Here is a 56,395-nt window from a genome sequence, read left to right as displayed (position 1 = left end):
CTACGTCGATCCCTGCGACGACACCATCTTCAACCGGTCGCAGATGCGGAAAGTGGTGCCTGAGCTGCAACAGCTTGCGCGTCTAGTACCTGAGGATGAACGGCGGGCGGCCGAAGAGATCCTTGACCTCTGCCAGTTGATCGAACGCAAGCCTCATAGATATCTACTCTTCAACGGAGACTAACCACCTGACTTCGAGACACGTCCTAGTGGAGTTGGCCGGTTCGGTGTAGGTGGTCGAAGATGAGTTGGTCGACCGGGGACACGCGGTCGCGGTCGGCGTGGGTCAGCCAGGTGATCTCTTCGATCTCGTTGCTGGGTGTCGGGACCCCGTGGTGCTCGGCGGTGTAGCAGGTCATCCGTACGGTGACGCCGTCGGCGTGGCCGTGTGCCTGGGCGTGGAAGGTGCCCAGGTGGGTGGCGGTGGTCGGGATGATGGTGACGGAGAGTTCTTCGTCGATCTCGCGGATCAGGGTGTCGAGGTCGCTTTCGCCGGGCTCGCGTTTGCCGCCGGGGAGGTAGTAGGCGCTCTTGCCGCGTGAGCGGGTGCTGAGGATCTTGTTGTCGTCCAGGTGAATCCAGGCGATCTTGTCGATGAGGGTGTTCATCGTGTGCTCCTGTCGGGGCGGGCGAGCCGGGCGTCGGGCGTTCGAAGAGTTTCTCGCGTGCGACGGAAGCCGGGACTGGAGGGTCCGCCGGAGCTCTACGGATTGATGGCCGGTGGTCGCCGGATGGCGGGTTGTGGGCTTTGTCTGGGCTATGGGGGTTGGAGAGGTGAAGGTGGGGGACAAATGGGGGGTGATCGTGGGTTATGTGGTTGATTGGGGAGATGCGGGCCCGTAAGACACGCTTGAGGACGCGTTTGCTTGCTCGTGACCTGTTCGACGCATAACCTCGACGGCAGTGAGGAGTTACTCCGCGCAGTGCGGATTGCCATACCGGTGAACGACGGACGTACGAGCTCGGTTGATCGAGGCAGGCGAGGTGTCGGCTATGGGGGCCGATGCCCGGTCAGCCTTGGCCTGACATCGGTCCTGGAGACGACGCCGACCGGGCTTTCCGTGGCGCGCACGTGACCCCTCCCGTTTTGGGTCCGCGTTATGAGGTGTTGACGACGCGAGGAGGGCGGGGCGCGCATGCAGCCGCTTGTCGTGGTGCTGATGGTGGCGGTGCTCGTGCTCGCGTTCGGGATGATCGTGGCGCTGCTCGTCGTCATACGCCGTACCTCTGGCGGTTTGCCCCGGAAGTCCGAGCCGAGCCCTGAGCAGGTGGAGGCCGTACACGCGGAGCTTGAGGAGGCGCGGGAGCGTGCCAAGGAGATCCGTGCCAAGGCGGAGAGCGACGCCGAGGAGATCCTGCGCAGGTCGGAGAGCGCCGTCGAGAGCGCCGCGCAGATGCGGCGGGAGGTCGAGGAGGAGAGCCGGATCCTGAAGTCCGAGCTCAAGGAGCTCCGGACCGATCTCGAACGCAGGGAGGCCAGGCTGGCCGAGCGCGAGCAGCGGCTCGACGAGGAGGCCAGGCGGCAGTCCGAGCGGGACAGGAAGCTGGCCGAGACCGAGATCGAGCTGGCCGACCGGCGCGAGGAACTGCTCCAGGTCGAGGACGAGCGGCGGGCGATCCTGGAACGGGTCGCCGGGCTGACGGGGGAGCAGGCCAAGTCCGAGCTGGTCAAGGAGATCGAGAACCAGGCCAAGCGCGAGGCGGCGCTGATCATCAGGGAGATCGAGGGCGAGGCCCGCAAGGAGGGGGAGAAGCGGGCCACCAAGATCGTGACGCTGGCGGTCCAGCGGGTGGCTGCCGAGCAGACGGCCGAGTCGGTCGTCAGTGTGCTGCATCTGCCCGGTGACGAGATGAAGGGCCGGATCATCGGTCGCGAGGGACGCAACATCCGGGCGTTCGAGTCGACCACGGGCGTGAACCTGATCATCGACGACACGCCGGAGGCGGTGTTGTTGTCGTGTTTCGACCCGGTTCGCAGGGAGACGGCGCGGCTCACGCTGGAGAAGCTGGTGCTGGACGGGCGCATCCATCCGCAGCGCATCGAGGAGGCGCACGACCGCAGCCGCCAGGAGGTCCAGGACCTCTGCGCGCGGGCCGGCGAGGACGCGCTGGTCGAGCTGGGCATCACCGACATGCACCCCGAGCTGACGCTGCTGCTCGGGCAGCTTCGATACCGCACCTCCTACGGTCAGAACGTGCTCAAGCACCTCATCGAGTCCGCGCACATCGCCGGGATCATGGCGGCCGAGCTCAAGATGAACCAGCAGCTCATGAAGCGGTGCGCGCTGCTGCACGACATCGGCAAGGCCCTCACGCACGAGGTCGAGGGCAGTCACGCGCTGATCGGCGCCGAGATCGCCCGCCGGTACGGCGAGCAGGAGGACGTGGTGCACGCCATCGAGGCGCACCACAACGAGGTCGAGGTCCGTACGGTCGAGGCGGTGCTCACGCAGGCGGCCGACGCCATCAGCGGCAGCCGTCCGGGGGCGCGCAGGGAGTCGCTGGAGGCGTACGTCAAGCGGCTGGAGCGGCTGGAGGAGATCGCGCAGTCGTACGAGGGCGTGGAGAAGGTGTTCGCCATGCAGGCCGGGCGGGAGATCCGGGTCATGGTCAAGCCGGACGCGATCGACGACATCCAGGCGCAGGTGATCGCCCGGGACGTGGCCAAGCAGGTGGAGGAGGAGCTGACGTACCCGGGGCAGATCCGGATCACGGTGGTGCGCGAGTCCCGCGCCACCGAGTTCGCCCGCTGACCCCGAAGAAGCCGCCCGCCGGCCCCAAGAACGCTCAGCCATTTCCGAGGGATCCCGCCGGTTCCAGGATCCCGCCGGTTCCGAGAGCCCGCCGGTTCCATGATCCCGCCCGTTCCACGAGGCGGGAAGTGGACGAAGGCGGTGCGCCCGGCCGGACGCGCCGCCTCGTATCGTCTCGTCAGGCCAGGCGGAGGCTCGTAGCATCAGGCCAGGCGGATCCGGGGGTCGAGGAGTCCGTAGGCGATGTCCACGATCAGGTTCGCCACCACCACGGCGGTGGTGGCCAGGATGACGACGCCCATGATCACCGGCAGGTCCCCGCTGATGAACGCCTGCACCACCGCCTGCCCGATGCCGCCGAGCCCGAAGACCGACTCCGTCACCACCAGACCGCCGATCAGCGTGCCGATGTCCACGCCGAGCTGGGTGACCACGGGGGTCAGCGCGGCGCGCAGGCCGTGCCGGTAGATGACGCGGCCCTCGGGCACGCCCTTGGCGCGGGCCGTACGGATGTAGTCCTCGCCCAGGACGTCCAGCATGGAGCCCCGGGTGAGCCGGGCATACGAGGCCGCCTGGACCATGGCCAACGTGATCCACGGCAGGATCAGGTGCCGGGCCCATTCGCCGGGGTTCTCGGAGAAGGGCACGTAGGAGTCGGGCGGCAGGATCGGCGCGCCCGCCATGGTGAGCTGGAAGAAGAAGAAATACAGCAGCAGCAGGCCGACCACGAACGTCGGCATCGAGACCCCGGCCAGGGCCAGCGTGGTCAGGGCGCGGTCGAGGAACGACCGTACGCGGGTGGCGCTGAGCACCCCGGCGCCGACGCCGACGCAGAGCCACAGGACGGCGCCGCCGAGCACCAGCGAGAACGTCGGCGGGAAGTCCTGGGCGAGCAGCTTGCCCACCGATTCGCCCGAGAAGTACGACTGACCGAGGTCGCCGTGCAGGAGCCGGCCCAGGTAGTCGAAGTACTGGACGATGGTGGGACGGTCGAGGCCGAGGTTGTGCCGGATCAGGTCGACCTGCTCGGGGGTGGCCTGGCGGCCGGCCAGCGTACGGGCGGGGTCGCCGGGGGCGACGAAGAACAGGAAGAACGTGCCCAGGGAGACCAGCCACAACACCAGCACTCCGAGCAGCGTGCGCCGCAGCAGGAACCGTCGCAACATCAGCCCTCCACCTCCTGAAGCAACCCCGGCATCCCACCCCGGTCATGAAACGTCAGCATCGGGCCCTCCAGCAGCGGCATCGGACCGCCCGGCATCGGCATCGGACCGCCCAGCGGCGGGCGCGGAGGCCGGAGCAGAAGCCGAAGCGGAAGCCGGACCGGAAGCCGGACCGGACGCCGGAGCGGACGCCGGACCGGAAGCCGGACCGGATGCCGCACGCCGGTTCCGCCGTCGCCGGCGGCTGAACAGCCGTTCCATCCGGGGATCGATGGCGTCCCTGATCCCGTCGCCCACCAGGTTGAACGCCAGCGTCGTGATCAGCAGCGAGGCCGCCGGGAAGCCCAGATACCAGTACGCCACCCGGTAGAACCCCTGGGCCTCGCTCAGCAGGTTCCCCCACGACGGGGTAGGGGGAACGATCCCGAGCCCCAGATAGGACAGGGTGGACTCGAACACGATCGCGGCCGGCACCAGCAGCGTGGTGAGCACGATGACGGGGGCCAGCAGGTTCGGCAGGATGTCCACGAACATGATGCGCGCGTCGCCGGCCCCCATGGACCGGGCCGCCTCCACGTACTCGCGTTCCTTGAGCGACAACGTCTGGCCGCGCACCACGCGGGCGATCGCCGCCCAGGAGTAGAACGAGATCACCCCGATCGTCGCGGTCAGCGAGGGTCCGGCGATGGACACCACCGCGATCGCGAAGATCAGGTACGGGAACGACAGGACCACGTCCATGAGCCGGGACAGGATGGTGTCGATGACGCCGCCGTAGTACCCGGCCAGCAGCCCGATGACGACCCCGATCAGCGCCGCCACGCCGGTCGCGACCACGCCGACGAGCAGCGAGACGCGCGCGCCGTACAGGACCCTGATGAACAGGTCGCGGCCGAGGCGGTCGGTGCCGAACCAGAACTCGCCGTTGGGCGCGACGGGCAGGCCCTGGTCGGTGATGCCGGTGTCGCGGAACTGCTCGTCGGGGTCGTGGCCGTTCCAGGCCGAGATGAGCGGCGCGGCCAGGGCGAGCAGGCACAGCAGCACGACGACGATGCCGGAGACCAGGGCCACCCGGTCGGACCTGATCCGCGCCCAGGCGAGCTGCCAGGGGCTGCGTCCGGCGATCGTGCGGTCGGTGACGACGTCCGGACGGATCTCCGTGAGAGTCATGCGGTCCTCCCGGCGGTCAGGTCCTCGCCCGCCTCGACGGGGTAGTGACAGGCCACCAGGTGTTCCTGGGGCACCAGCAGCGGTTCCTCGGCCGAGCAGCGTTCGCGCGCTTTCGGGCACCGCGGATGGAAGCGGCAGCCGGTGGGCGGGTCGATCGGCGAGGGCACGTCGCCGGTGAGGATGATGCGGTGCCGCCGTTCGGCCTCGTCGGGGTCGGCCACGGCGGTCGCCGACAGCAGCGCGTTCGTGTAGGGATGGCGGGGCACGGCGTGCAGATCCTCCGCGGTGGCCAGTTCGGCCACCTTGCCCAGGTACATGACCGCGATCCGGTCGCTGACGTGCCGCACCACCGACAGGTCGTGGGCGATGAACAGGTACGTCAGCCCGAAGTCGTCCTGGAGGTCCTTGAGCAGGTTGAGGATCTGGGCCTGGATGGACACGTCGAGCGCCGATACCGGCTCGTCGCAGATGATCAGCCGGGGCCGCAGCGCGAGCGCCCGCGCGACGCCGATGCGCTGCCGCTGCCCGCCGGAGAACTCGGCGGGGAACCGGTTGTAGTGCTCGGGGTTGAGCCCCACCCGTTCCATCAGCTCCTGGACGGTCCGCCGCAGCTCCTGGCCGCTCTGCACCCGGTGGATGACGAGCGGGTCGGCGATGATCGAGCCGACCCGCCGGCGCGGGTTCAGCGAGCCGTACGGGTCCTGGAAGATCACCTGGATGTCACGCCGGTAGGGCCGCATCCGGCGCCGCGGCAGGTTCGTGATGTCGGCGCCGTCGAAGCGCACGCTGCCGGAGGTGATGGGATGCAGGCCCGCGATGCACCGGGCGAGCGTGGACTTGCCGCAGCCGGTCTCGCCGACCAGGCCGAGGGTCTCGCCGGGCGACAGCGACAGGCTGACGCCGTCGACGGCTCTGACCTGGCCGATCGTCTGCTTGATCAGCATGCCGCTGGTGATGGGGAAGTGTTTGACCAGGTTCTCGACTTCGAGCAGCATCAGGCCTCCTCCGCCGTGCCGAGCACCGCCCGCTTGCGCAGCGCCTCGGCCTCCGCGCCGAGCCCGATCGCCTCGTGCGGCAGCCAGCACGCCGAGGCGTGCCCGCGCGCGCCCGTGATGGAGGCCAGCGGCGGCCGTTCGGCGGGGCAGACCGGCATCACGTACGGGCAGCGCGGATGGAAGGCGCACCCGGACGGGATCGCGATCAGGCTCGGCGGCGAGCCGGGGATGGGCCGCAGCCGTCCGCCGCGGTCGCCGGTGCTGCCCGGGATCGACTCCAGCAGGCCCTTGGTGTACGGGTGGTGCGGTTGGTAGTAGAGCGTGCGCCGGTCGGCCCGTTCGACGACGAGCCCGGCGTACATGACGAGCACCTCGTCGGCCATGCCGGCCACGACGCCGAGGTCGTGCGTGATGAGGACGAGCGCGATGTCGAACTCGGCCTGCACCCGCCCGATCAGCTCAAGGATCTGCGCCTGGACGGTCGCGTCCAGCGCGGTGGTGGGCTCGTCGGCGACGATGAGCTTGGGGTTGAGCGCCAGCGACATGGCGATCATCGCCCGTTGCCGCATGCCGCCGGAGAACTGGTGGGGATAGTCGTCCACCCTGCGGTCGGGGCGCGGGATGCCCACCAGGCCCAGCAGCTCGACGGCCCGTTTCCTGGCCTCGGCCCGGCGGGTGCCGGGGTTGTGGACGCGGATCAGCTCCTCGATCTGCCAGCCGACCTTGTAGAGCGGATGGAGGCTGGTCAGCGGGTCCTGGAAGACCACGCTGATCTCCGCGCCGCGGATGCGGCGAAGCTGCTCGTTGTCGAGCCCGAGCAGGTCGACGCCCTCGAACAGGGCCGTGCCCGAGATGTCGGCGTCGGGGGTCAGCCCGAGTATCGCCTGGGTGCTCACGGTCTTGCCGCTGCCGGACTCGCCGACGATCGCCAGCGTCTCGCCGCGATCGACGGTGAACGACAGCCCCCGCACCGCCTGGACCACGCCGTCGGAGGTGGGGAAGGACACCTGGAGGTCGGTTACCTCAAGCAGGCTCATATGTCTCCCTCGCGGCCGTCCCGCGGGCCCGCCTGCCGGCGCGCCCGCGGGAGGCCGGTCGTCAAGGCGTGTTGGGGTTCAGCCAGAGGTTGGTGACGTCGAAGACCTGGTACGACGGCAGGTACAGGGCGTTCTGCACCCGCTTGTTCTTGTAGAGCGGCGTGTTCTGGTTGTTCAGCGGCACGATCACCGCGTCGGCCAGCACCGTCTGGTCGGCCTCGTGCCACAGCGCCGCGGCCTTGGCCTGGTCGGTCTCGGCGAGCGCCCGCTTGATCAGGTCGTCCACCTTGGGGTTGCTGTAGCAGCCGTAGTTGCTGGTGCCGGCGTTGCAGTTGGTCTGGAACAGCGGCTGCATGACCGCGCGGCCGTTGTTGCCGTACCAGTCGGGGATCCAGCCGGGGGCCGACAGGTCCCATTCGCTGTTCTTGGCGTGCGAGGGCGTCTGCAGGTAGGTGTAGTAGTCGCCCTGGCGCAGCGGCAGGCCCTTGACGGTGATCCCGCACTTCTTCAGGTCGGCCGCGTACGACTGGAAGTTGGCCGGGTGGTTGCCCGCGTTGCGGAAGGCGCCGATGAGGGTCAGCCCGTTGGGGTAGCCGGCCTCGCTCAGCAGCTGCTTGCACTTGGCGGGGTCGCCCTGGTCGCCCGGCGTGGGGTACGGGTTGTACTCCTGGTAGCCGATGTTGCCGGGCGGGATGACCGTGTGCAGCGCGGTCGCCACGTCCGCGCCGCCGTAGATCTTGGCGATGGCGGTCTTGTTGATCGCGTACTCGATGGCCTGGCGGACCTTGAGCTTGCCCATCGCCCCGCCGGCGTTCTTGCTCTGCAGGTTGAACACCACGTACGGGTTCGTCACCGCGCCGGGGAAGATCGTGAAGTTGGGGTCGTTGCTCTTGAGCTGCGGGATCTGCGAGGTCGGCACCGGCAGGTCCCACGACAGGTCGGCGCTGCCGGCCTCGATCTGCTGCTGCACCGCGTCGGGCTCGCCGACGCCCATCTTGACGTCGATGGCGTTGACGTACTGGTGCCTGATCGGGTCGGACTCCTGCTTCCAGGCCGGGTTCTTCTCCAGCCGGATCGACTTGGTGGCCACGTACGAGGTGATCTTGTACGGGCCGTTGGAGATGACGTGCTGGCGGAAGGTGGCGTCGTCGGGGACGTACTGGTCGTACTCCTGCGGCGCCGCCGAGGCGAAGTTCAGGGCCAGGATGTTGAGGAAGTCACCGGCCGGCTGGGTCAGGGTGAAGACGATCGTCTTGTCGTCCTTGGCCTGCACGCCGGCGATGTCGTGGCCGTTCTGGAAGTCGGCCAGGGCCTTGGCGGTGGGCTTGGCCTTCTCGAACGCCTTGATGTAGGCGTCGCAGTACTCGGCCATGCCCTTGATCGTGCTGGTGTAGTAGCCGGGCGCGCCGGAGCCCGCCACCGGGTTGCAGATGCGCTTGAACCCGCGGACGAAGTCGCCCGCCGTTACCGGCCGCGGCGGCTGGGTGTCCCACTGCACGCCGTCGCGCAACTTGATCGTGTACGTGAGCTTGTCGGCGCTGAGGCCGCCGTTCGCCTCGGTGGGCAGCTCGGTCGCTATGTCGGGCAGCACCTCGTAGCCCTTGGTGGTGTCGGCTCCCGCCGCGACGCCCTGGAGGGCGTACAGCTGGCGCGAGTAGCCGCGCATGATCCCGATGGTGACGACGTAGTAGATGCTGGTCGGGTCGAGATGGTCGACGTCGCCCGAGCCCACGAGCCTGAGCGTGCCGCCCGTGACGGGGCTTCCCGAGCTCTGGCTCGCGGCGGGGGGCGGAGCGGATTTGCTGGTTCCGTTCTGCGTCGCGCAGGAGGTGGCGAGCAGAGTTGCCGCCGCCACCGTGATGATGCTGAGATGGCGCAAGCTGGCCATCTGGCCTCCCTCGTGCCGAGATGGGGGTGTTGTTGGCTGGCACAGCTGGGGCGCGCGTCGTGGCCGCGACGCGCGCCCCACGTTTACTGAGACGAGCAACCCATGCCGGAGGAAGACTGTCGAGGTCGGTTACGTAACTGTTTGCGACTAGCGACTGGTCGGTAATGCTGATTCAGTACGGGAATTGTCTGGAGATCGCGACATTAACTGAATAGCTGCTGGTAGAAAGCCAGCTCGGCGGCCAAGGCCGCGACGCGCGTCTCCATTCGGCGAAATCCGTGGGATTCGCCGTCGAAAGCGAGATAGGTGCAGGGGACGCCGCGCTCGGACAATGCGTCGGCGAAGGCCGTCGACTGCTCGGGCGGCACCACCGGGTCGTCGAGCCCCTGCAGCAGCAGCATCGGGCAGGACACCCCGTCGACCAGGCCGAGCGGCTCCCTGGAGGCGTAGACGGCCGGGTCGTCGCCGACCAGCCACTCGACGTAACGCGACTCGAAGTCGTGGGTGTGCGCGGCGAGCGGCGCGAGGGCGCTGACGCCGTAGTAGGACACCCCGCCCGCGAACACGCCGGAGCGGCAGCAGGCGGCCATCACCGTCCAGCCGCCCGCGCTGCCGCCGCGCACCGCGATGCGGGCCGGGTCGGCCAGCCCGGAGTCGGCCAGCCACTGGGCGGCGGCGACGGTGTCGGCGACGTCGACCAGCCCCCACTGCCCGCGCAGCCGCTCCCGGTAGGCGCGGCCGTAGCCGGTGGAGCCGCCGTAGTTGACGTCGAGCACGCCGATGCCGCGCGAGGTCAGGAACGCCTTCTCCAGGTCGAGCGCCGTGTCGGCGTGGGCGGTCGGGCCGCCGTGCACGAACACCACGAACGGCGTCGGCTCCTCGGCGACCTGGTGCAGGAAGGCGTGCACGGGCCGCTCGCCCGGGACGACCACCGGCCGCGGATCGGGCACGCCGGACAGGTCGGGCAGCCGCTCGTCGGCCCGCGCCAGCGGCTCGGCCCGCCCGGAGGCGACGTCGACCCGCACGACCGAGCGCGGCAGCCGGGCGGCGTGGCCGACGCCCGTCACGGACATGCCGTCGGCGGCGAGCGCGGCCTGCCATCCGGTGTAGGGCAGGTCGAGGTCGTGCAGCGCTCCCGTGTCCGGGTCGAGCACGCCCAGCCGCAGGTCGCCGCGCCCGTGCAGGACGGCGAGCCGCCCGTCGCCGAGCACGGTGTAGGGCGCGCCGCCGAGCTGCCACGGCGGCTGCGTGAACTCCTCCTCGGCCGGGCACAACGCCCGCGGCGCGGCGCCGTCGAGGCCGCACTCGTAGAGGTTCCACCAGCCGGAGCGGTCGGAGACCAGGTAGAGGGTGGCGTCGTCCTTCCAGGCGGGCGACAGGACGGACTCCGCCGCGCCGCCCAGCACCGTGCGGGCCTGCCCGTCGCGCAGCCGGACGACGCGCAGCTCGGTGCCGTCCCAGGGCATGCGGGGGTGGTTCCAGCAGACGTAGGCCAGGTGGGCGCCGTCGGGGGACAGGACGGGGGAGGCGTAGAAGTCGTGGCCGGAGGCTCGCTCCCGGGGCTCGCCGCCCGCCAGCGGGATCGACACGACGGACCGGGTGATCTTGCCGTGCTCGCCGTGGCGCTCGCGCACCGCCCACACCTCGCCGTCGTGGACGGTGAGGTCGGCGTAGCGGGAACCTTCGGCGGTGAGAGGTTTCGGCTGGCCGTTTTGCCCGAGAAGGTACAGGCGCTGGTCGGCCAGCGCGGCGAAGACCACGTCGCCGCCCGGCGTCACGGCATAGGGACGGCCGCCGTACTCGTGCACCCTCGTGCGTGCGCTCCAGGGGGCGGGCAGCAGGTCACGGCAGGTGCCGTCGGCCTCGCGGCGGACGATCGCGGTGCGGCCGCCCTCGCCCGGACGGTCTTCGGTCCACCACACCCGGCCGCCCTGGGCGACGGGCCAGCCGGGCCGCAGACCGGCGGCGGCGACGTCGCGGGCGGAGATGGGGGACGGCCAGAAAGGCATACCCGCATCCTGCCGGAAGATCCGGGGCCGTGGGGCGCGATCAAGAACATCTCTCCTGCGGCGGCATCGAGGCAGGCAGGTTGAGCCCGGTGTCGCCGAACCACTTGCGCAGCAGCCGCGTGGCCGTCCCGTCCCGCCACATCTCGACCACGGCCTGCTCGGCGGCCTCGCAGGTCTCGATGTCGCCCTTCTTCAGGCCGATGGCGTACCGCTCGTCGGTGAAGGGGTCGTTCAGCAGCCGGAACAGGCCGGGGGCCTGCTGGGCGAAGCCGGCCAGGGTCAGGTCCTCGGTGGAGACGGCGTCCAGCTCGTTGTCGCTGAGCTTGCGCACGCAGTCGGAGTAGTTGGCCGCGGGCACGGCCACGACGGGCAGGTCGAGCTTGCCGTCCGGCGGCGGGTCGGCGACGCGCTTGAAGGAGTTGGAGCCGGGCACCTGGCACACGCGCTTGCCCCGCAGGTCGGTGACCTGGCGGATGGAGGCGTCCTCGGCCCGGACCATCGTGTCCTGGTGCACGAGCACGTACGGGCCGGCGAAGGTCACCTTGGGCCTGCGGGCCTCGGTGATGGAGTAGGTGGCGAACACCATGTCCACGGTGCCGTTCTGGAGCAGCGCCTCGCGGCCCGCCGCCGGCGCCTCCCGCCAGGTGATGCGCACGGGCCGGCCGCGGGCCAGCTTGGCGACGACGTACCGGGCGACGTCCACGTCGAAGCCCACGGGATCGCCGGGACCGGCCTTCAGGCCCAGGCTCGGCTGGTCCCACTTGGTGCCCACGATGACCTGGCCGGTGCCCCTGATCTTGCCCACGACGCTGGAGTAGGCGCCGCCGCCACCGCACGCCACCGGTACGGCGAACGCGGCCGTGCCGGCCAGCGCCACCACGACTCCACGTATCCGCACGCACAGGAGTCTGTGGGGTCGGCGGCCCCGCAGGGCCGGTCCGCGTGCCGCGTGGGCGAAGATCTGAGGCTTTCTTTACGAGACGGCGGCGGGACGTAAGCCTCCGCCGCCGTCTCGCGGGTCACTCCACGGGGATGTCGGGCGCCATGCCGCCGCCCTCGGTGCCCTGGCCGGTGGCGACGCCGACGGAGGCCGCGCCGGGGGTGGCGATCGGCCGCGCCGAAGTCTTCCTGCTGCGCCGGCTGCGCCGCTCCAGCAGGGTGGCCAGGTAGCTCAGCGTCATGTTGAGCGCCACGTAGATGACGCCGATGACGATCGCCGCCGGGATCAGCGAGCCGAAGTACGCGGCCGGCAGGATCTTGAACCCGGTGTTGAGCAGGTCGACGTAGGCGATGATGTAGCCGAGCGCGGTGTCCTTCAGCAGCACCACGAGCTGGCTGACGATCGCCGGCATCATCGTCGTGACCGCCTGCGGCAGCAGCACCAGGCGCAGCACCTGGTTCTTGCGCATGCCCACCGCGTAGGCGGCCTCGGCCTGGCCCTTGGGGATGGCGTGCACGCCCGCGCGCACGATCTCCGCCAGCACCGAGCCGTTGTAGAACATCAGGCCCAGCACCACCGCGATGAAGGCGTAGTCGCCGCCGCCGGCGACGGCGGGCGCCAGGTAGAAGATGAAGAAGATCAGCAGCAGCAGCGGGATGGCCCTGAAGATCTCCACCACCGCGGCCGCCGGCACCCTGATCCAGGCGTGGTCGGAGAGCCTGGCCAGGCCGAAGACCGCGCCGAAGACCAGCGCGAGCACCGCCGCGGCGGCCGCCGCCTCCAGCGTGCCGAGCAGGCCCGGCAGGATGAACTCCCGCCACACCTCGGCCGTCAGGAACGGCTGCCAGATCTTGCCGTCCCACTGGCCCTTGGCGTCGAAGCCCCGGTAGACGAAGTACACGACGGTCAGGACCGCCAGGACACTGATCGCCGTCAGCAGGTGGTTGCGCACCCGGGCCCGGGGGCCGGGGGCGTCGAACAGGACGGACGCGCTCATCGTGCCACCGCCAGACGCCGGGCCAGCCAGCCGGAGAAGAAGCCGATCGGCATGGTCACGGCCATGAAGGCCACGACCACCCCGAGGAAGATCGGGATCGAGGCCCCCGTGGTGTCGAACGTGAGCTTCATCTCCGCGGCCACGTCGGCGGCGTACCCGCCGGCGACCGCCACCGTCGTGTTCTTGATCATGGCGATCATCACGCTGGCCAGCGGCGCGATGACCGATCGGAACGCCTGCGGCAGGATGATCAGCCGCAGCGTCTGCATGAAGCTCAGCCCGATCGCCCGGGCCGCCTCCGCCTGTCCCATCGGGACCGTGTTGATGCCCGAGCGCACCGCCTCGCACACGAACGCCGACGTGTAGATCGACAGGCCCATCGAGACGATCCAGAAGGAGTTCGTCCGCGGCTCGCCGGAGAAGACGAGGCCGAGCTTGTCGCTCAGGCCCAGCGCCGAGAACGCCAGCACCAGGGTGAGGGGGGTGTTGCGCACCACGTTCACATAGACCGTGCCCACCGCGCGCAGCACGGGCGTCGGGGAGACGCGCATCCCGGCCAGGACCGTCCCGAGGACGAGCGAGACGACCGCGGCCACGAGCGCGATCCTGATGTTCCCCCAGAAGCCCATCGCGAGGTCGGGCAGGTACTTGATTAGTTCATCCATCGTGCTCCACCGCATAGAGCGGCGGCGGCCGGGATCCCGGCCGCCGCCTCTGGCGTGACTAGCTGCAACCCTCGGCCGGGGGCGCGGTCTCCGACAGCTTCAGGCCCTGGATGCCGCCGAACCACTTCTCCAGCAGCTGCTTCATGGTGCCGTTGTCCCAGATCTTCTTCACCGCGGTGTTGACGGCCTCACACGTCTTGGTGTCGCCCTTCTTCAGGCCGATGCCGTACTTCTCGTCGGTGAAGCCCTGGCCGAGCACCTTGAAGTTGCCGCCGGCCTGCTTGGCGAAGCCCGCCAGGATCAGGTCGTCGGTGGTGACGGCGTCGAGGTTGCTGCCCGACAGCTTCTGCACGCACTCGGAGTAGTTGGCCGCGTCGACGGTCGTGGCGTCGATGTCGAGCTTGCCGTCCGGGGGCGGGTCGGTGACGCGCTTGTAGGAGTTGGAGCCGGCCGCCTTGCAGATCTTCTTGCCCTTGAGGTCCTGCGGGGCGTTGATCGCGGCGTCGTCCTTGCGGACCATGATGTCCTGGTGCGCGATCACGTACGGGCCGCCGAAGGACACCTTGGCCTTGCGCTCCTCGGTGATGGAGTACGTGGCGAAGATGATGTCGACGGTGCCGTTCTGGAGGAAGGGCTCGCGGTTGGAGGAGGCCGACTCCTTCCACTCGATCTGGGCGTCCTTGCCGCCGTTCATCTCCTTCAGCACGGCCTTGGCGACGTCGACGTCGAAGCCCTCCGGCTCCGACCCCTTCTTCAAGCCCAGGCTCGGCTGGTCCCACTTGGTGCCCACCACGACCTTGCCGCCGTCCTGCACCTTCTCCAGGACGCTGGCGTAGGTCTTGTCACCGCCGCAGGCGGCCAGGGCGGCGAGCATGCCCACTCCCGTGACCACCGCTCCCAAACGACGCATGTGCATGTATACCTGCCTCAAAATCTCAGTGCGTGAGGATCTTCGAAAGGAAATCACGCGCGCGGTCGGTCTGCGCGTTGGTGAAGAACTCGTCGGGGGTGTTCTCCTCCACGATCTGTCCGTCCGCCATGAAGACCACCCGGTTGGCGGCCCGGCGGGCGAATCCCATCTCGTGCGTGACGACCATCATCGTCATGCCGTCGCGGGCCAGCCCGATCATCACGTCGAGCACCTCCTGGACCATCTCCGGGTCCAGGGCCGAGGTGGGCTCGTCGAAGAGGATCATCTTCGGGTCCATGGCCAGCGCACGAGCGATCGCGACCCGCTGCTGCTGGCCGCCGGAGAGCTGGGCCGGGTACTTGTCCGCCTGCGCGGCGATGCCCACCCGTTCCAGCAGCTCCATGGCCCGCGCGTCGGCCGCCCTGCGGTCCTTGCGGCGCACCTTGATCGGGCCGAGCGTGACGTTCTCGCGGATGGTCTTGTGCGCGAACAGGTTGAAGGACTGGAACACCATGCCGACCTCGGACCGCAGCCTGGCCAGCCCCCTGCCCTCCTCGGGCAGCACCTGGCCGTCGAACACGATCCTGCCGTCGTCGATCGTCTCCAGGCGGTTGATCGTCCGGCACAGCGTGGACTTCCCACCGCCCGAAGGGCCGATGACCACCAGAACCTCGCCACGAGAGACGGTCAAGTTGATGTCCTTCAGGACGTGCAACGCCCCGAAGCGCTTGTTGACGCCCTCCAACTGAACGAGTGGAGTGGCGTCGCCGTTCTCCGTCATGGACCAAAACGGTAGAGGTCATTAAGACGCTGGTCACTAACCAGGTGGTACCGATCCGGTCACATCGAGCCGTCAAGCTGGTGTTTTAGACGGGGGCGGCTGCCGCGAGCCGGACAACGACTACCCTTGAACCTGCCATGACTGTGACCCAGGAGAGCGCCCGCACGTACGAAGTGCGCACATACGGGTGCCAGATGAACGTGCACGACTCCGAGCGCCTTTCCGGCCTGCTGGAAGACGCCGGCTACGTGCCGGCCCCCGACGGCCAGACGGCCGACGTCGTCGTGTTCAACACGTGCGCCGTGCGGGAGAACGCCGACAACCGCCTCTACGGAAACCTCGGCCATCTGCGGCCGGCCAAGATGGACAACCCGCGCATGCAGATCGCGGTGGGCGGCTGCCTGGCCCAGAAGGACCAGGGCGACATCGTCCGCAAGGCGCCCTGGGTCGACGTCGTCTTCGGCACCCACAACATCGGCTCCCTGCCGGTGCTGCTGGAGCGGGCCCGGGTGGCCGGCGAGGCGCAGGTCGAGCTGAAGGAGTCGCTGGAGGTCTTCCCCTCCACGCTGCCCACCAAGCGCGAGTCGGCCTACGCGGCGTGGGTCGCGATCTCGGTCGGCTGCAACAACACCTGCACGTTCTGCATCGTGCCGTCGCTGCGCGGCAAGGAGAAGGACCGCCGTCCCGGCGACGTCCTGTCCGAGGTGCGCACGCTGGTCGGCCAGGGCGTCCTGGAGGTGACCCTGCTCGGCCAGAACGTCAACACCTACGGCGTCGAGTTCGGCGACCGGCTCGCCTTCGGCAAGCTCCTGCGCGCCTGCGGCGACGTCGAGGGCCTGGAGCGGGTGCGCTTCACCTCGCCCCACCCGGCCGCCTTCACCGACGACGTCATCGCCGCCATGGCCGAGACGCCCAACGTCATGCACCAGCTGCACATGCCGCTGCAGTCGGGCTCCGACCGCGTGCTGAAGGCCATGCGCCGCTCCTACCGGGCCGAGCGCTACCTCGGCATCATCGAGCGGGTGCGGGCCGCCATGCCCGACGCGGCCATCTCGACCGACATCATCGTCGGCTTCCCCGGCGAGACCGAGGACGACTTCCAGGCCACCCTCGACGTCGTCCGGCAGAGCCGCTTCGCCAACGCCTTCACCTTCCAGTACTCCATCCGTCCGGGCACCCCGGCGGCCACGATGGAGGACCAGATCCCGAAGGAGGTCGTCCAGGAGCGTTACGAGCGCCTGGTGGCCCTTCAGGAGGAGATCTCCTGGGAGGAGAACAAGAAGCAGGTCGGCCGCACGCTGGAGGTGCTGGTCGCCGAGGGCGAGGGCCGCAAGGACGACGCCACGCGCCGCCTGTCCGGCCGCGCCGCCGACAACCGGCTCGTGCACTTCGCGGTGGGCGAGGAGACCCCGAGGCCCGGTGACATGGTCACCGTCGAGGTCACCTACGCCGCCCCCCACCACCTGGTCGCCGACGGCGCGGTCCGGGCGGTGCGGCGCACGCGGGCCGGCGACGCCTGGGAGGCGCGCCAGGGCGCCCCGGCCAAGGGGCCCGGCGTGCTGCTCGGCATGCCGTCCGTCGGCCGACCGGAGGCCCCCGCCCCGGCCGCCGGAGCCTGCTCGGCCCACTGAGCCGCCGCATCGTCACCGCGTTCCCGCACCCCGCCGCTCCTTCGGGACGGCGGGGTGTTCCGCGTGGGTCAGCGCCTGACAGTGGGGTGTTCCGTCTGGGGCAGCGCCTGACGGCCGGGTGTTCCGCGTGGGTCAGCGTCTGACGGCCGGGTGTTCGGGTCAGCGCCTGAGGCGGTCGAGGAAGCTGTAGCACGGCTGCCGGCGGAAGTCGTCGAACGTGGCGCACGGGTCGGGCCCGCCGGGCCGTACGGAGGGAGGCGGCGGCGGGGGAGGCGCCTGACGGTCCGGTTCGGGCACGACCCGCTCCCTGGGCGGCGCCTGCGGGGACGCGTGCGGAGCCGGACGGCGTACGGCGGCCCGCCGGGACGGACGCGGCGGCGCCACCAGCGGCGGACGCGTGGGAAGCGCCCTGGGGGAGAGCGGCGACGACAGCTCGCCCTTCACCGGCCTGCCCTTGCCCGGAGGGACCGAGGGCTCGCCCGGCTCCGGCGCAGGCTCCGGCTGCGTCGCCGTGGGCCGGTCGGGTGCCGGCACGGCCTCCATCCAGCCCGGCGACCATGGGCCGGGCGACCAGGGCCCCGCCGACGGGGTGGGCGGCGCCGGGGACGGCTCGGCCACCGGTGAGCCGGCGATCTGCGAAGGAAAATACGATCTTGGGATAAGCGGCGTTTCCTGATCGAATTCACGGCGGTTTTGCGGGCGCGATTCCGGAGAACTGGTGAATGCGAGGAAAATCCCGAGGCCGGCCGTGACGAGTACCCCGGCAGCTCCCACCGCGGCGCCCAGCCGGGGACGGCCACCTGGGCAAACAGATCTTTGGGGGGACAAGTCGTGATTCCTTTGTGATTGGTGTGCGAGCATTCCGCTGTTGCGGCTAGTGTGGTCCATCACCCGCGGAAGCCGGCGAGCTTTCCCCGATACGACCGCAGGGAGCTGCACCACCATGCATGATCCGACCGAGCCGGATCGTCAGGAGATCCTCTCCGGGCCGGGCCCGTCCCCGAGGCCCCCCGGCAAGAGCAGGAAGACCGCCGTCATCGCCGCGTTCGCCCTCGTCGGCGTGCTCGCCGCGGGCGGCGCCGGCTACCTGCTGGCGGCCAAGCCCGGCCAGAGCGCCCAGCAGGAGCAGGGCTCCGGCCGCCCGTCCCCGGCCACGAGCGCCGGCGACGAGGTGTTCGAGGCCGACGAGGACGCCACCATGGGCGACGCCACCACCGACGCCCCCACCGCCACCGACGACGGCCTGCCCACCGACGGTTCCGACGACTCCGCCATGGGCGACGCCGTCACGGACACGGGCGGCGGCCCCGACACGGGCGGCGGCTCCGACCCCGCCGACAAGGGATCGACCGGTTCCGACCGCACCGGCGACACGACCCGGACGGGCACCGGCAAGAAGCCCGGCACGCCCACCATGGCCCCGCAGCCGGAGGGCGACCTTCCCGCCGACGGCCCCGCGGGTGAGCTGAGCGGCCAGTGCGCCAAGAACGGCTGCTGAGCCACCGCCTGAGCCACCGCCTGTGAGTCACCGCCTGTGAGTCACCGCCTGAGCCACCGCCTGAGCCACCGCCTGTGAGCCACCGCCCCCAAGTGGTTCGGCCTTTCCGGCCGGTAATGGATCTGCTGGAGAGCCGGCCGTCCTCGTAGGGTGCCGGGCATGACGACTGACAGAGCGGCCACGTTGCGACGGCTGCACGTGCCCGGCAGCCCGCTGATCCTGCCCAACGTCTGGGACGCCGCCTCGGCGCGCGCGGTCCAGGAGGCCGGGTTCCCGGTGGTGGCCACCGGCAGCGCGGCCGTCTCCCGCGTGCTGGGGTACGCCGACGGCGAGAGCACGCCGGTCGGCGAGATGATGGCCGCCGTCGCCCGCATCGCCAGGGCCGTGGACGTGCCCGTGACCGCCGACGTCGAACGCGGTTACGGGCTCGCGCCGGGCGAGCTGGCCGAGCGGCTGGCCGAGGCGGGGGCGGTGGGCTGCAACGTGGAGGACTCCGACCCGCGTACCGGCGAGCTGGTCGACGCAGGGGCGCAGGCGGACTACCTGGCCGGGATGCGGGCGGCCGCGGGCGACGCCCTGGTGATCAACGCGCGGGTCGACACCTACGTGCGGGGCGTGCGCGACCGGGCGGCGGCGGTGTCGCGCGCGCGGCGCTACCTGGAGGCGGGGGCCGACTGCGTGTACCCGATCACGCTGGAGGACGAGGGCGAGATCGCGGCCCTCGTCGCCGAGGTGGGCGGGCCGGTGAACATCCTGTTCCGGCCGAAGGCGCCGTCGTACGCGCGGCTGGCCGAGCTGGGGGTGGCCAGGATCAGCTTCGGCGGCGGCCTCCACCAGGCGGCCCACGCCTACACCCAGGGCCTGCTCGCCGCCGTCGCCCAAGGCCGCGACCCCTACACGACCTGACCGCCGGGTCGTGGCGGGTGGCGCGTACGCTTGCGCTCGTGCTTGTCGCCGCGGCCGTCTGCCCGCAAACCCCGCTGATCGTGACCGGGCTGCCCGAGCTGCGCGCGGCCTGTCGCACCGCGGTCGCCGCGCTCCGGGCCGCCCGTCCTGACGTGCTGGTGGTGGTGGGCGGCGCGGAGACGACCCGCTCCTACGACGGCGCCGCCGCGGGCACCCTGCGGCCCTGGGGCTTCGACGTCACGGTGGGCGAGGGCGCGCCCGTGCTGCCGCTGTCCCTGACCGTCGGCCGCCGGCTCCTGAACGACCCCGAACCCCCCTCCGGCCCGCCGCCCGCCACCGGCGCCGAGGGGGTTCCGGCCCAAGTGCTCGCCCGCGACGCCGGCGGGGTGCCCGCGCAGGCGGTCGCCTTCGCCGCCGCTCCGGCCGAGTGCCGGGCGATCGGCGCCGGGCTGGCCGCCCTCGGACGGGTCGCGCTGCTGGTCATGGCCGACGGCTCGGCCTGCCTGACCCCGCGGGCCCCCGGCCGGTACGACGAGGCGGCGCAGCCGTACGACGACCTGATCGCCGAGGCGGTCGGCACGGCAGACGCGGCGGCGCTGGCCGCGCTCGACCCGGTCGAGGCAGACCGGCTCTGGGTGACCGGCCGCGCGGCCCTCCAGGTGCTGGCCGGCGCCGCCGAGGGCACGCCGCTGACGGGCACGCTGCTCATGCGGTCCTCGCCCTACGGCGTCGGCTACTTCGCGGCCGTGTGGAGCTGACGAGACGGCATCGGAAGGCGCGTCAACCTGGGGCCGGCACCGGAAGGCGCGTCAGGCCAGGGGGCGGCGGCGGGGGACCGGGATGCGCATCAGGTCGCGGGCCGTGATCACTTCGCCGTCGAAGCTGCGCCGTACCTCCGCCACGAACGACGGCTCCTCGGCGAACCCGTACCGCTCGGAGAAGTGCGTGAGCACCAGCCTGCGCACGCCCGCGTCGGCCGCCACCACGCCCGCCTCGAACGCCGTCAGGTGCCCGTACTCCTTGGCCAGCGCGCTTTCGGCGGACAGGAACGTCGACTCGATCACCAGCAGGTCGGCCCCGGAGGCCAGCTCGAACACGGCGTCGCACAGGCGGGTGTCCATGACGAACGCGGCGCTCTGCCCCGGCCGGGGCTCGCTGCACTCGGCGAGCGTGACGCCCCGGACCGAGCCGGTGCGCTGGAGCTCGCCGACCTCCGGGCCGCGGATGCCGTGGCGGGCCAGCCGGTCGGGAAGCATGCGGCGGCCGGGCGGCTCCTGGATGCGGTAGCCGTACGACTCGACGGGGTGGGACAGGCGGCGGGCGATCAGCGGCCCCACCCCGGCCAGCGCGCCGGAGACCGGATGCTCCTCGATCACCTTCGTGTCGGCGAACGCGGCCGCGTGCCGCAGCCTGCGCCAGTACGTCTCGCCGGCGGCGGGGAAGACCGCGCGCACCGGATGGCGCACCCGGTCGCGGGCGATGCGCTGCACGACCCCGGGCACGCCCAGGCAGTGGTCGCCGTGGAAGTGGGTCACGCACAGCCAGTGGACGTCGTTCGCGCTCAGCCCGGCGTGCAGCATCTGCCGCTGCGTGCCCTCGCCGGGGTCGAAAAGATAGCCTTGCCCGTCCCAGCGCAGAAAATACCCGTTGTGGTTACGGTGTCGGGTGGGCACCGCGCTGGAGGTGCCCAGCACCACGAGTTCACGTGAGGACATGATGACCACGCAGCCCACGCAGCCCACGCAGTCCGCGCTGTCCACGCTGTCCACGGTCGCGTTCGCCGAGGTGCCGACGCCGGTCGGCCCGTTCGTGCTGGCCGTCACCGAGCGGGGGCTGGTCGCCTCGGGATGGGGGTCGCCCGCCGGACTGGCCGACCGGCTCGGCCTGGCTGAGGTTCATGATGCGGATCGTACGGCCTGCGCCGTCGCCGAGCTGAACGCTTATTTCGCCGGCGAGCTGCGCACGTTCAGCATCCCCGTGGACTGGCGGCTGATGACGGGCTCCCGGCTGCAGGTGCTCCAGGCGCTGCACCGCGTCCCGTACGGCACCGCCGTCACCTACGGCGAGCTGGCCCGGCGCGCCGGGTCGAGCGTGCCGGCCCGCGGCATCGGCTCGATCATGGGCTCCAACCCGATCCCCATCTTCGTGCCCTGCCACCGGGTGGTCGCGGGCAACGGGCTGGGCGGGTTCAGCGGCGGCGTGGGGGTGGAGACCAAGCGCTGGCTGCTGACCCACGAGGGATACCTCCAGCAGACGCTCCTCGACCTGTAGGTGGTCCGTCCACACCCGGACAGTTGACACACTGGTCGGTGTGCGCCAGCAGCCAGTCATCGCCGTCGTGGGCCCCACGGCGGCCGGGAAGTCCGATCTCGCCGTCGACCTCGCGCTCCGGCTCGGGGGCGAGTGCGTCAACGCCGACTCCATGCAGCTCTACCGCGGCATGGACATCGGCACGGCCAAGCTCACCCCCGCCGAGCAGCGCGGCGTCCCCCACCATCTGCTGGACGTCTGGGACGTCACGGTCACGGCCAGCGTCGCCGAGTATCAGCGCCTGGCCAGGGAGCTGTTCGCGAAGATCGACGTCCCGGTGCTGGTGGGCGGCAGCGGCCTCTACGTCCGGGCGGCCCTCGACGACCTGGAGTTCCCCGGCACCGACCCGGTGATCCGGGCCCGGCTGGAGGAGGAGCTGGCCGAGCGCGGCCCGGCCCCCCTGTACGAGCGGCTGCGCGAGCTCGACCCGGCCGCCGCCGAGGCGATCCTGCCGAGCAACGGCCGCCGCATCGTGCGCGCGCTGGAGGTGATCGAGCACTCCGGCCGGCCGTTCTCGGCCACCATGCCGTCCTACGACGCCGTCTACCCCAGCGTGCAGCTCGGCCTGGAGGTGCCGCGGCCCGAGCTCGACGAGCGCATCGAGCTGCGGGTCGAGCGCATGTGGGCGGCGGGCCTGGTCGAGGAGGTCCGCGCGCTGCTCGGGCAGGGCCTGGCCGAGGGGCGCACGGCGGGCCGCGCGCTCGGCTACGCCCAGGTCATCCGGTTCCTGGAGGGCGAATGGACCGAGGAGCAGGCGTTCGCCGAGACGGTCAGGGCCACCAGGCGCTTCGCCCGCCGCCAGGAGTCGTGGTTCCGCCGCGACCCGCGGGTGCGCTGGCTCCCGTACGACGCCCCCGACCTGCTTGAACGATCCCTGGCGCACATCGCCGACCCGGGTGCGGCATAAACTCAGGCAATGCGGTTTCTCAAGGGGCACGGCACCGAGAACGATTTCGTCATCCTGCCCGATCCCGACGACGGCGTGGAAGTGACGGCCGCGCTCGTGGCCAAGATCTGTGACCGGCGGGCCGGGATCGGCGCCGACGGCGTGCTCCGGGTCGCCAGGACCAAGCAGCACGCCGAGGTGGCCGAGCAGGCCGCGGTGGCCGACTGGTTCATGGACTATCGCAACGCCGACGGCAGCGTCGCGGAGATGTGCGGCAACGGCGTCCGCGTCTTCGCCCGCTACCTGGTGGACGCGGGGCTGGTGGAGGGCACGGAGTTCTGCCTGGCCACCAGGGGCGGCCCGCGGCGGGTCCGGGTCGAGCCCAACGGCGACATCACGGTGGACATGGGCAAGCCGGCGGTGCTGGGCGAGAGCGTGGCGGGCGTCGGCGGCCACGAGTACTCCGGCCTCCACGTCGACATGGGCAACCCCCACCTGGCCTGCGCGATCGGCGACCCGGTCGTCCAGCTCGACCTCAGCCACCAGCCCGGCTTCGACACCGGGGTGTTCCCGGCGGGCGTCAACATCGAGCTGTTCAACCCGGTCGGCGTCAGCCGCGTGGTGATGCGGGTCTACGAGCGCGGCTCGGGCGAGACGCGCTCCTGCGGCACCGGCGCCGTGGCGACCGCCGTGGCCGCCGCGCACATGTCCGGCGACACCACCGGCACCTGGACCGTCGAGGTCACCGGCGGCTCGCTGACCGTCATCCTCGACGAGGACACGAGCTACCTGTCCGGCCCGGCGGTGATCCTGGCGAGCGGCGAGCTGATGCTTGCAGAATGATGTTCTCCTGAGGGATTCTGGGTCCACTTTCCGAACCGAGGAGGGGTTGAGGATGGCGGACCCGCGTACCACGGCGGTCCAGGTCAAGGCGCCGATCGGCCAGTACGGCGGCGGCTTCATGGTCTCCCGCGAGGCCAAGGCCGTCTGCGAGGAGCACGGGCTCGGCCCGCGCGAGCTGTACTTCCGCGGGCGCTGCGGGGTGCTCGGCGAGTGCCACGCCGACGTCGTCACCTCGGTGGCGGTCTTCTTCCCTGCCGCCCACGTCGAGGAGAGCTGGAACGGCGGCAGGAAGATGCCCGTCGAGCAGGCCGTCGAGCTCTACACCGAGGCGTGCAGGCAGTGGGGCCGGCGCAAGCTGGGCGGTCACGACGGCTGCGCCCGCATCGCCGAGCTGCTCGAACCGGTCGTCGCGCAGGCCTCGCCGGTGGGCGCGCCGCTGTTCGCCGGCTGGCGGGCGGTGCCGCTGCCGGACGACCCGCCCGCGCGCGCCGTCCAGCTCATGCACGTCCTGCGCGAGCTGCGCGGGGGCCTGCACGCCGACGCCGTGCTCGCGGCCGGCCTGCACCCCCTGGAGGCCACGCTGGCCGCCGTCCACGACACCACCCCCTTCGGCTACGCCGACGGCGTGACGATCGCCAGGTTCTTCACCTGGCCCGAGCCCTACGCCACCCCCGGCCCCGACGTCGTGGCGCGGCGGGCCCAGGTCGAGGAGACCACCGACGACCTGATGGCCCCGGTCTTCTCGGTCCTGCGCGACAACGAATCGGACGAGCTGATCGAGCTTCTGCGTTTTGGGCACGCTCGTTGACCTGGCAGACTGACTGCCCATGGACGTGGACATCTGGGCCTGGGTCGGCGAAACCCAGCAGCAGCTTTCCGAGGCGGGCAACGTTGGCCTCGCCATGGCGCTGGGAGACCTTCCCGCACAGGCCTACGAGGGCCGGTATCCGCAGCTCGACGTGATGGCCCCGGCCATCGCCCAGCAGGCCGAGACGCTGGAGCTGCCCTGGCTGGAGTTCTACGCCCGCTACTGGCACCTCATGGGCCGCATCGGCGACCGGGCCCAGGGCGCGGTGGCCATCGACGACGCGCGGCAGCTGCTCACGTTCGCCCAGCGCGAAGACGTGCGCGACTGCCCGGCCACCCCGGCCGCCGTCGAGGCGATGGCCATCGTGTGGGCCAACACCGACGGCCCCGGCTACGCCGGCGACCGCCTGGAGACGGTGGGCGCCTTCCTGGAGGGCATGAGCCCGGAGCGGCCCGCCTTCAGCGGCCTGGCCACCCAGCACGTCGCGGCGCTCGTCGACGCGGGCAAGGCCGGCGAGGCCGTCGCCTACGCCGAGTCCGCGGTCGAGCGGCTGCGCACGGCCGGTCGCGCGGCGAGCTGGGAGCTCGGCGCCGAAGGCGCCCGCGCCCTGCTGGCCGCCGGCCGGGCCGACGACGCGCTGGCCGCCCTGCAGGCCGCCGCCGACCTCGCCCCCGACGACCCGCCCGCCAAGGCCCATCGCGAGGGTGTGCGCCGCGCGCTCATCCTGGCCGAGCTCGGCCGCACGGCCGAGGCCGTCGACGCGCTGCCCGACCTCGACGTGGTCGGCGAGCACCCGCGCGTCTTCGTCGAGTGGTCGCGCGCGGTCGCCAAGCTGGCGGGGTCCTCCCAGATCACCAACACCTGGCAGCTCGGCCGGGTGCTGCGCCAGTGGATCGACTACTTCGGCATGATGGGCGGCTACCGCGCCCGCGTCGAGCTCGCGCTGGTCGCGGGCGACCTGGCCGTCGCCAGGAGCGGCGTGTGGCAGGCCCGGCTGCTGGCCGACCTGGCCGAGTCCGGCGCGGCGGAGCTGCGCGGCGAGACCGGCGACCTGACCGAGCGCGTCGCCGCGCTGCGGGCCGCCGCCGACGCCGCCGCCGAGCCCGCGGCCCCCGGGCCGCTGGCCGAGCGGGTCGGCCTGTTCGACGCCGCCGACGGCTTCAACGCCGACCCCGAGAAGTGGGTGGGCTGGCTCGCGCCGCTGTCCGGCGAGGACCTGGAGGCCACCCGCCGCCACACCACCACGCTCGGCTTCCTCGGCTTCCCCGCGGCGGGTGCCGACATCTACTGGAAGCTGCTGGTCGACTCCGGCGATATCGCCTCCGCCGACCCCGACGACGTGGCCTACCTGACCACCCTGCTCATCGAGGCCCGCCAGGACGAGCGGCTGGAGCAGATGGCCGCACTGCTGCCGCACGCCGCCCAGTACCTCGCGCTGGCCAGGCTCCACAGCGCCCGCGAGCGCTGGCCGGAGACGCTCGACGCCGCCGAGCACGCCGTCGCGGCCGGGGCCGGCATCGAGGCCAGGCGGCTGCTGTCCGGCGCCGCCCAGCAGCTCGACCACAACGACAGGGCCGCCGGCGTGCTGGCGGAGGTGCTCGACGAGCTGACCGACGAGGACACCTGGCGCATGGTCGTCATGGCCACCTCGGCGGAAGACTGGGACACCGTGCGCAAGGGCGCGGCCAAGATCGGCATGCCGATCAAGTCCAAGCAGGGCCCGATCGAGGAGGAGATGGGCCTGATCCGGCTCATCCTCCCGGCGCCCGACGGCGGCCAGCGCCAGGTGTTGTCCATCCGCACCGGCCCGGCCACCGCCCGGCTGGCGCTGCCGCAGCCGCGCGGCATGGACTACAACGCCGGCGACCTGGTCGTGTTCGACCCGCAGCTGCTGGAGCCCGTCCCGGAAGACCCGCAGGAGCAGCAGAACTTCGTGCCGCCGTTCGCGGCCGTGCGCATCCTGCGTCCCGGCGGTTACACCAGCTACTTCTTCGACGGCGCCGCGCCGAGCGAGGAGGACTGGGCGGAGTTCACCGAGGTCATGGCCGAGCGCGGCTGGCCGATGTGGGTCTACAGCGACGAGAACTACACCGTCACCCACCCGACCAGCGGCGAGTCGCTGCCGGGCGTGTTCGGCTGGGTCGCGGTGCCGCCGGACGTGTCGGCCGCCGAGGTCGACGCCCTGCTCGACGACGCCACCGAGCGCTGGGTGCACCCGCTGGCCTGGCTCGACCTGGCCCGCGAGATCGACGTCGAGGTCGAGCGGCACGAGCGCATCGTCAAGGAATACGGGCTCTGACGTGCTGGAGCGCTTCAGCCTCGACGGCAAGGTCGCCATCGTCACGGGCGCGTCGTCGGGGCTGGGCGTGGCCTTCGCCCGCGGGCTGGCCGAGGCGGGCGCCGACGTCGTGATCGGCGCCCGGCGCGCTGACCGGCTGGCGGAGACCGGTCGCCTGGTCGAGGAGGCCGGGCGCCGCTGTCTTCCGGTCCCGACCGACGTGGCGGTGCCGGAGGAGTGCGACGCGCTGGTCGCCGCGGCCGTGGCCGAGTTCGGCGCGGTCGACGTGCTGATCAACAACGCGGGCGTCGGCACCGCCGTGCCCGCGCTGCGCGAGCGGCCCGAGGAGTTCCGCCGGGTGGTGGAGATCAACCTGCACGGCACGTACTGGATGGCGCAGGCGTGCGCGCGGGTGATGCGGCCGGGCTCGTCGATCGTGAACATCGGCAGCATCCTCGGCGCGACCACCGCCGGGCTGCCGCAGGCCGCCTACAGCGCGTCGAAGGCGGCCGTGGCCGGGCTCACCCGCGACCTGGCCCAGCAGTGGACGGCCCGGCGCGGCATCCGGGTCAACTGCCTGGAGCCGGGGTTCTTCGCCTCGGAGATGACCGAGCAGTATCCGCCCGGCTACCTGGAACGCATGCTGGAGCTGCGGGTGCCGATGAAGCGGCCCGGCGACCCGGCCGAGCTGGTGGCGGCGGCGGTCTTCCTGGCCTCCGACGCCTCGTCGTACGTCACCGGTGTCACGCTGCCCGTGGACGGCGGCATCCTGATCACCTAGACGGTTCTTCTAGTACGTTGTCGGGAATGACCGCCCCCTTCGTACGTTCCTACCGTCCGGCCGATCTGGCCGCCGTCTACGACATCTGCGTGCGCACCGCCGACGCCGGTGGCGACGCCCGCGGCCAGTACGCCTCCGACCTGCTCATGGGCGACATCTTCGCCGTCCCCTACGTGACCCTGGAGCCCGAGCACGCCCACGTCGTGGACGACGGCACCGGCCAGGCCGTCGGCTACGTCGTGGGCACCGCGGACACGGCGGCGTTCGTCCGCCGCTACCGCGAGGAGTGGATCCCGGCGTCCGCGGCCCGCTGCCCCCTTCCCGCCGACCCGCCGGTCACCGCGGACGACGTGATGCTCGCCCTGCACCACCGGCCCGAGCGCATGCTGATCCCCGAGCTGGCCGGCCACCCCGCCCACCTGCACATCGACCTGCTGCCCGACTGGCAGGGCAAGGGCTGGGGACGCCGGCTCATGAGCGCCCTGGTCGACGGCCTGCGCGCCGCCGGGGTGCCGCGGCTGCACCTGGGGATGGTCAGCACGAACGCGCCCGCGCGGGCCTTCTACGACCGGCTCGGCTTCGTGGAGCTGGTGGTGGCCGACGCCGGCCCGGTGACGTACCTGGGACGGGACACCTCGCCGCTCGGCTAGCTCTTGTCCGCGGGGATCCGGGGCCTTATGTTCGTTGCGTAGTCCGGTGCGTGTTGCGTATTAAGGAACAACCGGAGGCGTGATGGGTCGGCCGCGCGTGGTGATCATCGGAGCCGGGATCGTGGGGTGTGCGGTGGCCGACGAGCTCACCGAACGCGGCTGGAACGACGTCACCGTGGTGGAGCAGGGCCCGCTCTTCGCCGCCGGCGGCTCCAGCTCGCACGCCCCCGGCCTGGTCTTCCAGACGAATCCGTCCAAGACCATGACCGAGTTCGCCGCCTACACCGTGCGCAAGTACAGCGCGCTCGGCGCGCACTGCTTCCGGCAGGTCGGCGGGCTGGAGGTGGCCACCACCCCCGAGCGCTGGACCGACCTGCACCGCAAGCTCGGCTGGGCGCAGTCGTGGGGCGTCGAGGGCCGCCTGCTGGACGCCGCGCAGTGCGCCGAGCTGTGGCCGATGCTGGACCGCGGCCGGGTGCTGGGCGGCTTCCACGTGCCGAGCGACGGCCTGGCCGCCGCCGTGGCCTGCGGCGAGACGCAGGCGGCGCGGGCCACCGAACGGGGAGCGCGCTTCCTCGGCGGGCACACCGTGACCGGCGTCGAGCACAAGGGCGGCCGGGTCACCGGCGTGTCGTGCCTGGTCGCGGGGGAGTACCGGACGATCCCGGCCGACGTGGTCGTGTGCGCGGCCGGATTCTGGGGCCCGTCGATCGGCGAGATGGCCGGGCTGACCGTGCCGCTGCTGCCGCTGGCCCACCAGTACGCGAAGTCCGGCCCCCTGCCCCCGCAGCCCGAGGGCCCCATCCTGCGCCACCAGGACCGCGACCTGTACGCCCGGCAGCACGGCGACCGCATCGGCATCGGCTCCTACGCCCACCGCCCCATGCCGGTCGCCCAGCACGAGATCGGCCCCAAGGGCACCACCATGCCCTCGGTCCAGGCGTTCACCGAGGAGGACTTCGACCCCGCCTGGCGCGACGCCGCCGAGCTGCTGCCCGCCCTGGCCGGCTCCAAGTACGAGGACGGCATCAACGGCGTCTTCTCCTTCACCGCCGACGGCTTCCCGCTGATCGGCGAGGCGCCGCACCTGGACGGGTTCTGGCTGGCCGAGGCCGTCTGGGTGACGCACTCGGCCGGGGTGGCCAGGGCGGTCGCCGAGCTGCTGGTGACCGGCCGGTCGCAGGTGGACCTGCACGAGTGCGAGCTGAGCAGGTTCGAGCAGGCGCAGCTGTCGCCCGCCTACGTCGAGGAGCGCGGCAGGCAGAACTTCGTCGAGGTCTACGACGTCATCCACCCGTTGCAGCCCATGGAGTCGCCGCGGCCGATGCGGACCAGCCCGTTCTACCCGCGCCAGGTGGAGCTGGGCGGGTACTTCCTGGAGTCGGCCGGATGGGAGCGGCCGCACTGGTTCGAGGCGAACGAGCCGCTGCTCGCCGGCCTCGAAGAGCCGCGGATCGGCGCCGACCGGCGGGACGCGTGGGCCGGCCGCCACTGGTCGCCCGTCGCCGCCGCCGAGGCGTGGGCCACCCGCGAGCGGGTCGCGCTCTACGACATGACCTCGCTCAAGCGCATCGAGGTCAGCGGCCCCGGCGCGGCGGCCTTCCTCCAGCACATGACCACCAACAACGTGGACAAGAAGCCCGGCACGGTCACCTACACCCTGCTGCTGGACGCCGGCGGCGGCATCCGCTCCGACCTCACGGCGGCGCGGCTGGCCGAGGACAGGTTCCAGCTCGGCGCGAACGGCAACCTCGACCTCGACTGGCTGACCCGGCACGCCCCCCGCGGGGTGCACATCAGGGACATCACGCCCGGCACCTGCTGCGTCGGCGTGTGGGGGCCGCAGGCCAGGGAGCTGGTGCAGGGGCTCACGGACATGGACCTGTCCAACGACGGCTTCCGCTACTTCACCTGCCGCTCCGGGTACGTCGGGCAGGTCCCGGTGCTGGCGATGCGCGTCTCGTACGTCGGCGAGCTGGGCTGGGAGCTCTACACCGGCGCCGACATGGGGCTCAAGCTGTGGGACACGCTGCGGGCCACCGGGATGCCGGTCGCGGGCGGGCGGGCCGCGTTCAACAGCCTCCGGCTGGAGAAGGGGTACCGGCTCTGGGGCGTGGACATGACCACCGAGCACGACCCGTACGAGGCCGGGCTGGGGTTCGCGGTCAAGCGGGACAAGGACTTCTACGGCCGCGACGCGCTGCGCGCCGAGCCGTCCCGCAGGCTCGTGCCGCTGCTCAGCGCCGAGGTGGTGATGGGCAAGGAACCGGTCCGGCACGACGGCCGCGTCGCCGGGTACGTCACCAGCGCCGCATACGGGCACACCATCGGCCGTCCGATCGCCTACGCCTGGCTGCCGGCCGAGCTGGCCGCACCGGGGACGCGGGTGGACATCTCGTACTTCGGCCGCCGCGTGCCCGCGGAGGTCGCCGCCGAGCCGCTGTTCGACCCCCGGATGGAGAAGATCAGACGTTGACCCACCCCGGCTTCCTCTGGCGCAACCCCGATCCGCGGCCCTCCTACGACGTGGTCGTCGTGGGCGGCGGCGGGCACGGCCTGGCCACCGCCTACTACCTGGCCAGGAACCACGGCCTGACGAACGTCGCCGTCCTGGAGAAGGGCTGGCTGGCCGGCGGCAACATGGCCCGCAACACCACCATCATCCGCTCCAACTACCTGTGGGACGAGAGCGCCGCACTCTACGAGCACTCGCTGAAGCTGTGGGAGGGCCTGAGCGCGGAACTGGACTACGACCTGCAGTTCAGCCAGCGCGGCGTGCTCAACCTGGCGCACAACCTGCACGACGTGCGCGAGGGCAGGCGGCGGGTCAACGCCAACCGGCTCAACGGCGTGGACGCCGAATGGCTGGACGCCGACGAGGTCAGGAAGTTCTGCCCCGTCGTCAACGTCTCCGACCGGGCCCGCTACCCCGTCCTGGGGGCCACGTTGCAGCGGCGCGGCGGCATCGCCAAGCACGACCACGTCGCCTGGGCGCTGGCCCGCCGGGCCGACGCGTACGGCGTCGACCTGATCCAGGGCTGCGAGGTGACCGGGTTCGAGATCACCGGCAACCGGGTGACCGGCGTGCGCACCTCGCGCGGGCCCATCGCGGCCGGCACGGTCGCGCTCGCCTCGGCCGGGCACACCTCGGTCCTGGCCGAGCGGGCCGGCGTCCGGCTGCCGTTGCAGTCGCACCCGCTGCAGGCGCTGGTGTCGGAGCTGCTGGAGCCGGTGCTGGACTGCGTCGTCATGTCCAACGCCGTCCACGTGTACGTCAGCCAGGCGCACAAGGGCGAGCTGGTCATGGGGGCGGGCATCGACGCGTACAACTCCTACGGGCAGCGCGGCGGGTGCCACGTGATCGAGGCGCAGATGGCGGCGGCCCTGGAGCTGTTCCCGCTGTTCAGCCGGGTCCGCGTGCTGCGGACGTGGGCCGGGATCGTGGACGTCTCGCCGGACGCCTCCCCGATCATCGGCGCCACCCCCGTGGACGGCCTCTACGTCAACGCCGGGTGGGGCACCGGCGGCTTCAAGGCGACCCCCGGCTCCGGCTGGGTGTACGCCGACACGATCGCCAACGGCCGCCCGCACCCGCTCGCCGAGCCGTTCGCGCTGGAGCGGTTCACCACGGGCGCGCTCATCGACGAGCACGGCGCGGCGGCGGTGGCCCACTGATGCTGCTCCTCGACTGCCCCCACTGCGGCCCCCGCGACGAGACCGAGTTCCACTACGGCGGCCAGGCCGGGATCGCCTACCCGCAGGCCCCCGGCGAGCTGTCCGACCAGGAGTGGGCCGCCTACGTCTTCCTGCGCGACAACCCCAAGGGCTGGATCGGCGAACGCTGGTTCCACACGCACGGCTGCCGGACCTGGTTCACCGTCGAACGGCACACGGTCACGCACGAGATCAGGAAGGCGCCATGAGGTTCACCTTCGACGGCCGTCCCCTCCAGGGGGAGCCGGGCGACACGCTGGCCGCCGCGCTGCTGCGCAACGGGGTGCGGGTGGTGGGCCGCGGCGTGGAGTCCGGCCGCCCGCGCGGCGTCTTCTCGGCCGGTCCCGAGGAGCCGAACGCCCTGGTCCGCGTCGGCGCCGACCCGATGCTGGCGGCCACGACCGTGGAGCTGTACGACGGGCTGGCGGCGTGGAGCCTGCGCGGCAAGGGCCGGGTGGACCTCGACGCGGCCGACGACCGGCGCTGCGACAAGGCGTACCTGCACTGCGACGTGCTGGTGGTCGGCGGCGGCCCGGCCGGGCTCGCGGCGGCCGCGGCGGCGCGCGCGGCCCGGGTGATCCTGCTCGACGACCAGCCCCGCCTCGGCGGCGACCTGCTGAACAGCCGGGTGCTGCTCGACGGCGCGCCCGCGCTCGACTGGGTCGACTCGCTCGACCTGTCCGGCGTGCGGGTGCTGACCAGGACCACGGCCGTCGGCTACCACGACCACAACTACGTGGTGGCGGTCGAGCGGCGGGCGCGCGGCGAGCGGCTGTGGCACATCAGGGCCCGCCGGGTGATCCTGGCGACCGGCGCCCACGAGCGTTCGCTCGCCTTCCCCGGCAACGACCGGCCCGGCGTCATGCTGGCCTCGGCCGCCCGCGCCTACGCCAACCGGTACGGCGTGCTCCCCGGCCGCCGCGCGGTCGTCCTCGCCTGCGCGGACTCCGGCTACGAGGCCGCCGCGGACCTGCGCGCGGCCGGCGTGGAGATCGCCGCGATCGTCGATCCGCGCCCCGAGGGGCTCACCCCCGGCGCCCTGGCCGGGCAGGTGATCACCGGCACCACGGCCGGCGCGGACGGCGTGCTGACCGGCGTGCGGGTGGGGGAGCGGCACATCGAGGCCGACCTGCTGGCCGTGGCGGGCGGCTGGAACCCCGCCGTGCACCTGTTCAGCCAGTCGCAGGGACGGGTGCGCTTCGACGAGGGCTTGCAGGCGTTCGTGCCGGACGTCTCGGCGCAGGCCGAACGCTCCGCCGGCGCCTGCCGCGGCCGGTACGGCACCCGCGAGGCCATCGCCGACGGCCACGCCGCCGGCCGGGAGGCCGCCGGGTCCGCCGCCCGCGAGCTCCGCGTGCCCGACTGCGACGAACGGCCCTCGCGGCCACCCGCCGCGTTGTGGCTGGTCGAAGGGGACGGCGACGAGCCCGCCTTCGCCGACCTGCACCGGGACGTGACCGTGGCCGACCTGGCCAGGGCGACCGGCACCGGGATGCGCTCGGTCGAGCACGTCAAGCGCTACACCACCGCGGGCACCGGCGCCGACCAGGGCAAGACGTCGGGCACGGTCGTCGTGGGCGTGATGTCGGCGCTGCTCGGGACCGCGCCGGGCCAGGTGGGCACGACCACGTTCCGGCCGCCGTACACGCCGGTGTCGTTCGCGACGCTGGCCGGGCGCGACCGGGGCGCGCTCTCCGACCCGGTCAGGACCACCGCCATGCACGCCGCGCACGTCGCGGCGGGCGCCGTGTTCGAGGACGTCGGCCAGTGGAAACGCCCCCGCTACTTCCCGCTGGACGGCGAGACCATGCAGGCCGCCGTGGCGCGCGAGTGCCGGGCCGCCCGCACCTCCGTCGCCGCCATGGACGCTTCCACCCTGGGCAAGATCGACATTCGGGGCGCGGACGCGGGCGAGTTCCTGGACCGCATCTACACCAACATGTACTCCACGCTCGCCGTCGGCGCCTGCCGCTACGGGCTCATGTGCCGGGCCGACGGCATGGTGTTCGACGACGGCACCACGACCAGGCTCGCCGCCGACCACTACCTGACGACCACGACCACCGGCAACGCCGCCGCGGTGCTCGACTGGCTGGAGGAGTGGCGGCAGACCGAGTGGCCGCGGCTCGACGTCTCCTTCACCTCGGTGACCGACCACTGGGCGACGGTCGCCGTGGCCGGCCCCAAGGCGCGGCGGGTGATCGCCGCCGTCGCGCCCGGCGCGCTCGGCCTGCCCTTCATGCGGTACGCGGAGACGGACGTGCTCGGCGTGCCCGGCCGGGTGTTCCGGATCAGCTTCTCCGGCGAGCTGGCCTACGAGGTCAACGTGCCCTGGCCGTACGGCAGGGCGTTGTGGGAGGCGGTGCTGGAGCTGGGCGCGGTGCCGTACGGGACCGAGGCGATGCACGTGCTGCGGGCCGAGAAGGGGTTCGCCATCGTCGGCCAGGAGACCGACGGCACGGTCACGCCGCAGGACCTCGGCATGTCGTGGATCGTCTCCCCGCGCAAGCCGGACTTCGTGGGCAAACGCTCGCACGCCCGCCCCGACACCGCCCGCGAGGGCCGCAAACGCCTGGTCGGCCTGCTCGCCGAGGACCCGGCGGCGCCGATCGAGGAGGGCGCCCAGCTGGTCAGGGGCGGGCCGGGCGCGCCCATGCTGGGGCACGTCACCTCCGGCTACGTCAGTGCGGCGCTCGGCCGGACGTTCGGGCTGGCCATGGTCAGGGACGTCGTGCCGGGGGACCGGCTCACGGCGGTGTCGGGCGCGGCGGCCACCGGCGTGACGGTCGTCGACCCGGTCCTGTACGACCCGGGCAACGCCCGCCGCGACGGAGACCCCCTGGAGGGGGACGCGCCCGCGCCTCTCGAAGGCGTTCCGGCGCGGGAGAGCCCGGCGGCGGCGTTCGCCGGGCGGTTCGCGGCGGCGAGCGGGCCCGCGGTGCGGCTGCGCGAGCTGCCGTTCGAGCCGATGTGGGAGGTCAGGGGCGCCGATCCCGGCGTGGGCCTGCGGCTCGGCCCGTCGTGGTGGCTGGTGACCGGGGACGCCGCGCCGGGGCCCGGCTGGGTGGACGTCTCGGGACAGCGGACGATCCTGGAGCTGTCCGGGCCGGGGGCGGACGACGTCCTGATCACCGGCTGTCCCGTGGACCTGCACCCCGACGTGTTCCCCGGGCACGCGCAGACGCTGCTGGGCAGGGCCTCGGTGATCCTGGAACGGCGGGCGCCCGGCGAGTACCGGATCCACGTCAGGTCGTCGTTCACCACCTACCTGGCAGAGTGGCTCTTGGACGCTGCTTTAGCGTTATAAGACCATTTAGGGGTACTTGCTATACCTAGACTTTACGAAAACCGAAGTCTGGGGGATCACGTGCGCATACGGGCGTTCACGGCCGGTCTGGCCATGGTGACGATGCTGGCCGGCTGCGGCGGCCTGGAGGCGCAGTCGGGCGGCGGCCCGGACCCGGCCAAACCGGACTCCGCGTCGGTCTCGGACGCCCGCAAGAAACTGGCCAAGCTCCAGGTCAAGGGACGGGCCCCGCGCACCGGCTTCGACCGCGACCAGTTCGGCCCCGCCTGGGCCGACGTCGACCACAACGGCTGCGACACCCGCAACGACATCCTCAAGCGCGACCTGAAGGACGAGACGTTCAAGTCGGGCACCCACGACTGCATCGTGCTCACCGGCACCCTGGACGACCCCTACAGCGGCAAGACCATCACGTTCAAGCGCGGCCAGGACACCAGCACGGCCGTCCAGATCGACCACCTGGTGCCGCTGTCGGACGCCTGGCAGAAGGGCGCGCAGCAGTGGTCGCCCACCAAGCGCAAGGAGTTCGCCAACGACCCGCTGAACCTGCTGGCGGTGGACGGCCCGCTGAACAACCAGAAGAGCGACTCCGACGCGGCCACCTGGCTGCCGCCGCGCAAGGCGTACCGGTGCGCCTACATCGCCCGCCAGATCGACGTGAAGAGCAAGTACGACGTCTGGATCACCGACGGCGAGAAGAGCGCGATGGAGGGCATACTCAAGGACTGCTGAGGGCCTCGCCGGGGGCGGTCAGCGTCAGCTCCACGCGGGCCCCGCCGCCCTCGGGCGCCGCGACGGCGAGCGTGCCGCCGCACGACTCGGCGGTGCGCCGCGCGATGTCCAGCCCGAGGCCGGTCGAGCCGCCCCCGCTGATCCCCCGCTCCAGCGCCCCCGGGTCGAACCCCGGCCCCGAGTCCTCGACGACCAGCAGCGCCCCGCCCGGCCGCGACGACAACCGCACGGCCATGGCGGTGCCCTCGGGGGTGTGCGCGAAGACGTTGCCGAGCAGCGCGTCCACGCACGCGGCCAGCTCCTCGCCGCCGACGGCCACCGGCGCGGGCGCGTCGGGCAGCGACACCGCCACCGGCCGCCCCTGGTCCTCGGCCAGCACCGACCAGAACCGCACCCGCTCGCGCACCACCTCGGCCGCGTCGCACGAGCCGCGCCCGGCCGAGCGCCGCCGCGCCTCGGTGATGACCGCGCTGACCGCCCGCTCCAGCGCGTCCACCCGGTTCTGGACCCGGGCGGCCTCCTCCGGGTCGCGCAGCGACTCGGCCTCCAGCCGCAGGCCGGTCAGCGGCGTGCGCAGCCGGTGGGACAGGTCGGCGACCGACTCGCGCTCGGCGGCCAGCAGGTCGCCGATGCGCCCGGCCAGATGGTTGAGCGCCAGCGCCACCGACCGCACCTCCGGCGGCCCGCCCGGCTCGGCCCGCGCGCTCAGGTCGCCGCCGGCCAGCCGGTGCGACACGCGGGCCAGCCCGACCACGGGCCTGGTCACGGCCAGCGCCAGCCGGTCGGCCAGCACGATGCCGAGCACCATGAGCCCCAGCCCGAGCACGAGCAGCGCCAGCCAGGCGGCCCGCACGCCGTGCGTCAGCTCGTCGTCCGGCACGAACACCCTGATCACGGCCGTGCCGTCGGGGGACTGCGCCGAGACCAGCACCTCCCGGCCGCCGGGGGCGGCGGCGGTCACGCTGCGGCCCGTCGCGGCCAGCCGCACGGCGTCGGAGCGGGCGGCCGGCGCGCCCATCGTGCCGCCGCCGGGCAGGAACACCGTCACCCGCCGCGGCACCTGCTCGACGGCCAGCGGCAGGTCGGGCGTGCCGACCGCGACCGCGACGGACTCGGCGGCGGCGGTGGCCCGGCTCATCGCGCCGTTCTCGGCCACCGTGCCGATCAGCAGCGCCATCGGCACCAGCAGCGCGATCAGCACGAGCGACGTCGTCGCCGCCACCAGCAGCGCCAGCCAGCGCCTCACGACGGCCCGACCAGCTTGACCCCGACGCCTCTGACGGTGTGCAGGTAACGGGGCTCGGCCGCGGTCTCGCCGAGCTTCCTGCGCAGCCACGACAGGTGCACGTCCACGGTCTTGTCGGCGCCGCCGTACGGCAGCCGCCACACCTCCGTCAGCAGCTCGCGCTTGGTGACCACCTCGCCGGGCCGGGCCGCGAGGAAGTGCAGCACGTCGAACTCGCGCGGCGTGAGGTCGAGTGACACGCCGTCGAGCGTGGCCGTGCGCGCCCGGGGATCGACCCGCAGCCCGCCCACGGCCAGCGGCTCCGGCGCGGCCTCGCCCGCGCGCCGCAGCACCGCCCGCACCCGGGCGTCGAGCTGCCGGGCGCTGTACGGCTTGACCACGTAGTCGTCGGCCCCCGCGTCCAGGACGGGCACCATCTCGGCGTCGCCGTCGCGAGCGGTCGCCACGATGACCGGCACCCGGCTCACCGCCCGCAACATGCGCAGCAGCTCGACGCCGTCGAGGTCGGGCAGGCCCAGGTCGAGCACGATCAGGTCGGGACGGTCCTGCACGGCCAGCCGCAACCCCTCCAGCGCGGTCGGGGACGAGGAGACCGCGTGGCCGAGATCGCGCAGGCCCCGGCTCAACGACGTCCGGATGGTCACGTCGTCCTCGATGAGCAGGATGTCAGCCATATACCCAAACCGTAGAGGGTCCGTGGTGATGCACCGAGCATCGTTAGCGTCGCCTTAACCTGCGCTTAGCCGTACATGGGGGAGGGTGACAGCGTGAAGCGTCTCGTGCTGGCCTGGGCCGTCACCGCGGCCGCCGCGACGGGGGCGGCCGTGGCCGTGCTCGGCCTGCTCGGAACCGGGGTGACCGGCACGTCCAGCCGCGTGCTCAGCGGGCCGGAGGTGCGCGCCGCGCTCTCCACCGCCACCGCGCGCGCCGCCACGCCCATGCCGCGGACGTCCGCCCGCGCCCAGGACCGGCTCATGCGCACCGAGGCCGGCACGGTGATCGCCTCCTGCTCCGGCGGCCTGGTCACCCTGCGCTCCTGGAGCCCGGCCCAGGGCTACTCGGTGGACGGCGTCCAGCCCGGCCCGGCCCGCGAGGCGAAGGTCGAGTTCGAGCCGGAGGACGGCGAGGAGGTCGAACTCAAGATCTTCTGCACTCCCGACGGCCCCGCCACCCGCTGACCGGGCCGCCGGGGCGCGAGCCGGCGGCGCGGACGGGTCACCGGCCTCCGCGAACTTCCAGCGCCCCCAGCAACTCCTCGGAGGCCCTGGTGATCGCCTCCACGGCCCGGTCGAACGCCTCGGCGTTGTGGGCGGCCGGGGCCCGGAATCCGGAGATCTTCCTGACGTACTGGAGCGCGGCGGCCCGCACGTCGTCCTCGGTCACGCTCTCGGCGTACGGCGGCCGCAGGGTCTTGATGCTTCTGCACATGCTCTCAACGGTAATAGCCGATGCGCTGGCTTATCTCCCTCGCGCCCGCGGCCAGCAACTCGCCGACCTCGGGCAGCCGCTCGGGCGTGAGGCGGTAGGACGGCCCGGACGCGCTGACCGCGGCCACCACCGAGCCGTCGGCCCCCCTGATCGGCGCGGCCACCGCGTTCAGCCCGACCTCCAGCTCCTCCACCGTGGCCGCCCAGCCGCGCCGCCTGATCTCCTCCAGGCCCAGGCCGGCGGCCGAGGTGACGGTGCGCGGCGTGTAGCGCTCCAGCTCGCCGGCCAGGCGCAGGGCGCCGAAGGCGAGCAGCACCTTGCCGCTGGAGGTGGCGTGCGACGGGGTGCGCTGGCCGACCCAGTTGTGGCCGCTGATCGCCGCCGGGCCGCGCACCTGGCTGATGTTGACGGTGTCGCCGTCCTGGGGGACCGCGATGTTGACGGTCTCGCCGACCTCCTCGGCCAGCCGCAGGCACACCTCGCGGCCCTCCCTGGACAGGTCGAGCTGGGCCGTGGCCGCGCCGGCCAGCCGTACGACGCCGAACCCCAGCCGGTAGCGCCCCCGGTCGCCGCTCTGCTCCACCAGTCCGCCCTGCTCCAGGGCGGCCAGCAGCCGGAACGCGGTGGACTTGTGCACGTCGAGCTCGACCGCGAGGTCCGTCACCCGGGTGGCGCCCTCGCGGGCCAGGATCTCCAGGATCGCGATGGCCCGGTCGACGGACTGAACCGTCGTGCTGTTGCTCACAGCGCAACAGAATAGCCGCCGGAGCCGGCCCGCAGGCGCTACTTCGACGAGGCCGGGGCCAGCTCGCGGCCGAAGTCGGCGGCGATCCTCCGCATGCCCTCAGCCAGCTCGTCGCGGTCGAGGGCGTCGATGCGCTCGGCCGGCCCCGACACCGACATCGCGGCCACCACCCGCTCGCCGTCGCGGACGGGCACCGCCAGGCAGTGGACGCCCAGCTCCTCCTCGCCCAGGTCCGTCGCGTAGCCCCGTTCCTTGACCCGGACGAGCTCGGCCAGCATGCCCGCCGCGTCGGTGATCGTGTTGGGGGTGCGCCGCGGCATGCCCGTACGCTCGAACACCGCCATCGCCTCGGCGGCCGCCCGCCCGGCCAGCAGCGCCTTGCCCACGGCCGTGCTGTGCGGCAACACCCGCCTGCCGACCTCGGCGAACATGCGCAGCCTGCGCGGCGAGGGCACCTGCGCCACATAGACGACGAAGTCGCCCTCGAGCACCGCCAGGTTCGCCGTCTCGCCGGACAGCTCCACCATCCGCGTCAGGTACGGCTGCGCCCACCCGCCCACCATGCTCTCCGCGATGCCGCCCAGGCGGACCAGCCCGCCGCCCAGCGCGTACCGGCGGTCGGACTCCTGGCGCACGTAACCGCGGGCGAGCAGCGTCTGCAGCAGCCGGTGGATGGTCCCGTACGGCAGGCCCGTCCGCGCCGCGATCTCCGACAGCCCGGCCTCGCCGCCGTGCTCGGCCAGCGCCTCCAGCACGTCGAGCGCCCGCTCGACCGACTGCACGCTCACAGCGACACCCCGCGCAAGGACGCGTCCAGCACCTCGGCGGTGTGGGCCACCCTGATCTCCTTCCCGGCCCGGCGCATCGCCGCGGCGATCTGCATCGTGCATCCCGGATTGGCCGAGACCAGCAGCTCGGCCCCGGTCGAGGCGACCGCCCCGGCCTTCCGGTCGCCGAGGTCGCGGGCCGCCTCCGGTTGCAGGATGTTGTACGTCCCCGCCGACCCGCAGCAGATCGCCGACTCGGGCACCTCCCGCAGCTCCAGCCCGGGGATGCCGCGCAGCAGCTCGCGCGGCTGCGCCCGGACGCCCTGGGCGTGGGCCAGGTGACAGGCGTCGTGGTAGGCGACGGTGAGCGGCAGCGGATGCCGCCTGGCCGCCGGGCCCAGCTCGGCCAGGAACTCCGACAGGTCCCGCACCCGGAACCCGGGATCGGCGCCGAACAGCTCGCCGTACTCCTTCATGACCGAGCCGCAGCCGGCCGCGTTCACCACGACCGTCTCGACCCCCGCGCGCCGGAACGCCCTGACCGTCCGCCGGGCCAGCCGCCGGGCCTGGTCGGCGCGCCCGGCGTGCACGCTGAGCGCCCCGCAACAGCCCTGCCCGGCCGGGACGAGCACGTCGCAGCCCTCCAGCGCCAGCACCCGCGCGGTGGCCGCGTTCACCTGCGGGAAGAACTCGCCCTGCACGCACCCGGTGAGCATCCCGACCACGGCCCTGCGCCTGCCCCTGGCCCTGACCAGCCGCGGCAGGCGCTGCCGGTGCTCCACGGGCGGCGCCAGCGCGGCCATGGCGCCCAGGCTCGGATGGGCCCGCGTCAGGAACGGCGCCATCCGCCCGGCCAGCCACATCGTCGGCCGCAGCAGCCGCAGCCGGCGCGGGTAGGGGAACAGGCTGAACACGATCTCGCGCACCGCCCGATCCCGCGGCTCGCGCACGTGCGTGCGCTCGACCTCGGCCCGGGTCTGCTCGATCAGCCGGTCGTAGCGCACGCCCGACGGGCACGCCGTGACGCACGCCATGCAGCCCAGGCAGGCGTCGAAGTGCCCGGCCATCTCCGGGGTGACCGGAGTGCCCTCGACGTGCTGCTTCATCAGGTGGATGCGCCCGCGCGGCGAGTCCATCTCCTCGCCCCACAACGCGTACGTCGGGCACGTCGGCAGGCAGAACCCGCAGTGCACGCAGTCGCCGATCAGCTCCGGGTCCATGGTCACAGGCCTCCCGCCAGCCGTCCGGGCGACATCGTGCGCCCGGGGTCGAACCGTTCCTTGACCCGCCGCATCAACGGCAGCGCGCTCACCCGCCCCCACCTGTCGACCCCGGCGTACGGCGCGGCCAGCACGTTCACCCGGCCGCCCGCGGCCTCGACCCGCTCCCGCAGCCCGCTCACCAGGCCCGGCAGCGCGTCCCCGGCGACGGGCGCGCCCGGCTCCAGCAGCACCCGACCGGCCACCACCGACCCGCGCAGCGACAGACCGCACCCGGCCGCCGCTCGCAGCACGGCGCCGGCCGCCGCGGCCGGGAAACGCACCTCGACCAGCACCTCACCCCGTGGGACCACCCCCCACCAGGACGGCGGCTCGCCGGTCACCGCCCCGCCGCCGGCCAGGTCGCGCAGCGCCTCGGCGCGTGCCCGCGCGGCCGTGCCCTCCACCAGCACCGCCAGCGTCACCGGCCCGCCCGGCTCCGGACGGTCCACCTCCACCGCGCTCGGCTCGGCCTGCGCGGCCGCCAGCGCCGCCGCGACGCCCGGCACGTCGTCCGCGGGCATCACGGCGACCACCCAGCGCCGCTCGCCGGGCAGCGGATGCAGCCGGAACGTGGCCTCGGCGATCACCCCGAGGGTGCCGTACGAGCCGGTGAACAGCTTGCCGAGGTCGTAGCCCGCGACGTTCTTGACCACCTTGCCGCCCGACCGGGCGATCGTGCCGTCGGCCAGCACCACCGTGACGCCGATGAGCAGGTCGCGGGCGGTGCCGTAACGGAAGGCGCGCGGGCCGGGCAGTGCGGCGGCGACGGTGCCGCCGACGGTCGCCTCCTCGGCGAACGGCACGTCGAGCGCCAGCTCCTGGCCGCGCGCGGCGAGCGCCGCCGCCAGCGCCGCCGTCCGCACGCCGGCCTGCGCGCGCACCACCAGGTCGCCCGCCGCGTGCTCCAGGACCGCGTCCAGGCGGCCCAGGCCGAGCAGCACGTCGCACCGCTCCGGCGGCGGACCCCAGTGCAGCTTCGTGCCGCCTCCCGCGGGCACCACCGCCAGGCCGGCCGCGGCGCACGCGCGCAGCACGGCGGCGACCTGCTCGACGGTCTCCGGCAGCGCCACCCACCGGGCACCCCACCGGTGCGCCGGGTCTTCGGGCCCGGCCGCCCTGACCGTCACGCCGGCGCCCGAGAACGGATCCGCCATCAGAACTGCTCCGCCATCAGAACTGCTCCGCCATCAGAACTGCTCCGCCTCACCCGACTCGACCAGCGGGTGCGCGCCCTTGCGCACACCCGGCACCTCGCCGCACAACCGCGGCGTGGGGAACACCTTGCCCGGGTTGGACAGGCCGCCCGGGTCGAACGCGCACCGGACGAGCTGCATGGTGTCCAGATCGGCGCCGGTGAACATCTTCGGCATGTAGCGGGCCTTGTCCACCCCGACGCCGTGCTCGCCGGTGATCGAGCCGCCGTGCTGGACGCACAGGTCGAGGATCGCGCCCGAGACCGCCTCGGCCCGCTCGCCCGCGCCCGGCTCGGCGTCGTCGAACAGCACCAGCGGGTGCAGGTTGCCGTCGCCGGCGTGGAAGACGTTGGCCACCCTGATGCCGTGCTCGCGCGAGAGCCGGTCGATGGCCGCCAGCACGCCGGGCAGCGACGTGCGCGGCACGACGCCGTCCTGGACGATGTAGGCCGGGCTGATCCGGCCGACCGCCGCGAAAGCCGACTTGCGCCCCTTCCAGATGGCCGCGCGCTCCTCGGGACCGGCCGCCACGCGCAGCTCGAACGCGTCCGAGCAGATCTCCGTCAGCCGCGCGAACTCCCGCTCGACCGACTCGCGCGGCCCGTCCAGCTCCACGATCAGCACCGCGCCCGCTCCCCGCGGGTAGGAGCAGGCGACCGCCGCCTCGGCGGCCTCGATGGCCAGGGCGTCCATCATCTCGATCGCGGCCGGCACGATGCCCGCCCCGATGATCGCCGACACCGCCCGGCCGCCCTGCTCGATGTCCTCGAACGCGGCCAGCACCGTGGTCACCGCCTCCGGCGCCCGGCTCAGCCGCACGGTGATCTTGGTGGCGACGCCCAGTGTGCCCTCCGAGCCGACGAACGCGCCGAGCAGGTCGTAGCCCGGGTCCATGCGGTCGAGGACGACCAGGTCGCCGTCGGGGGTGACGATCTCGCACGCCTCGACGTGGTTGACGGTGAAGCCGTACTTGAGGCAGTGGGCGCCGCCGGAGTTCTCCGCCACGTTGCCGCCGATCGAGCAGACCTGCTGGCTGGAGGGGTCGGGGGCGTAGTAGTAGCCCGCGCCGCGCACGGCCTCGGTGATCGCCAGGTTCGTCACGCCCGGCTCGACCACGGCCCTGCGGTTGGGCAGGTCGATCTCCAGGATCCGGCGCATCTTCGAGGTGACGATGAGCACGCCGTCCTCGCGGGGGAGCGCGCCGCCGGACAGGCCCGTGCCCGACCCCCTGGCCACGAACGGCACCCCGAAGTCGTTGCACGTCCGGACCACCCCGGCGACCTGCTCGGCCGTCGCGGGCAGCACGACCACGCCCGGCGTCGCCCGGTGGCTGGTCAGCCCGTCGCACTCGTAGGTGCGCAGGCGCACCGGATCGGTGATCACCGAGTCGGGAGGCAGCAGCGAGCGCAGCGCCGCCGTCAGCGTGTCGAGCACCAGTCACTCTCCAGATCCGTCACCTCTAGTGTGCGACTGTTTCCACCGGTCTGGCCAGTTTTCGGAGGCGGTTTGGGTGGGTTTCGGGGGGCCGCTTATGTCCGACGCTGGCCGGCCGCTTGTGCCCGGCGCTGGCCGGCCGCTTGTGCCCGGCGCTGGCCGGCCGCTTGTGCCCGGCGCTGGCCGGCCACTGGCGGGCCGCTTGTACCCGGCCCTGGCGGGCCGCTTGTGTCCGGCCCTGGGTTCCGCTTGTGCCCGACCCTGGGTTCTGCTTATGTCCGGCCCTGGGTTCCGCTTATGTCCGGCCCTGGGTTCCGCTTATGTCCGGCGCTGGCGCGCCGGACATAAGCGGAAATTTCAACATCTACGGCATTTGGGCGTACGCCGGCAGCGTCAGGAACTCGGCGAAGTCGTCGTCCAGCGCCACCTCCTTGAACAGCGCGGTCGCCTGCCCGAACAGCCGCTCGTCGTAGCCGGGCTCGGCCGAGATCCGGGCCAGCTCCTCGGCGATGATCCGCTCGACCAGCTCCTTGGTCACCTGCTCACCGGTGTCGGCCAGCGTGATGTCGTTGTGGATCCACTGCCAGATCTGCGAACGGGAGATCTCGGCCGTCGCGGCGTCCTCCATGAGGTTGTGGATCGCGACCGCGCCCAGCCCGCCCATCCAGGCGGCCAGGTAGCGCAGGGCCACGTCGACGTTGTTGCGCAGGCCCGTCTCGGTGATCTCACCGGGCGTCTCGGAGACCGACAGCAGGTCGGCGGCCGAGACGCGGACGTCCTCACGCAGCCGGTCGAGCTGGTTGGGCCGCGCCCCCAGGACGCCGTCGAACACCTCCCGGCACACCGGCACGAGGTCGGGATGGGCCACCCACGAGCCGTCGAACCCGTCGCCCGACTCGCGCGTCTTGTCGGCCCGCACCTTCTCCAGCGCCACCGCGTTGACCTCGGGGTCGCGCCGGGAGGGGATGAACGCCGCCATCCCGCCGATGGCGTGCGCGCCGCGCTTGTGGCACGTACGCACCAGCAGCTCGGTGTAGGCCCGCATGAACGGCGCGGTCATCGTCACCGCGTTCCGCTCGGGCAGCAGGAACTCCCGCCCCCGCGTGCGGAACTTCTTGATCACGCTGAACAGGTAGTCCCAGCGGCCCGCGTTGAGCCCGGCCGAGTGGTCGCGCAGCTCGTAGAGGATCTCCTCCATCTCGAACGCCGCCGGATAGGTCTCGATGAGCACGGTCGCCCTGATGGTCCCGTACGGGATGCCCAGCAGCTCCTGGGCCCGGGTGAACACGTCGTTCCAGAGCCGCGCCTCCAGGTGCGACTCCATCTTCGGCAGGTAGAAGTAGGGCCCCTTGCCCTTGTCGAGCTGACGCTGGGCGCAGTGGAAGAAGTAGAGCCCGAAGTCGAACAGCGACGCCGACACCGGCCGCCCGTCCACCTGGGCGTGCTTCTCGTCCAGGTGCCAGCCGCGCGGGCGCACCACGATCGTGGCCAGCTCGTCGTCGGGCCGCAGCGCGTACGTCTTGCCGCCGGTCTCGAAGTCGATCGCCCGGTCGAGCGCCTCGCGCAGGTTGAGCTGCCCGGACACGCAGTTCTCCCACAGGGGCGAGTTGGCGTCCTCGAAGTCGGCCAGCCACACCTTGGCGCCGGAGTTGAGCGCGTTGATGGTCATCTTCCTGTCGACCGGCCCGGTGATCTCGACACGGCGGTCCTCCAGGCCCGGGGCCGGCGGCGCGACCTGCCAGTCGCCCTCCCTGACCTCCTTGGTCTCCGGCAGGAAGTCGAGCGTCCCGCCGGCCGACAGCTCCGCCTGACGGGCCTGGCGGGCTTCGAGCAGCTCCAGCCGCCTGGCGCCGAACTCCCGCTGGAGAGCGGCCACGAAGCCGAGCGCCTCCGGCGTGAGGATCTCGTCGAACCGTTCGAGCATCGGGCCGGTGATCTCCATGTCCCCCTCTTTTCCGTAGAGTGGAAAACTTATTCTGGATTGTGGAAGTGAAGCTACTCCGCCCGGGGTTCCCCGGTCAAAGGCTGGGGTACCCCTGGGTCGTCTTCGGGGGCATCCCCGATGCGCAGGGCGTCATGCCCGCGAAAGGATCGGGGGCATGAAGACGATTGCTGTGGCGGGCGGGCTGCTGGCCGCCGCGCTGGTGCTGACGGGTTGCCGGATCGAGAGCTTCGGCGGTTCCACGAACCAGGACACCGTGTCCTACCAGGTGACGGACAAGGTTTCCAAGCTGCAGGTCAAGAGTGACGCCGGCGACACGGTGATCACCGAGACCGACGGCACCGCCGTCCGGGTGGTCGAGACGTTGCGCTGGCGGGGCGACGACAAGCCCAAGCCGCAGCACAAGGTCGAGGGCCAGGCGCTTTTCGTGACGTACGACTGCCCGTCCAACTGGGGGAGCTGCAGCGTCGACTACAAGATCGAGGTGCCCAGGGGGCTGGCCGTCGACCTCGACAGCGACTCGGGTGACATCACCCTGCGGGCGCTGAGCGGTGAGCTCGACGCCAAGCTCGACTCCGGCGACCTCGAAGGCTCCGGCATGACCGGCAAGAAGGTGCACGTCCAGGCCGACTCGGGCAACGTCGAGCTCAAGTACGCCACCGCGCCGGACAACGCGGAGCTGCGGGCCGACTCGGGCGACGTCGTCCTCAGGGTGCCCATGGGGTCCTACGACGTGAAGACCGACGTGGACTCCGGCGACGCCAACGTCTCGATCAAGTCCGACCCGAGCTCCCCCCGCAAGATCTCGCTGACGGCCAGTTCCGGCGACGTCACGCTCTCGGCGGGATAACCAGGTGATGACGCCGGGGATGTCGTGCCACCATCGTGGGAAGACACCGAGGTGTCCAGACGTTCCCTCATAGAGATGACACGAATGCACGAATACACCGCGCTCGACGAGTTCGAGACCGGCGACATGGACCTCGAGGAGCGCCAGGCGCTGCGCCGCGTGGCGGGCCTCTCCACCGAACTCCAGGATGTCTCCGAGGTCGAGTACCGGCAGCTGCGGCTCGAGCGGGTCGTCCTCGTCGGCGTCTGGACCTCCGGAACCGCCGAAGACGCCGAGAACTCCCTGCTGGAGCTCAAGCTCCTGGCCGAGACGGCCGGGTCCGAGGTGCTCGAAGGGCTCATCCAGCGGCGCCAGAAGCCCGACCCGGCCACCTACATCGGCTCGGGCAAGGCCCTGGAGCTGCGCGACGTGGTCGAGTCGACCGGCGCCGACACCGTGATCTGCGACGGCGAGCTGACCCCCGGCCAGCTCCGCCAGCTGGAGGAGACGGTCAAGGTCAAGGTCATCGACCGTACGGCGCTGATCCTCGACATCTTCGCCCAGCACGCCAAGAGCCGCGAGGGCAAGGCCCAGGTCGAGCTGGCGCAGCTGCAGTACCTGCTGCCGCGCCTGCGCGGCTGGGGTGGCAACCTGTCCCGCCAGGTCGGCGGTCGCGCCGCGGGCGGCGTGGGCATCGGCGGCCGCGGCCCCGGTGAGACCAAGATCGAGCTTGACCGGCGCCGCATCCGCGACCGCATGTCCAAGCTGCGCCGCCAGATCAGCGGCATGTCCACCTCGCGCGAGACCATGCGCCACCGGCGCCAGCGGCGCGAGGTCCCGGCCGTGGCCATCGCGGGCTACACCAACGCGGGCAAGTCCTCGCTGCTCAACCGCATCACCGGTGCGGGCGTGCTGGTCGAGGACGCGTTGTTCGCCACGCTCGACCCGACCGTGCGCCGCGCCCGCACGCCGGAGGGCCGGCTGTTCACGATCGCCGACACCGTCGGCTTCGTGCGCCACCTGCCCCACCAGCTCGTCGAGGCGTTCCGGTCCACGCTGGAGGAGGTCGCCGACGCCGACCTGATCCTGCACGTCGTCGACGGCTCGCACCCCGACCCCGAGGGGCAGCTCGCGGCCGTCCGCGAGGTGTTCGCCGACATCGAGGGCGCCTCCGAGGTGCCCGAGGTCGTGGTGATCAACAAGGCCGACGCGGCCGACCAGGAGGTGCTCGACCGCATCGCCAGGCGCGAGCGCGACAGCATCGTGGTCTCCGCCCGCACCGGCAAGGGCGTCCCCGAGCTCATGCGGCTCATCGAGGAGCGGCTGCCGCGCCTCGACCACGAGGTCCACCTGCTGGTGCCCTACGACCGGGGCGACCTGGTCTCGCGGGCCCACAAGGAGGGCGAGGTGCTCTCCGTGGAACACGTCCAGGACGGCACCGTCCTGCACGCCCGCGTGTTGCCGAGCCTGTTCCAGGAACTGGAGCGGGTGGGCAAGCCGGTCGAACGCGTCTCTTAGCGGGACGGCTGGGCAGCTCTCGCTCAAAGTAGCGCAGAGCTGCCCAAATAGTGCAGTGGTCCCGGAACCCTGGGGTTGCTAGGATGGCCAGACCTAACGTTGGTCTGGTTTTTTGGTTTCGGTTCTGGGTTTCGGATGATGACGTTGAGTGCGGCAGTCGTCAGCGGGGGCCAGGGGGGCAAGGCGTGGCCGGGTGACGGATGGGATGAGTGGTCTTTCTTCCGAATAACCCTGTACACCAAGCCCGGCTGTGAAATAACGTAACTGAACTGAAATCGCCGGGTCATGTCTCCGGCGATACGGTCACCGCACAACATCACGCGGATGAGAGCAGGAGACCCCCCATGTCGTCCGGACCCGGAGCGGACTCAGTGGGCGCGGCACAGGCCGTGCGCTGGGTGTTGCGCCTGCAGGGGGCGGTGGTGCGATGACCGTTCGGCTCTTGACCAACATCGGCCGCCTGTGGACGGGTAACGAGGTCCTCAGCAACGCGGCCATCCTCGTGCACAACGACCGCATCGCCTGGGTCGGGCGGGCGCCCGACCTCCCGCAGAGCGTGCCCGGCGTCGTCGATGACATCGTCGACGTCGACCACGTGGAGAACCTCGGCGGCGCGCTCGTCACGCCCGGCCTCATCGACGCCCACACGCATCCGGTCTACGCCGGCAACCGCTACGCCGAGCTGGCCATCCGCACCGGCGGCTCCAGCGCGGCCTCGATCACCGCGGCGGGCGGCGGCGTCGGCTCCACCGTCACCGTGACGCGCGGCACCGACCCCTGGACGTTGTGCAACGGCGTGCGCGAACGGCTGCGGAGCTGGCTGCTCAGCGGCACCACCACCGTCGAGGCCAAGACCGGCTACCACCTCACCCGCGACGGCGAGCTGGCCGACGTGCGGCTCCTGCGCGAGCTGGAGAAGGAGCCGATGATGCCGCGGGTGCACGTCACCTTCCTCGCGGCGCACGTCGTGCCTCCCGAGTACTTCGGCCGTCAGCGCGAATACGTCGAGGCCGTGGGCGCCTGGTGCGCCGACGCGGCGGCGGCCGGCGCCGACAGCGTCGACGTGTACTGCGACGAGGGCCACTTCACCACCGAGGAGTCCCGCTGGGTCCTCGCCTCGGGCCGTAACGTGGGGCTGCTCCCGCGCATCCACGCCGGCCTGTTCAGCCGTCGCGGCGCGGTGCAGTTGGCAGCCGAGCTCGGCTGCGCATCCGCCGACGGCCTGCACCACATGTCCGACGAGGACATCGCGATCATGTCCCGCTACGGCGTGCCCGCGGTGGTCTGCCCCGCCACGGCGCTGCAGCGCGGCCACGTGCCGCCGGTCCGCCAGATGATCAAGCACGGCGTGCAGATCGCCCTCGGCAGCGACCACAACCCCGGCTACTGCGGCATCACCTCGATGTCGCTGGTCATCGCCATGGCGGTGTCGGCGTTCGGCATGAGCGTCAACGACGCGCTGCGCGCGGCCACGCTGGGCGGCGCGACCGTCCTCGGGGCGCCCGACCGCGGGGTGCTGGCTCCCGGCCGGCTGGCCGACATCGTCCAGTGGGACGCCGACCACGAGGGCGCCTTCGCCTGGTCCTTCGGCCTCAAGCCGCGCCGGGTCTGGCGGGGCGGCACGCCGGTCCAGTAACCCCGGACCCGGGAGCGGGTGGCTAATCTCGGGATATGCCGCCCTCTGTCGCCGTTGTCACCGATTCCACCGCTTACCTGCCCGACGTGCCCGGTGTGACAGTGGTGCCGGTACAAGTGGTCGCCCGCGGCATCCCACGCGACGAGGAGACCTTCACCGGCGACCTGGCCACCGCCACCACCTCGCGTCCGTCGCCCGCGCGCTTCGCGACCTGCTACGACGAACTGGCCGCCGCCGGCGCCACCGGCGTGGTCTCCATCCACCTGTCCGGCGAACTGTCCGGCACCGTCGAGTCCGCCCTCGCGGCGGCCAAGGACGCGCCGGTGCCGGTGGAGGTGATCGACAGCCGGTCCATCGCGATGGGCCTGGGCTATCCCGTGCTGGCGGCCGCGCGCTCGGCCGCCGCCGGCGCCTCCCTGACCGACGTGGCCGACGCCGCCCGCCGCACCGCCGCCGTCACCCGGACCTTCTTCTACGTGGACACCCTGGAGTACCTGCGCCGGAGCGGCCGCATCGGCGCCGCCACGTCGTTGTTCGGCTCGGCCCTCATGATCAAACCACTGCTGCACATCGTGGACGGGCGCATCTCTCTGCTGGAGAAGGTACGGACGTCGGGGCGGGCGATCGCGCGGCTGGAGGACCTGGCGGTGAAGGCGGCCGTGGAGCTGGGCGGGGCCGGGGTGGCGGTGCAGCACATGGGGGCCCGGGGGCGGGCCGAGGCGTTGGGGGAGCGGTTGTCCAAGCGGGTGGCGGGGGCTTGTGAGGTGCGGGTGGTGGAGGTGGGGGCGGTGATCGGGGCTCATGTGGGGCCGGGGATGCTGGGGGTGACGGTCACGGCGTACGAGGGGTGACCGGCTTCTCTTCTCTGTTTCTGTGAGGGCCTTCCTCCGGGTCGGTGCTGTGTTTTCCACAGTCGTCTCGTCTCTTGGCCTCGCTGTCCCCAGAACTCGGTTCGGTGGCTTGGGGGCCGCGTGGCATCCCTAAGTTCGTCGGCGTGCGATCTCAGGACCCGACGGCAGAGCGGACCATAGCCGAATCCAGGCTCCGGTCGATCACGAGCCCTGCCCGCCGGCCGCGTCCGGGACGACGCAACAGACATCCGTACGGCGACGAGGCCCACAACCTCCCGACCTCCCGGCTCAGCGCCGCCCCGCCATCTCCCGCGGCTACTCCTTCTGCGTCCGCTTCTTCCGTGCCCGAACGGTGGGATGGGCGTGGGGTTGCGCCTTCCTCCGAGCCGGGGAGTGACGGCGGGGGTGAGCTTGCGTCCGAGCTGTGGAGTGAGCCCCAGGCTGCCACAGGGGCGCCCCCGCACATCCCTCGGCGGCTCACCGGCAGCCCCGCCCCCATGCCCCCGACCTTCCAAGCGTTCCGCGACGCCATCACCTCGGCCCAGCCTTCCACCGCCATCGACCTCAGCAAGCCTGGCCTGCGCGTTCTCGTCGCCGTCGGTGCCCTGGCCGTCGCGGTCGCCGTCTTCTTCGTCTGGCGCTCCCAGCCCACGCCGGAGCCCCTCCCGCCGCCACCTGCGACCACCCTTCCATCCCCGTCACCCACCGCCGCGAAGGTGACCGTCCAGGTGGCGGGCAAGGTCCGCAACCCCGGCGTCTACCTGCTTCCTCAAGGCTCCCGCGTGACGGACGCGGTGACGGCGGCGGGCGGGCTCAAACACGGCGCCTCCACGGGCCCCCTCAACCTGGCCCGACGTCTGATCGACGGAGAGCAGATCATGGTCGGTGCGCCGTCTGCGGTCGTCGCCGCCGTACCTCCCGGATATCCCGGTGCGGACCCCGCCGCAGCCATCCTCGACCTCAACGCCGCCACCCCCGACCAACTCGAAGAACTCCCGGGAGTGGGAGAGGTGCTGGCCGCCAGGATCGCCGAGTTCCGCACCGCCCACGGCGGCTTCACCAGCGTGGACCAGCTCCGCGAGGTGAGCGGCATCGGCCCGAGAAAGTACGAGGAAATCAAGCCGAAGGTCCGCGTCTGACATGCCGCCCTTCGACGCCCCCTCGAACCCCGGCCCTTCTGCAATCCCCATGCGCCCGGCCACCACCGACCGTCTGCGTCCCGTCACCACCGACCGTCTGCGTCCCGTCACCACCGGTCCTCTGCGCCTTGCCAGCGCCGACGACGGCGAGCACAAGCGCTCGTGGACGCTCGTCCTCCCGTCGCTGTCTGCCTGGGCCAGCGCCCTGATCATGCTCGGCCGATCACCCGTCGTGGGCATGACGACAGCCGCCATCACCGCCCTGGCCGCAGGCGTCCTGACCTGGCGCACCCGCCCGCCGTTCCCCCGCTCGTCCCTCATCTGTTCGCTGATCAGTCGGTTCCTGCCGGCCTCGTTCGGATCTGTCTCCTCTCAGCCGCTCCTGCCGTTCAGCCGCCACCGGTCGCTACGTCCGTCGCCCTCTCCCTCAGGACGGATCCCTTCCGGTCAGCCTTCGCCCTTCTCGGGGGCTTGGCGGAACGTGGTGCTCGCGACACTCATCTGCGCCGCGGCGGCCTCGGCGTCCGTCGCCTTCCGCGTCCAGGCGCTGACCACCGGCCCGGTGGCCGAACTCGCCGCCAGGAACGCGACTGTGACCGCCCAGATCGTCCTCTCCGACGACCCGAAGCGCAGGCCACGCAGAAGCGGCCACTTCAACCGGGACAGCTACGTGATCCCGGCCACCCTCAAGATCATCGAGTCGGCTGCGCGGCAGACGGGCAGATCCACTACCGGTCGATCCGAAGGGGGCCGTCCTGGCGTCCCTGGAAGCAGTGACGGAGGTAGGGCGCAGGCATCCCCGCCACCGGAACGCCAAGCGGTCGATGTCCCCATCACGGTGTTCGCCGGCGGCAACGCCTGGAGCACCCTGCTGCCGAGCCAACGGCTGCAGGTCACCGGCCGCTTGGCGCAACCGACGCCTGGCGACCTGGTGGCGGCCGTCCTCCTGGTACGAGGCGAGCCCCGCATCCTGACGCCGCCCTCGTCCATGCAGACCATGGCGGGCACCCTCAGAACCGGCCTCCGGACAGCCGCCGACCCCCTTCCGCCCGACCAGCGCGGCCTCCTGCCCGGCCTGGTCGTCGGAGACGTCTCCCGCATCGCCCCTCAGGTGGCCGCCGACCTCAAAGAAGCGGGCCTGAGCCACCTGAACGCCGTAAGCGGCGCAAACCTCGCCATCGTCGCAGGCGCCGCCCTGGCCCTCTCCCGCCTGGTCGGCCTCTCCCTGCCCCTGAGAGCCGTTTTCGCGGCTGTCGCGATGCTCGCGTTCACCGTGGTGGCCCGGCCGTCCCCGAGCGTTCTGCGTGCCCTGCTGATGGGCCTGGCCGCCGCCCTCGCCTTGGGTACCGGGCGAGCGAAGGACGGCCTCGCCGCTCTCTCGGCAACCGTCCTCCTGCTGGTCCTGTTCGCGCCGGAACTGGCGCGTTCGTACGGCTTCGCCCTCTCGGTCGCGGCCACCGCCGGCATCCTCCTCCTCGCACCACGCTGGCGCGACAAACTCTCCACTCCACGGCCGACGGCGAGTGGCGACCGGGACACCACCAAAGCGTCCACGCCGACAGATCGGAATGCGGAAAAGAGGAGGAAACGCGGCAGTGTATATGGGCATGCGGCGAAGGCAGACGAAGAGGCCGGTGACAGCCGCGCGACCTCGCCCCCCGACGTCGCGGCCGCCGGTCGAGGAGGTGCCGTCGCAAGGATGTGCCGCTTGCCGAGATGGCTGGCGGAGGCGCTGGCCGTGTCGGCTGCCGCGCAAGCGGCCGTGACGCCCGTCCTGGTGCTGATGTCGGGTCAGTTGACGCTGGTGGCGGTGCCCGCCAACCTGCTCGTGGCCCCTGCCGTGGCTCCCGCGACCCTGCTCGGTTTCGCTGCCGCCCTGGTGGCCCCGATCTGGCCGGACGCCGCCGGCATGCTGGTCATCCCGGCCGGATACGCGGTGGGCTGGATCGTCACCGTGGCTCGCTGGGCAGTGAACGTCCCTCTCGCCACCCTGCCGTGGCCGGGCGGCCTCCCCGGCCTGGGGCTCCTCGCGCTCGCCGTGGCCGTCGCGATCCCGGTGCTCAGGCACCCTCGCTGGCGGACGATGGCGCTGCTGACCGCAGGGGCCGCTCTGGTCGCCGTACTGGTGATCCGTCCGCTGACGGGGCCTTGGCCGCCCAAGGGCTGGCTGATGGTGATGTGCGACGTCGGGCAGGGCGACGGGCTGGTGGTGGCGGCCGGACCTGGACGAGGCGTGGTCGTGGACACCGGCCCCGACCCGGTCGTCATGGATCGATGCCTGCGCAGGCTCGGAGTCGAGGACGTTCCCCTGCTCGTCCTGACCCATCCGCACGCCGACCACGTCGACGGCCTGCCAGGCGTGCTCAGGAACCGACGTGTGGGAGCCGTGATCGTCACCCCTCGGCCGACGGCGGTGCAGTCCAGCGCGCGGATCTCGGCCGTACTGGCTCGACACCGGGTTCCGGAAGCGAACGCTGAACCTGGCACGCGATGGCGGTTCGGCCCGTCTGAGCTCACCGTCGTCGCCCCCGACCCGGCGGCGGGCGGGAGGAGCGGCCAAGGCGAAGGCAGCGTGATCAACAATTCCAGCGTCGTCATCCACGTACGCTGGCGCGCGGGTTCCGCCCTGCTGGCCGGAGACCTGGAGACCGAGGCGCAAGACGACCTCGCGCGCCACCTCGCCCTGCGTGCCGACATCCTCAAGACCCCGCACCACGGCTCGAATCGCCAGTCCCCGGCGTTCCTCGGCTCGCTGGGTGCACGGGCCGCCCTGATCAGCGTGGGCACCGGCAACGACTACGGCCACCCCGCCACATCGACCCTCGCCCTCCTCCACCGTCTCGGCGCCGCCATCTACCGCACCGATCGATCGGGTGACCTGGCAGTCGTCGACCACAAAGGCAGTCTGGCCGTGGTCCCCCGTGGCCCGTGAGTCATCCGACACCGACCGATCGGGCTCCACATGCATTGACGCGGAAGGGGAGCAAAGGGACTGGCACCGGTGCGTCACCTGAACGGATCCAGAAACTGGCCGCAGGGCCGTGGTCAAGGTTATGAGCGGGTCGCGGGCTGGTGACCTCTCACGCCTATTGGCGAGCCGATCTTCCGGCCGGGCATGTCGGCGGGTGCGTGGGGTGGTGGCTGCTTCCGCCTGATGGCCAGCCGATCTCCGGGACTGAGATGTCGGTGCGTTGTCGGGTGGGGTCTCTTCGCGCCCGACCCCGTAGCTCCGCCGTCTGGTTGATGCGGCGTTTCTGTCGGGAGATTGGCTTGACGGCGGGCGTGAAGAGTCACCCCCCGGCCCGCTTCACAACCTCTTGGCAGTGCTGAGCTGTTCGTAGAGCTCTGGGCAGGCGCGACCGTCGACCGTCGCAGAGAAGCGGGGTGCTTTGCGGCGGCTGCCTTCGGGGTGGCCGGCCCCTGGCTTTCGGAAGGCCGTGGCCTCGGCATTGGAGAGGCCACGGTCACTGAAGGTGGAGGTAGGCGGCGGCGATGGCTGCTCGGGTCGTGGAGCCGTTCGAGGGCGCCCGGATGGGGCCGAGGTGTTCGGTCAGGAGGCGCGAGTCGGCCCGCTGGGCCGGAAGTCGGGGTCAGAATCGCTTGCCATCGTTCACATGCGGCATGCTACTGTCCTCTTATCATTCAGCTTATGAACGATTTTGGGAGAGAATAATGATCGATCACAGCACCGTGCAGATCGTCTTCGCCGACCTGCAGGACAGCATCGTGGCTCTGAGTGGCACGAACAGCCCCGACGTCATCAGGCGGTCGGCCGGTGTGCTCGCCACCGTCGCGCAGGTGCTGGACATCCCCTTCACCGTGTCGGTCGCCCCGAGGCCTGGCGGGCCCGGTGTCATCGCCGAACTTCCCGAGACGTCCCCGTTCGTGCGCGGCGGACCGTGCTGCTGGGACGACCGGGCATGGCGTGAGGCGATCGCCGCCGTAGACCGCAAGACGCTGGTCGTGTGCGGCGTGACCTCGGAGATCGTCGTCCTGCACACCGCGCTCGACGCCCTGGCCGACGGCTATGACGTGATCGTGCTGGTCGACGCGAGCGGCGGTATGTCGGAGCGCACGGAGAACGCGGCCTTCCGCCAGATCGAAGCGGCGGGCGGCACGGTGACGTCCGTGGCGAGCTTCGTCACCAGCATGGTGCGCGACTTCACCACCCCCGTCGGCCGCGACGTCATCACTGCGCTGCACGGCCTGGCGGGCTAGCGCTCACGGCCGCGGCGCTCGTGCTGGGCCCGCGGCCTTACGCGCTGGGTCCGCGGCGCTCGCGCTGAGGCCGTGGCCCCTCGCTCTCAGCTCGTGGCCTTGGCGTTCAGATTCCGTTCTCCGTCCTCCGTCGGCACCTCCGGAAGAAGTCCCATGAAACTGGCGCCCCATCTGCGCCGCCTCGGCAACGACCTCGTGGCCTGTTACCTCGTCGACACCGCCGAGGGCATCACGCTCATCGACGCCGGGCTGCCCGGCCACTGGCGGGACCTGCAGCGTGAACTCCGCTCCTTCGGCAAGTCCGTGGACGACGTCCGCGGCCTCGTCCTGACCCACGGCGACTCCGACCACCTCGGTTTCGCCGAACGCCTTTGCAGCTAGGGACTGTACGGAGTTGAGATCAGAGGGATTGCCTGCGGTATGGCCGGTCGCCCTGGTAGGCCATCGAACATGGCGCGTGGAGACCTCACCGACGAAGAATGGTCCTTGATCGAGCCTCACTTACCTCTGGGTGAGCGGGGTCCCATCCCGGATC

General features: G+C 71.9%; 50 protein-coding genes (1 of these 50 cut by a window edge). 27 read left to right on the top strand and 23 right to left on the bottom strand.

The window, feature by feature from the left end:
* On the top strand, positions 1–184 hold the 3' portion of the coding sequence (locus tag ACFYYW_RS40020; protein WP_387657459.1) for a hypothetical protein. It extends 116 nt beyond the left edge of the window; the window shows 184 of its 300 coding nt (coding positions 117–300); the start codon falls outside the window, past its left edge; it ends in the stop codon at positions 182–184.
* A 22-nt stretch (positions 185–206) separates the two neighbouring features.
* On the opposite strand, the gene ACFYYW_RS40015 is transcribed toward ACFYYW_RS40020, so the two are convergent.
* Complete coding sequence (locus ACFYYW_RS40015; RefSeq protein WP_387657456.1) at positions 207–608, bottom strand: NUDIX domain-containing protein; 402 nt, start codon at positions 606–608, stop codon at positions 207–209.
* A 528-nt stretch (positions 609–1,136) separates the two neighbouring features.
* On the opposite strand from ACFYYW_RS40015, the gene rny reads away from it, so the two are divergent.
* Positions 1,137–2,753, top strand: coding sequence for a ribonuclease Y (gene rny, locus ACFYYW_RS40010; protein WP_387657454.1), 1,617 nt, complete (start codon positions 1,137–1,139; stop codon positions 2,751–2,753).
* Between the two features lie 203 nt (positions 2,754–2,956).
* Here rny and ACFYYW_RS40005 read toward each other — a convergent pair whose 3' ends face one another.
* The 11 genes from ACFYYW_RS40005 to ACFYYW_RS39955 all read right to left on the bottom strand — a co-directional run bounded on the left by ACFYYW_RS40005 (position 2,957) and on the right by ACFYYW_RS39955 (position 15,308).
* Entirely contained in the window at positions 2,957–3,919 is a 963-nt protein-coding gene (locus ACFYYW_RS40005) for an ABC transporter permease (RefSeq protein WP_352327360.1), read from the bottom strand.
* A gap of 42 nt (positions 3,920–3,961) precedes the next feature.
* Entirely contained in the window at positions 3,962–5,086 is a 1,125-nt protein-coding gene (locus ACFYYW_RS40000; RefSeq protein WP_387657451.1) for an ABC transporter permease, read from the bottom strand.
* Entirely contained in the window at positions 5,083–6,081 is a 999-nt protein-coding gene (locus tag ACFYYW_RS39995; protein WP_387657448.1) for an ABC transporter ATP-binding protein, read from the bottom strand. The genes ACFYYW_RS40000 and ACFYYW_RS39995 overlap by 4 nt, the downstream gene beginning before the upstream one ends.
* Positions 6,081–7,118 carry an ABC transporter ATP-binding protein gene (locus tag ACFYYW_RS39990; protein WP_352327363.1) on the bottom strand — a complete coding sequence of 346 codons (1,038 nt, stop codon included), beginning with the start codon at positions 7,116–7,118 and terminating at the stop codon, positions 6,081–6,083. Before ACFYYW_RS39990 ends, ACFYYW_RS39995 begins: the two co-directional genes overlap by 1 nt.
* Before the next feature lie 61 nt (positions 7,119–7,179).
* Complete coding sequence (locus ACFYYW_RS39985) at positions 7,180–9,006, bottom strand: ABC transporter substrate-binding protein (protein ID WP_352327364.1); 1,827 nt, start codon at positions 9,004–9,006, stop codon at positions 7,180–7,182.
* Between the two features lie 203 nt (positions 9,007–9,209).
* Positions 9,210–11,015, bottom strand: coding sequence for a S9 family peptidase (locus tag ACFYYW_RS39980; protein ID WP_387657444.1), 1,806 nt, complete (start codon positions 11,013–11,015; stop codon positions 9,210–9,212).
* A 40-nt stretch (positions 11,016–11,055) separates the two neighbouring features.
* Entirely contained in the window at positions 11,056–11,913 is an 858-nt protein-coding gene (locus ACFYYW_RS39975; protein WP_387657441.1) for a glutamate ABC transporter substrate-binding protein, read from the bottom strand.
* A 121-nt stretch (positions 11,914–12,034) separates the two neighbouring features.
* Positions 12,035–12,952 (bottom strand): amino acid ABC transporter permease, encoded by a 918-nt coding sequence (locus ACFYYW_RS39970; protein WP_387657438.1) that lies wholly within the window; start codon positions 12,950–12,952, stop codon positions 12,035–12,037.
* Positions 12,949–13,617, bottom strand: a complete 669-nt coding sequence (locus ACFYYW_RS39965) for an amino acid ABC transporter permease (protein ID WP_352331392.1) — start codon at positions 13,615–13,617, stop codon at positions 12,949–12,951. Before ACFYYW_RS39965 ends, ACFYYW_RS39970 begins: the two co-directional genes overlap by 4 nt.
* Before the next feature lie 58 nt (positions 13,618–13,675).
* Positions 13,676–14,527: a glutamate ABC transporter substrate-binding protein gene (locus tag ACFYYW_RS39960; protein ID WP_364391053.1), complete on the bottom strand. Its 852-nt coding sequence runs from the start codon at positions 14,525–14,527 to the stop codon at positions 13,676–13,678.
* Positions 14,528–14,552: 25 nt separating this feature from the next.
* Positions 14,553–15,308 carry an amino acid ABC transporter ATP-binding protein gene (locus tag ACFYYW_RS39955; protein WP_352327726.1) on the bottom strand — a complete coding sequence of 252 codons (756 nt, stop codon included), beginning with the start codon at positions 15,306–15,308 and terminating at the stop codon, positions 14,553–14,555.
* A gap of 137 nt (positions 15,309–15,445) precedes the next feature.
* Here ACFYYW_RS39955 and miaB point away from each other — a divergent pair, with 137 nt between their 5' ends.
* On the top strand, positions 15,446–16,939 hold the full coding sequence (gene miaB / locus ACFYYW_RS39950; protein ID WP_387657433.1) for a tRNA (N6-isopentenyl adenosine(37)-C2)-methylthiotransferase MiaB: 1,494 nt from the start codon (positions 15,446–15,448) through the stop codon (positions 16,937–16,939).
* A 159-nt stretch (positions 16,940–17,098) separates the two neighbouring features.
* Here the strand turns inward: miaB and ACFYYW_RS39945 are convergent, their stop codons facing one another.
* A complete protein-coding gene (locus ACFYYW_RS39945) occupies positions 17,099–17,473 on the bottom strand; it encodes a hypothetical protein (RefSeq protein WP_387657430.1) in 375 nt (124 codons plus the stop codon).
* A 409-nt stretch (positions 17,474–17,882) separates the two neighbouring features.
* Between ACFYYW_RS39945 and ACFYYW_RS39940 the strand changes: the two genes are divergently transcribed.
* From ACFYYW_RS39940 to ACFYYW_RS39930, 3 genes are all read left to right on the top strand, one after another.
* Positions 17,883–18,437: a hypothetical protein gene (locus ACFYYW_RS39940; RefSeq protein ID WP_387657428.1), complete on the top strand. Its 555-nt coding sequence runs from the start codon at positions 17,883–17,885 to the stop codon at positions 18,435–18,437.
* A 159-nt stretch (positions 18,438–18,596) separates the two neighbouring features.
* Positions 18,597–19,343, top strand: a complete 747-nt coding sequence (locus ACFYYW_RS39935) for an isocitrate lyase/phosphoenolpyruvate mutase family protein (protein WP_387657425.1) — start codon at positions 18,597–18,599, stop codon at positions 19,341–19,343.
* Positions 19,344–19,381: 38 nt separating this feature from the next.
* Positions 19,382–20,101: a hypothetical protein gene (locus ACFYYW_RS39930; protein WP_387657422.1), complete on the top strand. Its 720-nt coding sequence runs from the start codon at positions 19,382–19,384 to the stop codon at positions 20,099–20,101.
* Between the two features lie 51 nt (positions 20,102–20,152).
* Here the strand turns inward: ACFYYW_RS39930 and ACFYYW_RS39925 are convergent, their stop codons facing one another.
* A complete protein-coding gene (locus tag ACFYYW_RS39925) occupies positions 20,153–21,058 on the bottom strand; it encodes a ribonuclease Z (RefSeq protein WP_387657419.1) in 906 nt (301 codons plus the stop codon).
* On the opposite strand from ACFYYW_RS39925, the gene ACFYYW_RS39920 reads away from it, so the two are divergent.
* The 12 genes from ACFYYW_RS39920 to ACFYYW_RS39865 all read left to right on the top strand — a co-directional run bounded on the left by ACFYYW_RS39920 (position 21,057) and on the right by ACFYYW_RS39865 (position 35,652).
* Positions 21,057–21,614, top strand: coding sequence for a methylated-DNA--[protein]-cysteine S-methyltransferase (locus ACFYYW_RS39920; RefSeq protein WP_387657416.1), 558 nt, complete (start codon positions 21,057–21,059; stop codon positions 21,612–21,614). The two genes, ACFYYW_RS39925 and ACFYYW_RS39920, sit on opposite strands and share 2 nt — an antisense overlap.
* A 40-nt stretch (positions 21,615–21,654) precedes the next feature.
* Entirely contained in the window at positions 21,655–22,560 is a 906-nt protein-coding gene (miaA, locus tag ACFYYW_RS39915; protein ID WP_387657414.1) for a tRNA (adenosine(37)-N6)-dimethylallyltransferase MiaA, read from the top strand.
* Between the two features lie 9 nt (positions 22,561–22,569).
* The gene (dapF, locus tag ACFYYW_RS39910; RefSeq protein ID WP_352327717.1) at positions 22,570–23,382 is read left to right on the top strand and encodes a diaminopimelate epimerase; all 813 of its coding nucleotides are present in this window, start codon (positions 22,570–22,572) and stop codon (positions 23,380–23,382) included.
* Between the two features lie 52 nt (positions 23,383–23,434).
* Positions 23,435–24,190: a hypothetical protein gene (locus tag ACFYYW_RS39905; RefSeq protein ID WP_387657411.1), complete on the top strand. Its 756-nt coding sequence runs from the start codon at positions 23,435–23,437 to the stop codon at positions 24,188–24,190.
* Positions 24,191–24,209: 19 nt separating this feature from the next.
* Positions 24,210–26,489: a tetratricopeptide repeat protein gene (locus tag ACFYYW_RS39900; RefSeq protein WP_387657409.1), complete on the top strand. Its 2,280-nt coding sequence runs from the start codon at positions 24,210–24,212 to the stop codon at positions 26,487–26,489.
* A gap of 1 nt (position 26,490) precedes the next feature.
* A complete protein-coding gene (locus ACFYYW_RS39895; protein ID WP_387657406.1) occupies positions 26,491–27,249 on the top strand; it encodes an SDR family NAD(P)-dependent oxidoreductase in 759 nt (252 codons plus the stop codon).
* Positions 27,250–27,275: 26 nt separating this feature from the next.
* Entirely contained in the window at positions 27,276–27,899 is a 624-nt protein-coding gene (locus ACFYYW_RS39890) for a GNAT family N-acetyltransferase (protein ID WP_387657404.1), read from the top strand.
* An 82-nt stretch (positions 27,900–27,981) separates the two neighbouring features.
* Complete coding sequence (locus tag ACFYYW_RS39885; protein WP_387657401.1) at positions 27,982–30,375, top strand: FAD-dependent oxidoreductase; 2,394 nt, start codon at positions 27,982–27,984, stop codon at positions 30,373–30,375.
* Positions 30,372–31,574: a sarcosine oxidase subunit beta family protein gene (locus ACFYYW_RS39880; protein WP_352322763.1), complete on the top strand. Its 1,203-nt coding sequence runs from the start codon at positions 30,372–30,374 to the stop codon at positions 31,572–31,574. Before ACFYYW_RS39885 ends, ACFYYW_RS39880 begins: the two co-directional genes overlap by 4 nt.
* The gene (locus ACFYYW_RS39875) at positions 31,574–31,822 is read left to right on the top strand and encodes a sarcosine oxidase subunit delta (protein ID WP_387657397.1); all 249 of its coding nucleotides are present in this window, start codon (positions 31,574–31,576) and stop codon (positions 31,820–31,822) included. Before ACFYYW_RS39880 ends, ACFYYW_RS39875 begins: the two co-directional genes overlap by 1 nt.
* Complete coding sequence (locus ACFYYW_RS39870) at positions 31,819–34,920, top strand: 2Fe-2S iron-sulfur cluster-binding protein (protein WP_387657394.1); 3,102 nt, start codon at positions 31,819–31,821, stop codon at positions 34,918–34,920. The genes ACFYYW_RS39875 and ACFYYW_RS39870 overlap by 4 nt, the downstream gene beginning before the upstream one ends.
* Positions 34,921–34,980: 60 nt before the next feature.
* Positions 34,981–35,652 carry an HNH endonuclease family protein gene (locus ACFYYW_RS39865; protein ID WP_387657392.1) on the top strand — a complete coding sequence of 224 codons (672 nt, stop codon included), beginning with the start codon at positions 34,981–34,983 and terminating at the stop codon, positions 35,650–35,652.
* Here ACFYYW_RS39865 and ACFYYW_RS39860 read toward each other — a convergent pair.
* Both ACFYYW_RS39860 and ACFYYW_RS39855 read right to left on the bottom strand, forming a co-directional pair.
* Positions 35,639–36,898, bottom strand: coding sequence for a sensor histidine kinase (locus tag ACFYYW_RS39860; RefSeq protein WP_387657389.1), 1,260 nt, complete (start codon positions 36,896–36,898; stop codon positions 35,639–35,641). The genes ACFYYW_RS39865 and ACFYYW_RS39860 overlap by 14 nt on opposite strands.
* Entirely contained in the window at positions 36,895–37,572 is a 678-nt protein-coding gene (locus ACFYYW_RS39855; protein ID WP_352322768.1) for a response regulator transcription factor, read from the bottom strand. The genes ACFYYW_RS39860 and ACFYYW_RS39855 overlap by 4 nt, the downstream gene beginning before the upstream one ends.
* A 93-nt stretch (positions 37,573–37,665) precedes the next feature.
* Between ACFYYW_RS39855 and ACFYYW_RS39850 the strand changes: the two genes are divergently transcribed.
* Positions 37,666–38,076, top strand: coding sequence for a hypothetical protein (locus tag ACFYYW_RS39850; protein ID WP_352322769.1), 411 nt, complete (start codon positions 37,666–37,668; stop codon positions 38,074–38,076).
* Positions 38,077–38,113: 37 nt separating this feature from the next.
* Here the strand turns inward: ACFYYW_RS39850 and ACFYYW_RS39845 are convergent, their stop codons facing one another.
* The 7 genes from ACFYYW_RS39845 to aceB form a co-directional block, all read right to left on the bottom strand.
* Complete coding sequence (locus tag ACFYYW_RS39845; RefSeq protein ID WP_352322770.1) at positions 38,114–38,326, bottom strand: DUF2277 domain-containing protein; 213 nt, start codon at positions 38,324–38,326, stop codon at positions 38,114–38,116.
* A 4-nt stretch (positions 38,327–38,330) separates the two neighbouring features.
* Positions 38,331–39,071, bottom strand: a complete 741-nt coding sequence (locus tag ACFYYW_RS39840; RefSeq protein WP_387657384.1) for an IclR family transcriptional regulator — start codon at positions 39,069–39,071, stop codon at positions 38,331–38,333.
* A gap of 38 nt (positions 39,072–39,109) precedes the next feature.
* Positions 39,110–39,853 (bottom strand): IclR family transcriptional regulator, encoded by a 744-nt coding sequence (locus tag ACFYYW_RS39835; protein ID WP_387657706.1) that lies wholly within the window; start codon positions 39,851–39,853, stop codon positions 39,110–39,112.
* A gap of 2 nt (positions 39,854–39,855) precedes the next feature.
* The gene (locus tag ACFYYW_RS39830) at positions 39,856–41,058 is read right to left on the bottom strand and encodes a (Fe-S)-binding protein (protein WP_387657703.1); all 1,203 of its coding nucleotides are present in this window, start codon (positions 41,056–41,058) and stop codon (positions 39,856–39,858) included.
* Between the two features lie 2 nt (positions 41,059–41,060).
* Positions 41,061–42,254, bottom strand: a complete 1,194-nt coding sequence (locus ACFYYW_RS39825; protein ID WP_387657381.1) for an FAD-binding oxidoreductase — start codon at positions 42,252–42,254, stop codon at positions 41,061–41,063.
* A gap of 33 nt (positions 42,255–42,287) precedes the next feature.
* Positions 42,288–43,727, bottom strand: a complete 1,440-nt coding sequence (locus tag ACFYYW_RS39820; RefSeq protein ID WP_387657378.1) for an FAD-linked oxidase C-terminal domain-containing protein — start codon at positions 43,725–43,727, stop codon at positions 42,288–42,290.
* 364 nt (positions 43,728–44,091) lie between these two features.
* The gene (gene aceB, locus ACFYYW_RS39815; RefSeq protein WP_352322775.1) at positions 44,092–45,669 is read right to left on the bottom strand and encodes a malate synthase A; all 1,578 of its coding nucleotides are present in this window, start codon (positions 45,667–45,669) and stop codon (positions 44,092–44,094) included.
* 157 nt (positions 45,670–45,826) lie between these two features.
* Between aceB and ACFYYW_RS39810 the strand changes: the two genes are divergently transcribed.
* From ACFYYW_RS39810 to ACFYYW_RS39775, 8 genes are all read left to right on the top strand, one after another.
* Positions 45,827–46,519, top strand: coding sequence for a DUF4097 family beta strand repeat-containing protein (locus tag ACFYYW_RS39810; protein ID WP_387657375.1), 693 nt, complete (start codon positions 45,827–45,829; stop codon positions 46,517–46,519).
* A gap of 84 nt (positions 46,520–46,603) precedes the next feature.
* A complete protein-coding gene (gene hflX, locus ACFYYW_RS39805; protein WP_352322792.1) occupies positions 46,604–48,016 on the top strand; it encodes a GTPase HflX in 1,413 nt (470 codons plus the stop codon).
* Between the two features lie 427 nt (positions 48,017–48,443).
* Complete coding sequence (gene hutI, locus ACFYYW_RS39800) at positions 48,444–49,652, top strand: imidazolonepropionase (protein ID WP_125633626.1); 1,209 nt, start codon at positions 48,444–48,446, stop codon at positions 49,650–49,652.
* Between the two features lie 35 nt (positions 49,653–49,687).
* A complete protein-coding gene (locus tag ACFYYW_RS39795; RefSeq protein ID WP_387657371.1) occupies positions 49,688–50,503 on the top strand; it encodes a DegV family protein in 816 nt (271 codons plus the stop codon).
* A 497-nt stretch (positions 50,504–51,000) separates the two neighbouring features.
* A complete protein-coding gene (locus ACFYYW_RS39790; RefSeq protein ID WP_387657369.1) occupies positions 51,001–51,642 on the top strand; it encodes a helix-hairpin-helix domain-containing protein in 642 nt (213 codons plus the stop codon).
* Between the two features lies 1 nt (position 51,643).
* Entirely contained in the window at positions 51,644–54,574 is a 2,931-nt protein-coding gene (locus ACFYYW_RS39785; protein ID WP_387657366.1) for a ComEC/Rec2 family competence protein, read from the top strand.
* Between the two features lie 740 nt (positions 54,575–55,314).
* The gene (locus tag ACFYYW_RS39780; protein ID WP_387657364.1) at positions 55,315–55,860 is read left to right on the top strand and encodes an isochorismatase family protein; all 546 of its coding nucleotides are present in this window, start codon (positions 55,315–55,317) and stop codon (positions 55,858–55,860) included.
* Positions 55,861–56,013: 153 nt separating this feature from the next.
* Positions 56,014–56,241, top strand: coding sequence for an MBL fold metallo-hydrolase (locus tag ACFYYW_RS39775; RefSeq protein WP_387657361.1), 228 nt, complete (start codon positions 56,014–56,016; stop codon positions 56,239–56,241).
* The last annotated feature ends 154 nt before the right edge of the window (positions 56,242–56,395 follow it).

Origin of the sequence: Nonomuraea sp. NPDC001831 (assembly GCF_042892035.1) — a bacterium.
Taxonomy (GTDB): Bacteria; Actinomycetota; Actinomycetes; order Streptosporangiales; family Streptosporangiaceae; genus Nonomuraea.
This window is presented reverse-complemented; position numbering and strand designations above follow the sequence as displayed.

What these genes read in the sequence shown, in the direction of transcription:
- ACFYYW_RS39885 (WP_387657401.1), top strand. Translation starts at nt 27,982, where the DNA reads ATGGGTCGGCCGCGCGTGGTGATCATCGGAGCCGGGATCGTGGGGTGT.
- ACFYYW_RS39995 (WP_387657448.1), bottom strand. Translation starts at nt 6,081, where the DNA reads ATGCTGCTCGAAGTCGAGAACCTGGTCAAACACTTCCCCATCACCAGC.
- ACFYYW_RS39855 (WP_352322768.1), bottom strand. Translation starts at nt 37,572, where the DNA reads ATGGCTGACATCCTGCTCATCGAGGACGACGTGACCATCCGGACGTCG.
- miaB (WP_387657433.1), top strand. Translation starts at nt 15,446, where the DNA reads ATGACTGTGACCCAGGAGAGCGCCCGCACGTACGAAGTGCGCACATAC.
- ACFYYW_RS39960 (WP_364391053.1), bottom strand. Translation starts at nt 14,527, where the DNA reads ATGCGTCGTTTGGGAGCGGTGGTCACGGGAGTGGGCATGCTCGCCGCC.
- ACFYYW_RS40005 (WP_352327360.1), bottom strand. Translation starts at nt 3,919, where the DNA reads ATGTTGCGACGGTTCCTGCTGCGGCGCACGCTGCTCGGAGTGCTGGTG.
- ACFYYW_RS39980 (WP_387657444.1), bottom strand. Translation starts at nt 11,015, where the DNA reads ATGCCTTTCTGGCCGTCCCCCATCTCCGCCCGCGACGTCGCCGCCGCC.
- aceB (WP_352322775.1), bottom strand. Translation starts at nt 45,669, where the DNA reads ATGGAGATCACCGGCCCGATGCTCGAACGGTTCGACGAGATCCTCACG.
- ACFYYW_RS39925 (WP_387657419.1), bottom strand. Translation starts at nt 21,058, where the DNA reads ATGTCCTCACGTGAACTCGTGGTGCTGGGCACCTCCAGCGCGGTGCCC.
- ACFYYW_RS39890 (WP_387657404.1), top strand. Translation starts at nt 27,276, where the DNA reads ATGACCGCCCCCTTCGTACGTTCCTACCGTCCGGCCGATCTGGCCGCC.
- ACFYYW_RS39940 (WP_387657428.1), top strand. Translation starts at nt 17,883, where the DNA reads ATGCATGATCCGACCGAGCCGGATCGTCAGGAGATCCTCTCCGGGCCG.
- hflX (WP_352322792.1), top strand. Translation starts at nt 46,604, where the DNA reads ATGCACGAATACACCGCGCTCGACGAGTTCGAGACCGGCGACATGGAC.
- ACFYYW_RS39775 (WP_387657361.1), top strand. Translation starts at nt 56,014, where the DNA reads ATGAAACTGGCGCCCCATCTGCGCCGCCTCGGCAACGACCTCGTGGCC.
- ACFYYW_RS39825 (WP_387657381.1), bottom strand. Translation starts at nt 42,254, where the DNA reads ATGGCGGATCCGTTCTCGGGCGCCGGCGTGACGGTCAGGGCGGCCGGG.
- ACFYYW_RS39795 (WP_387657371.1), top strand. Translation starts at nt 49,688, where the DNA reads ATGCCGCCCTCTGTCGCCGTTGTCACCGATTCCACCGCTTACCTGCCC.
- ACFYYW_RS39830 (WP_387657703.1), bottom strand. Translation starts at nt 41,058, where the DNA reads ATGGACCCGGAGCTGATCGGCGACTGCGTGCACTGCGGGTTCTGCCTG.
- ACFYYW_RS39970 (WP_387657438.1), bottom strand. Translation starts at nt 12,952, where the DNA reads ATGAGCGCGTCCGTCCTGTTCGACGCCCCCGGCCCCCGGGCCCGGGTG.
- dapF (WP_352327717.1), top strand. Translation starts at nt 22,570, where the DNA reads ATGCGGTTTCTCAAGGGGCACGGCACCGAGAACGATTTCGTCATCCTG.
- ACFYYW_RS39920 (WP_387657416.1), top strand. Translation starts at nt 21,057, where the DNA reads ATGATGACCACGCAGCCCACGCAGCCCACGCAGTCCGCGCTGTCCACG.
- ACFYYW_RS39955 (WP_352327726.1), bottom strand. Translation starts at nt 15,308, where the DNA reads ATGACGGAGAACGGCGACGCCACTCCACTCGTTCAGTTGGAGGGCGTC.
- ACFYYW_RS40015 (WP_387657456.1), bottom strand. Translation starts at nt 608, where the DNA reads ATGAACACCCTCATCGACAAGATCGCCTGGATTCACCTGGACGACAAC.
- ACFYYW_RS39790 (WP_387657369.1), top strand. Translation starts at nt 51,001, where the DNA reads ATGCCCCCGACCTTCCAAGCGTTCCGCGACGCCATCACCTCGGCCCAG.
- ACFYYW_RS39875 (WP_387657397.1), top strand. Translation starts at nt 31,574, where the DNA reads ATGCTGCTCCTCGACTGCCCCCACTGCGGCCCCCGCGACGAGACCGAG.
- ACFYYW_RS39935 (WP_387657425.1), top strand. Translation starts at nt 18,597, where the DNA reads ATGACGACTGACAGAGCGGCCACGTTGCGACGGCTGCACGTGCCCGGC.
- ACFYYW_RS39870 (WP_387657394.1), top strand. Translation starts at nt 31,819, where the DNA reads ATGAGGTTCACCTTCGACGGCCGTCCCCTCCAGGGGGAGCCGGGCGAC.
- ACFYYW_RS39780 (WP_387657364.1), top strand. Translation starts at nt 55,315, where the DNA reads ATGATCGATCACAGCACCGTGCAGATCGTCTTCGCCGACCTGCAGGAC.
- ACFYYW_RS39990 (WP_352327363.1), bottom strand. Translation starts at nt 7,118, where the DNA reads ATGAGCCTGCTTGAGGTAACCGACCTCCAGGTGTCCTTCCCCACCTCC.
- ACFYYW_RS39900 (WP_387657409.1), top strand. Translation starts at nt 24,210, where the DNA reads ATGGACGTGGACATCTGGGCCTGGGTCGGCGAAACCCAGCAGCAGCTT.
- ACFYYW_RS39845 (WP_352322770.1), bottom strand. Translation starts at nt 38,326, where the DNA reads ATGTGCAGAAGCATCAAGACCCTGCGGCCGCCGTACGCCGAGAGCGTG.
- ACFYYW_RS39810 (WP_387657375.1), top strand. Translation starts at nt 45,827, where the DNA reads ATGAAGACGATTGCTGTGGCGGGCGGGCTGCTGGCCGCCGCGCTGGTG.
- hutI (WP_125633626.1), top strand. Translation starts at nt 48,444, where the DNA reads ATGACCGTTCGGCTCTTGACCAACATCGGCCGCCTGTGGACGGGTAAC.
- ACFYYW_RS39985 (WP_352327364.1), bottom strand. Translation starts at nt 9,006, where the DNA reads ATGGCCAGCTTGCGCCATCTCAGCATCATCACGGTGGCGGCGGCAACT.
- ACFYYW_RS39905 (WP_387657411.1), top strand. Translation starts at nt 23,435, where the DNA reads ATGGCGGACCCGCGTACCACGGCGGTCCAGGTCAAGGCGCCGATCGGC.
- ACFYYW_RS40000 (WP_387657451.1), bottom strand. Translation starts at nt 5,086, where the DNA reads ATGACTCTCACGGAGATCCGTCCGGACGTCGTCACCGACCGCACGATC.
- rny (WP_387657454.1), top strand. Translation starts at nt 1,137, where the DNA reads ATGCAGCCGCTTGTCGTGGTGCTGATGGTGGCGGTGCTCGTGCTCGCG.
- ACFYYW_RS39785 (WP_387657366.1), top strand. Translation starts at nt 51,644, where the DNA reads ATGCCGCCCTTCGACGCCCCCTCGAACCCCGGCCCTTCTGCAATCCCC.
- ACFYYW_RS39965 (WP_352331392.1), bottom strand. Translation starts at nt 13,617, where the DNA reads ATGGATGAACTAATCAAGTACCTGCCCGACCTCGCGATGGGCTTCTGG.